At 43.8% G+C, this 57,671-nt stretch carries 50 protein-coding genes and 4 tRNA genes (2 of these 54 only partly in view); 26 read left to right on the top strand and 28 right to left on the bottom strand.

Going from position 1 to position 57,671, the window contains the following annotated elements:
* Positions 1-661: the 5' portion of a serine hydroxymethyltransferase gene (gene glyA, locus QF117_RS09825; protein ID WP_282388745.1), read on the bottom strand. 590 nt of this gene lie to the left of the window's left edge; only the first 661 of its 1,251 coding nucleotides appear in the window; its start codon is at positions 659-661; the stop codon falls past the left edge of the window.
* Positions 662-1,008: 347 nt separating this feature from the next.
* Here glyA and QF117_RS09820 point away from each other — a divergent pair, with 347 nt between their 5' ends.
* Complete coding sequence (locus tag QF117_RS09820) at positions 1,009-1,608, top strand: YitT family protein (RefSeq protein ID WP_282388744.1); 600 nt, start codon at positions 1,009-1,011, stop codon at positions 1,606-1,608.
* A gap of 72 nt (positions 1,609-1,680) precedes the next feature.
* On the opposite strand, the gene vexH is transcribed toward QF117_RS09820, so the two are convergent.
* Entirely contained in the window at positions 1,681-4,791 is a 3,111-nt protein-coding gene (gene vexH, locus QF117_RS09815; RefSeq protein WP_282388743.1) for a vibriobactin export RND transporter permease subunit VexH, read from the bottom strand.
* The gene (locus tag QF117_RS09810) at positions 4,791-5,846 is read right to left on the bottom strand and encodes an efflux RND transporter periplasmic adaptor subunit (RefSeq protein WP_282388742.1); all 1,056 of its coding nucleotides are present in this window, start codon (positions 5,844-5,846) and stop codon (positions 4,791-4,793) included. The genes vexH and QF117_RS09810 overlap by 1 nt, the downstream gene beginning before the upstream one ends.
* A 306-nt stretch (positions 5,847-6,152) precedes the next feature.
* On the opposite strand from QF117_RS09810, the gene QF117_RS09805 reads away from it, so the two are divergent.
* The 4 genes from QF117_RS09805 to QF117_RS09790 all read left to right on the top strand — a co-directional run bounded on the left by QF117_RS09805 (position 6,153) and on the right by QF117_RS09790 (position 6,810).
* Positions 6,153-6,237, top strand: a tRNA-Tyr gene (locus QF117_RS09805).
* 106 nt (positions 6,238-6,343) lie between these two features.
* Positions 6,344-6,428, top strand: a tRNA-Tyr gene (locus tag QF117_RS09800).
* A gap of 106 nt (positions 6,429-6,534) precedes the next feature.
* Positions 6,535-6,619, top strand: a tRNA-Tyr gene (locus QF117_RS09795).
* A 106-nt stretch (positions 6,620-6,725) separates the two neighbouring features.
* Positions 6,726-6,810, top strand: a tRNA-Tyr gene (locus QF117_RS09790).
* A gap of 192 nt (positions 6,811-7,002) precedes the next feature.
* On the opposite strand, the gene treC is transcribed toward QF117_RS09790, so the two are convergent.
* The 5 genes from treC to gmhB all read right to left on the bottom strand — a co-directional run bounded on the left by treC (position 7,003) and on the right by gmhB (position 12,721).
* On the bottom strand, positions 7,003-8,688 hold the full coding sequence (gene treC, locus QF117_RS09785) for an alpha,alpha-phosphotrehalase (protein ID WP_282388741.1): 1,686 nt from the start codon (positions 8,686-8,688) through the stop codon (positions 7,003-7,005).
* A gap of 234 nt (positions 8,689-8,922) precedes the next feature.
* Positions 8,923-10,347 carry a PTS trehalose transporter subunit IIBC gene (treB, locus tag QF117_RS09780; RefSeq protein WP_282388739.1) on the bottom strand — a complete coding sequence of 475 codons (1,425 nt, stop codon included), beginning with the start codon at positions 10,345-10,347 and terminating at the stop codon, positions 8,923-8,925.
* Positions 10,348-10,528: 181 nt separating this feature from the next.
* Positions 10,529-11,476 carry a trehalose operon repressor TreR gene (gene treR / locus QF117_RS09775; protein ID WP_282388738.1) on the bottom strand — a complete coding sequence of 316 codons (948 nt, stop codon included), beginning with the start codon at positions 11,474-11,476 and terminating at the stop codon, positions 10,529-10,531.
* Between the two features lie 181 nt (positions 11,477-11,657).
* Complete coding sequence (locus tag QF117_RS09770) at positions 11,658-12,002, bottom strand: MliC family protein (protein WP_282388737.1); 345 nt, start codon at positions 12,000-12,002, stop codon at positions 11,658-11,660.
* Between the two features lie 167 nt (positions 12,003-12,169).
* A complete protein-coding gene (gene gmhB, locus QF117_RS09765) occupies positions 12,170-12,721 on the bottom strand; it encodes a D-glycero-beta-D-manno-heptose 1,7-bisphosphate 7-phosphatase (protein WP_282388736.1) in 552 nt (183 codons plus the stop codon).
* Positions 12,722-12,935: 214 nt separating this feature from the next.
* On the opposite strand from gmhB, the gene metN reads away from it, so the two are divergent.
* The 3 genes from metN (at position 12,936) to QF117_RS09750 (ending at position 15,597) form a co-directional block, all read left to right on the top strand.
* The gene (gene metN / locus QF117_RS09760; RefSeq protein ID WP_282388734.1) at positions 12,936-13,970 is read left to right on the top strand and encodes a methionine ABC transporter ATP-binding protein MetN; all 1,035 of its coding nucleotides are present in this window, start codon (positions 12,936-12,938) and stop codon (positions 13,968-13,970) included.
* Complete coding sequence (locus tag QF117_RS09755; protein ID WP_282388732.1) at positions 13,960-14,652, top strand: methionine ABC transporter permease; 693 nt, start codon at positions 13,960-13,962, stop codon at positions 14,650-14,652. Before metN ends, QF117_RS09755 begins: the two co-directional genes overlap by 11 nt.
* Before the next feature lie 135 nt (positions 14,653-14,787).
* Positions 14,788-15,597 (top strand): MetQ/NlpA family lipoprotein, encoded by an 810-nt coding sequence (locus QF117_RS09750; RefSeq protein ID WP_282388731.1) that lies wholly within the window; start codon positions 14,788-14,790, stop codon positions 15,595-15,597.
* A gap of 272 nt (positions 15,598-15,869) precedes the next feature.
* On the opposite strand, the gene QF117_RS09745 is transcribed toward QF117_RS09750, so the two are convergent.
* Positions 15,870-16,649 carry a Zn-ribbon-containing protein gene (locus QF117_RS09745; protein ID WP_282388730.1) on the bottom strand — a complete coding sequence of 260 codons (780 nt, stop codon included), beginning with the start codon at positions 16,647-16,649 and terminating at the stop codon, positions 15,870-15,872.
* A 19-nt stretch (positions 16,650-16,668) separates the two neighbouring features.
* Positions 16,669-17,214, bottom strand: a complete 546-nt coding sequence (gene syd / locus QF117_RS09740; protein WP_282388729.1) for a SecY-interacting protein — start codon at positions 17,212-17,214, stop codon at positions 16,669-16,671.
* A 111-nt stretch (positions 17,215-17,325) separates the two neighbouring features.
* Here syd and queF point away from each other — a divergent pair, with 111 nt between their 5' ends.
* From queF to xni, 5 genes are all read left to right on the top strand, one after another.
* Complete coding sequence (gene queF, locus QF117_RS09735; protein ID WP_282388728.1) at positions 17,326-18,171, top strand: NADPH-dependent 7-cyano-7-deazaguanine reductase QueF; 846 nt, start codon at positions 17,326-17,328, stop codon at positions 18,169-18,171.
* Between the two features lie 12 nt (positions 18,172-18,183).
* Complete coding sequence (locus QF117_RS09730; RefSeq protein WP_282388727.1) at positions 18,184-20,448, top strand: tetratricopeptide repeat protein; 2,265 nt, start codon at positions 18,184-18,186, stop codon at positions 20,446-20,448.
* 116 nt (positions 20,449-20,564) lie between these two features.
* Entirely contained in the window at positions 20,565-22,130 is a 1,566-nt protein-coding gene (locus QF117_RS09725; RefSeq protein ID WP_282388726.1) for a GGDEF domain-containing protein, read from the top strand.
* A gap of 232 nt (positions 22,131-22,362) precedes the next feature.
* Positions 22,363-23,733 (top strand): nucleotide 5'-monophosphate nucleosidase PpnN, encoded by a 1,371-nt coding sequence (ppnN, locus tag QF117_RS09720; protein ID WP_282388725.1) that lies wholly within the window; start codon positions 22,363-22,365, stop codon positions 23,731-23,733.
* Positions 23,734-23,872: 139 nt separating this feature from the next.
* Entirely contained in the window at positions 23,873-24,640 is a 768-nt protein-coding gene (xni, locus tag QF117_RS09715) for a flap endonuclease Xni (protein WP_282388724.1), read from the top strand.
* 313 nt (positions 24,641-24,953) lie between these two features.
* On the opposite strand, the gene rlmM is transcribed toward xni, so the two are convergent.
* The 7 genes from rlmM to pomA all read right to left on the bottom strand — a co-directional run bounded on the left by rlmM (position 24,954) and on the right by pomA (position 31,777).
* Positions 24,954-26,045, bottom strand: a complete 1,092-nt coding sequence (gene rlmM / locus QF117_RS09710) for a 23S rRNA (cytidine(2498)-2'-O)-methyltransferase RlmM (RefSeq protein ID WP_282388723.1) — start codon at positions 26,043-26,045, stop codon at positions 24,954-24,956.
* The gene (locus tag QF117_RS09705) at positions 26,042-26,440 is read right to left on the bottom strand and encodes a DUF423 domain-containing protein (protein WP_282388722.1); all 399 of its coding nucleotides are present in this window, start codon (positions 26,438-26,440) and stop codon (positions 26,042-26,044) included. Before QF117_RS09705 ends, rlmM begins: the two co-directional genes overlap by 4 nt.
* Complete coding sequence (locus QF117_RS09700) at positions 26,430-27,053, bottom strand: alpha/beta fold hydrolase (RefSeq protein WP_282388720.1); 624 nt, start codon at positions 27,051-27,053, stop codon at positions 26,430-26,432. The genes QF117_RS09705 and QF117_RS09700 overlap by 11 nt, the downstream gene beginning before the upstream one ends.
* Positions 27,046-27,954: a transcriptional regulator GcvA gene (locus QF117_RS09695; RefSeq protein WP_282388718.1), complete on the bottom strand. Its 909-nt coding sequence runs from the start codon at positions 27,952-27,954 to the stop codon at positions 27,046-27,048. Before QF117_RS09695 ends, QF117_RS09700 begins: the two co-directional genes overlap by 8 nt.
* A 399-nt stretch (positions 27,955-28,353) precedes the next feature.
* Positions 28,354-29,802, bottom strand: coding sequence for a tRNA uracil 4-sulfurtransferase ThiI (gene thiI, locus QF117_RS09690; RefSeq protein ID WP_282388717.1), 1,449 nt, complete (start codon positions 29,800-29,802; stop codon positions 28,354-28,356).
* A 231-nt stretch (positions 29,803-30,033) separates the two neighbouring features.
* Positions 30,034-31,002: a flagellar motor protein MotB gene (locus QF117_RS09685; RefSeq protein WP_282388715.1), complete on the bottom strand. Its 969-nt coding sequence runs from the start codon at positions 31,000-31,002 to the stop codon at positions 30,034-30,036.
* Positions 31,003-31,012: 10 nt separating this feature from the next.
* Positions 31,013-31,777 (bottom strand): flagellar motor protein PomA, encoded by a 765-nt coding sequence (pomA, locus tag QF117_RS09680; protein WP_017035673.1) that lies wholly within the window; start codon positions 31,775-31,777, stop codon positions 31,013-31,015.
* A gap of 429 nt (positions 31,778-32,206) precedes the next feature.
* Here pomA and xseB point away from each other — a divergent pair, with 429 nt between their 5' ends.
* From xseB to dxs, 3 genes are read left to right on the top strand one after another with little or no spacing between them, the layout of a single operon-like run.
* A complete protein-coding gene (gene xseB / locus QF117_RS09675) occupies positions 32,207-32,449 on the top strand; it encodes an exodeoxyribonuclease VII small subunit (protein ID WP_017035674.1) in 243 nt (80 codons plus the stop codon).
* A 15-nt stretch (positions 32,450-32,464) separates the two neighbouring features.
* Entirely contained in the window at positions 32,465-33,349 is an 885-nt protein-coding gene (gene ispA, locus QF117_RS09670; protein ID WP_282388712.1) for a (2E,6E)-farnesyl diphosphate synthase, read from the top strand.
* Between the two features lie 20 nt (positions 33,350-33,369).
* Positions 33,370-35,265 carry a 1-deoxy-D-xylulose-5-phosphate synthase gene (gene dxs / locus QF117_RS09665; protein ID WP_282388711.1) on the top strand — a complete coding sequence of 632 codons (1,896 nt, stop codon included), beginning with the start codon at positions 33,370-33,372 and terminating at the stop codon, positions 35,263-35,265.
* A gap of 89 nt (positions 35,266-35,354) precedes the next feature.
* Here dxs and truC read toward each other — a convergent pair whose 3' ends face one another.
* Together truC and QF117_RS09655 are read right to left on the bottom strand one after the other, a co-directional pair.
* Positions 35,355-36,071 (bottom strand): tRNA pseudouridine(65) synthase TruC, encoded by a 717-nt coding sequence (gene truC / locus QF117_RS09660; RefSeq protein WP_282388710.1) that lies wholly within the window; start codon positions 36,069-36,071, stop codon positions 35,355-35,357.
* Positions 36,065-36,385 carry a YqcC family protein gene (locus QF117_RS09655; protein WP_282388709.1) on the bottom strand — a complete coding sequence of 107 codons (321 nt, stop codon included), beginning with the start codon at positions 36,383-36,385 and terminating at the stop codon, positions 36,065-36,067. The genes truC and QF117_RS09655 overlap by 7 nt, the downstream gene beginning before the upstream one ends.
* Before the next feature lie 87 nt (positions 36,386-36,472).
* On the opposite strand from QF117_RS09655, the gene QF117_RS09650 reads away from it, so the two are divergent.
* Positions 36,473-37,513, top strand: a complete 1,041-nt coding sequence (locus QF117_RS09650; RefSeq protein WP_282388708.1) for a DUF3549 family protein — start codon at positions 36,473-36,475, stop codon at positions 37,511-37,513.
* Between the two features lie 23 nt (positions 37,514-37,536).
* A complete protein-coding gene (locus QF117_RS09645; RefSeq protein ID WP_282388706.1) occupies positions 37,537-37,836 on the top strand; it encodes a DUF3301 domain-containing protein in 300 nt (99 codons plus the stop codon).
* On the opposite strand, the gene QF117_RS09640 is transcribed toward QF117_RS09645, so the two are convergent.
* Positions 37,796-38,302, bottom strand: a complete 507-nt coding sequence (locus tag QF117_RS09640) for a GNAT family N-acetyltransferase (RefSeq protein WP_282388705.1) — start codon at positions 38,300-38,302, stop codon at positions 37,796-37,798. The two genes, QF117_RS09645 and QF117_RS09640, sit on opposite strands and share 41 nt — an antisense overlap.
* A gap of 803 nt (positions 38,303-39,105) precedes the next feature.
* Here QF117_RS09640 and QF117_RS09635 point away from each other — a divergent pair.
* Together QF117_RS09635 and QF117_RS09630 are read left to right on the top strand one after the other, a co-directional pair.
* Positions 39,106-39,399 carry a hypothetical protein gene (locus QF117_RS09635; protein WP_282389453.1) on the top strand — a complete coding sequence of 98 codons (294 nt, stop codon included), beginning with the start codon at positions 39,106-39,108 and terminating at the stop codon, positions 39,397-39,399.
* Entirely contained in the window at positions 39,399-39,845 is a 447-nt protein-coding gene (locus QF117_RS09630) for a YaiI/YqxD family protein (protein ID WP_026026760.1), read from the top strand. The genes QF117_RS09635 and QF117_RS09630 overlap by 1 nt, the downstream gene beginning before the upstream one ends.
* Positions 39,846-39,931: 86 nt before the next feature.
* Here the strand turns inward: QF117_RS09630 and QF117_RS09625 are convergent, their stop codons facing one another.
* Positions 39,932-41,518 carry an AbgT family transporter gene (locus tag QF117_RS09625; protein ID WP_282388703.1) on the bottom strand — a complete coding sequence of 529 codons (1,587 nt, stop codon included), beginning with the start codon at positions 41,516-41,518 and terminating at the stop codon, positions 39,932-39,934.
* A 364-nt stretch (positions 41,519-41,882) separates the two neighbouring features.
* On the opposite strand from QF117_RS09625, the gene tsaA reads away from it, so the two are divergent.
* The 4 genes from tsaA to QF117_RS09605 all read left to right on the top strand — a co-directional run bounded on the left by tsaA (position 41,883) and on the right by QF117_RS09605 (position 45,037).
* Entirely contained in the window at positions 41,883-42,578 is a 696-nt protein-coding gene (gene tsaA / locus QF117_RS09620; RefSeq protein ID WP_282389452.1) for a tRNA (N6-threonylcarbamoyladenosine(37)-N6)-methyltransferase TrmO, read from the top strand.
* Positions 42,579-42,679: 101 nt separating this feature from the next.
* A complete protein-coding gene (locus tag QF117_RS09615; protein ID WP_282388701.1) occupies positions 42,680-44,395 on the top strand; it encodes a proline--tRNA ligase in 1,716 nt (571 codons plus the stop codon).
* Between the two features lie 244 nt (positions 44,396-44,639).
* Positions 44,640-44,843 (top strand): YaeP family protein, encoded by a 204-nt coding sequence (locus QF117_RS09610; RefSeq protein ID WP_282388700.1) that lies wholly within the window; start codon positions 44,640-44,642, stop codon positions 44,841-44,843.
* Positions 44,844-44,845: 2 nt separating this feature from the next.
* Complete coding sequence (locus QF117_RS09605) at positions 44,846-45,037, top strand: DUF4250 domain-containing protein (RefSeq protein ID WP_282388699.1); 192 nt, start codon at positions 44,846-44,848, stop codon at positions 45,035-45,037.
* Positions 45,038-45,113: 76 nt separating this feature from the next.
* Here QF117_RS09605 and QF117_RS09600 read toward each other — a convergent pair whose 3' ends face one another.
* The 3 genes from QF117_RS09600 to purL form a co-directional block, all read right to left on the bottom strand.
* Positions 45,114-45,419: a DUF3622 domain-containing protein gene (locus QF117_RS09600; RefSeq protein WP_282388698.1), complete on the bottom strand. Its 306-nt coding sequence runs from the start codon at positions 45,417-45,419 to the stop codon at positions 45,114-45,116.
* 202 nt (positions 45,420-45,621) lie between these two features.
* On the bottom strand, positions 45,622-47,148 hold the full coding sequence (locus QF117_RS09595) for a diguanylate cyclase (protein ID WP_282388697.1): 1,527 nt from the start codon (positions 47,146-47,148) through the stop codon (positions 45,622-45,624).
* Positions 47,149-47,353: 205 nt separating this feature from the next.
* The gene (gene purL / locus QF117_RS09590) at positions 47,354-51,280 is read right to left on the bottom strand and encodes a phosphoribosylformylglycinamidine synthase (RefSeq protein ID WP_282388696.1); all 3,927 of its coding nucleotides are present in this window, start codon (positions 51,278-51,280) and stop codon (positions 47,354-47,356) included.
* A gap of 305 nt (positions 51,281-51,585) precedes the next feature.
* On the opposite strand from purL, the gene mltF reads away from it, so the two are divergent.
* Both mltF and QF117_RS09580 read left to right on the top strand, forming a co-directional pair.
* Complete coding sequence (gene mltF, locus QF117_RS09585) at positions 51,586-53,181, top strand: membrane-bound lytic murein transglycosylase MltF (protein WP_282388695.1); 1,596 nt, start codon at positions 51,586-51,588, stop codon at positions 53,179-53,181.
* A gap of 321 nt (positions 53,182-53,502) precedes the next feature.
* Positions 53,503-53,637 carry a hypothetical protein gene (locus tag QF117_RS09580; protein WP_017034198.1) on the top strand — a complete coding sequence of 45 codons (135 nt, stop codon included), beginning with the start codon at positions 53,503-53,505 and terminating at the stop codon, positions 53,635-53,637.
* Between the two features lie 82 nt (positions 53,638-53,719).
* On the opposite strand, the gene tadA is transcribed toward QF117_RS09580, so the two are convergent.
* From tadA to QF117_RS09560, 4 genes are all read right to left on the bottom strand, one after another.
* A complete protein-coding gene (gene tadA, locus QF117_RS09575; protein ID WP_282388694.1) occupies positions 53,720-54,247 on the bottom strand; it encodes a tRNA adenosine(34) deaminase TadA in 528 nt (175 codons plus the stop codon).
* A gap of 162 nt (positions 54,248-54,409) precedes the next feature.
* Positions 54,410-55,969 (bottom strand): AbgT family transporter, encoded by a 1,560-nt coding sequence (locus QF117_RS09570; protein ID WP_282388693.1) that lies wholly within the window; start codon positions 55,967-55,969, stop codon positions 54,410-54,412.
* 296 nt (positions 55,970-56,265) lie between these two features.
* The gene (locus tag QF117_RS09565; RefSeq protein WP_282388692.1) at positions 56,266-56,679 is read right to left on the bottom strand and encodes a prepilin-type N-terminal cleavage/methylation domain-containing protein; all 414 of its coding nucleotides are present in this window, start codon (positions 56,677-56,679) and stop codon (positions 56,266-56,268) included.
* Positions 56,669-57,671, bottom strand: the 3' portion of a protein-coding gene (locus QF117_RS09560; RefSeq protein WP_282388691.1) for a hypothetical protein. The gene runs 296 nt beyond the window's last position; 1,003 of the gene's 1,299 nt are visible here — the last part of the coding sequence; its start codon lies off the right edge, out of view — the gene reads right to left on this strand; it ends in the stop codon at positions 56,669-56,671. The genes QF117_RS09565 and QF117_RS09560 overlap by 11 nt, the downstream gene beginning before the upstream one ends.

Below are 57,671 nucleotides of genomic sequence, written 5' to 3'. Positions count from 1 at the left end.
GTGCGTGTGGAACTGGGTTCGGGTAAACACCTGCTGCGATGAGGCCAGCAACGTGCGCCATATCTACGAAGAAGTAAGCACCTACTTTGTCAGCGATTTCACGCATGCGCTTCCAATCACAAACTTGAGAGTAAGCTGAAAAACCACCGATGATCATCTTAGGCTTGTGCTCGATAGCTAGCGCTTCCATCTCTTCGTAATCGATTTGACCGGCTTCATCGATACCGTAAGGAATGATGTTGTAAAGCTTACCAGAGAAGTTTACTGGAGAACCGTGAGTTAGGTGACCACCGTGTGCGAGACTCATACCTAGAACAGTATCGCCAGCATTCAGTAGTGCCATGTAAACAGCGTTGTTTGCTTGAGAACCAGAGTGTGGCTGTACGTTTGCGTATTGTGCGCCAAACAGTTCACATGCACGCTCAATTGCCAATGTTTCAACCTTATCAACGAACTCACAACCACCGTAGTAACGTTTACCAGGGTAACCTTCTGCATATTTGTTCGTTAACTGAGAGCCTTGAGCTTCCATTACACGTGGGCTGGTGTAGTTTTCAGAAGCGATAAGCTCAATATGTTCTTCTTGGCGAACCGTTTCTTCCTGGATCGCTTCAAATAGGTCTGCATCATAATCTGCAATGTTCATGTCACGTGTTAGCATCTGTATCTCCTGACTCAGATTGTACTGAAAGTTTCAAAAAAACCACACAACGACCATGCGCAAACGTTTACGTAGGTCGAATTTATGAAAAGCATTCTACATAATTTGATCTATATCATAAAGAGCAAAATCACTTTTTATCATGCAGTTTATTCATAATGACTGATAAGCTTTATAATGCTTGTCGTACCTTGATCACCCACAAGCAGCTTACTGTCAAGTTTTCGCTTTACACCCTGTAAAACGATAATTACATAGGTTTACCCTAATTTTATCTCTCTAGCTACCGAAAAGATCATCTTTTCTCTACTATTCGCCCCAATATTCCCTAGAAGAAAATCAAGTTGATGGAAAAACACTCAAGTAAAGAAGATTGGATTGCAATTTTAACCGGGACTTTTTTAGTCGCTCAGGGCGTATTCTTTCTCCAGTCGGCACACTTACTGACGGGCGGGACAACAGGGCTTGCTTTATTATTAAGCCAAATCGTTTCCGTCTCTTTTGGTACCTTATACTTTCTCATTAACTGCCCTTTCTATTTATTGGCATGGCAGCGCTTTGGAAAACGGTTTGCGATCAACAGTGCAATATCAGGCGCATTAGTCTCCGTATTTGCTGATCACCTTTATTTGGTCATTACATTAGATATGATCAATGAAATCTACTGCGCAATCGCTGGCGGACTATTAATGGGCTTGGGGATGTTGATCTTATTTCGACATCGTTCAAGCCTCGGAGGCTTTAACGTTCTATGTTTAGTGATCCAAGATCGATTTGGCATTTCGGTGGGAAAAACTCAAATGCTGATTGATGTGGCTATTTTGTTCGCTTCCTTCTTTTTTGTTTCTCCTATGGTTATTGGTTTGTCTTTACTTGGAACCGTAGCGCTCAATGTGGTTCTTGCCATGAATCACAAGCCGACTCGTTATACCGTCACTTACGGCTAGTTATTCCAAACATAAAAAGGGCCCGCACATTGGCGAGCCCTTTCTGTTTGTGACTGTCAATTCAATGTGTCATTAATGCACGCTTCTTGATTTGACATCATGCTGCAGTTCTTTATTTAATTCCGCTTCCACATGGCCTGGAGAGTGCGTTGTTATAGAAATCAAACGATACATCGCAGGAATAACAAACAGGGTCACTAGGGTCGCAAACCCCATACCAAAGAAGATAACCGTACCGACCGCTACTCGGCTTTCATAGCCTGCACCTGTTGACGTTATCAATGGAATGGCTCCCGCCAATGTGGTAAATGCCGTCATCATGATGGGTCTTAGCCGTCTTGCGGATGCATCGATGATGGCCTGCTGGAACTCAATACCTCGGTCACGCAACTGGTTGGTAAACTCAACGATCAAAATACCATTTTTCGTTACCATACCAATCAACATGATCATACCGATCTGGCTATATATATTCAGACCCTGCCCCATAAAATACATCCCTAGGAACCCACCGAATACCCCCATTGGCACCGTGAACATCACCACCAATGGGTTAATAAAGCTTTCAAATTGAGCAGCTAACACTAAATAGGCCACCAGCAAAGCCAATGCAAAGACAATCAAAATACTCGATTGGTTTTCTTTGTAGTCTTTCGATTCACCAGAATAGCTCACCGATATTTCGTTCGGCAGTAGTTCAATCGCTTTGGAATCTAAGAAGTCGAGCGCATCGCCCAACGTCGAATCGCCAGCTAGGTTTGCTGTCACGGTAATCGATTTCTGTTTATTGTAGTGAGCAAGACGAATCGATGACGCAACTTCTTCAATGGTTGTCACCGCATCGAGCGTCACTAATTCACCCGACACGGTTCGCATGTAGATTTGACTCAAGTCGGAAGCATTGTTGAAGCTATTTTCATCACCACGAAGGTAAACGTCATACTCTTCGCCTCGTTCAACAAACGTGGTTTCCGTTTTACCGCCCAGCATCACCTCAAGCGTATCCGAAATATCCGACACACTGATCCCTAATTCAGCCGCTCGTTGACGATCAATCGTGACGACAAGCTCTGGCGTTTTCTCTGAATAGTTAATCTCTGCCCCTTCCATTAACGGGGAGTTTTCTGCCTCGACTTTTAATCGTTCGGCCCATTCCATCAATTCTGGGTAATCGGTGCCGCCTAAGACAAATTGCACAGGCTCACTGGAGCCCCCTCTAAAACCGGGCATAAATGGGAAGACACGTACGTCAGGAATACCTGCCAGCGCTTTCCTCACTTCACCCAGGGCATTTTGAGCGGTAATATCACGCTCGTTCCAGTCATCCAAAATCATGATAACAAAGCCCGTTTGGTCACCGGCATTACCACCAAACGCCGGTGATTGGATGCTGAACGATTTAAGAAAGCCTTGCCCTAAAAGTGGCAATAATCGTGCTTCCACAATATCCATGTTGGCTGACATTCGGTTATAACTGGTTGCATCTGCACCGCGCACAAAGGCAAAGATAACACCACGGTCTTCTGATGGGGTGAGCTGTGCTGGAACTTGTTGCATTAAACCGTAGCTGCCACCAATACAGGCCATAATGACCAGAGGCGCGGCAAACTTCCACTTAAGCGCCAGCGTTAATGCTCGGCGATAACCGTTCTCTAACTGGGTAAACAATCTATCGATAAAGCGGTTGAATCGATTCGGTTTAACATTAGCTTTAAGAATTTTACTGCCAAGAACAGGGGTTAAGGTCAGCGCGACTAATGATGAGAAAATGACAGACATGGCCAATAACACCGAGAACTCGGTAAACAAAAGCCCTACCATTCCATCCATAAATGAAATGGGTAAGAAGACCATAACAAGCACTAACGTTGTCGCCACAACGGCAAAACCAACCTCTCTGGTTCCTTTGTAAGCCGCTAATAACGGCTTTTCACCTTTCTCGATATGGTGAAAGATGTTTTCCACCACCACGATCGCATCATCGACCACTAGGCCTATCGATAAAATCAACGCCATCAACGTAATCAGGTTAATTGAAAAACCAAAATAATGAGCGGCAATAAATGATGAGATCAACGAAACCGGTACCGTCACTGCGGGAATCAGCGTGGCTCTGGCTTGGCCTATAAATATGTACAGCACCAGGATAACCAACCCACCTGTAATAAATAGCGTACTGTAAACTTCAGAAATGGAACGCTCAATAAATACGGTCGAGTCATAGTCAATGGCAAGACGCGTACCTTCTGGCAAAAACTGCTGTATATCATCCACTTGCTTATGAACACGTTCAGCGACATCGAGCGGGTTTGCATCCGATTGCGGAACAATGCCCATACTCACGTTGACCACCCCATCACTTTTAAACGTGGAGCTTTCATTCTGAGCGCCAACATAAACATCGGCGACGTCTTTCAAGTAAATAGGTGTGTTGTCACTGGCACGTTTTACGACGAGATAATCAAAATCTTCAGCGGAGTTGTAGCTTCGAGCTGTCCGCACGGACATAACAATCGAATCGTTACGCACTTCTCCACCCGGGCTTTCTAAGTTTTCTTGTTTTAATGCTTGGGTAATATCTGACGTCGTCACGCCACGCCCAGCCATGAGTTCAGGCTTAAGCTTCACATACATGACTTTGTAGAGGCCACCCGACACATCAACTGAACTGACGCCACTGATCAAACTGAAACGGTCTAACAGCACACGTTCGATGTAGTCAGTGAGCTGTGTTCTGTCCATTTCTGAAGAACTAAGGTTGATGTATAAAGAGGCTTCTCCCGAACCATTGTTCTTGAAGACGATAGGATCATCCGCCTCATCCGGCAAAGAACGCTGTGCACGAGCAACCGCATCACGAACATCACTCACCCCAGTGTTTAAGTCATAACCTAAATCAAAAGTAATCGTGATCCGAGAACTGCCGTTTCGTGTCGTAGATTCAATCTCATCAATCCCACTGATACCAGAGAGCTGATCTTCAAGAGCGGACGTAATCTGACTTTCGATAATGGTCGCAGACGCCCCTTCATATCGAGTCGATATGGATACCACAGGGCTTTCAATATCAGGCATCTCACGAACAGCAAGCTTACTAAACGAAACAATACCAAAGACACACAATAATAAGCTAAGTACAATGGCAGAAACCGGTCGTTTCACCGATACATCGGATAACCACATTAGTTCGTTTCCTTCTGCTTCGCTTTTCCATCAGCGCCCAATTCGGATACCGATACGCCATCTCTCATATTAACGATGCCCTGAACAACGATTTTCTGGCCTATCTCTAACCCTTTCTCAATCACCACCAAGTTCTCAATACGAGCACCTAAAATGACTTCTGTTTTTTTAGCGATGTTGTCATCGCTCACAACATAAACAAACCGTTTGGTTCCTGAGTATTGCAGTGCTTGAACCGGAATAATCGGCGCTTCAATCTCTGGAAATGCCATATCTGCCGATACGAGCATGCCCGGTTTCAATTTCATGTCAGTATTATCAAAGTGGATACGCACCCTTAGGTTTAAGGTTTCTTGGTTAATACGGGAGTCGATGCCAACTACCTCGCCCTTAAATTGACGATCATTGCCCCATGCACTGGTTGTTGCAACCACGCCCATCCCAATCGATAATCGCGATAAGTAATGCTCTGGCACTTGCAAATCCAATCTCATTAAAGACAAATCATCGAGAGTCAGCAACTCACTCCCTGCGCTCACCAATTCGCCGCGACTGAAGTCAATAAAGCCTACCGTACCTTCAAATGGCGCAGAGATGTGTAAATCGCGTAAATTGGCATTGGCGGCATCTAAACGAGCTTGGGCAATATCAACGCTGGTTTTCTGTGCGTCAATTTCCGTTTGCGTGATGGCATTGCGTTTCGCCAAGCGCTCATATTCTGTTAGTTTACGTTTTTCATCACGTAAATAAGCTTTGGCCTCTGCAACAGATGCAATCGCTTTATCGTCATCGAGTTTGACCAGTATTTGATTTTTGGTCACCTTTTGGTTCGCTTTCACTGCGATCGTATCGACCTTTCCCGCGACTTCCGAAGAAATGACCACCGACTGATCCGATTCAATTTTACCAACAAGAGACAAAGATTGAGACACATGGTGAATTTGAACTGACTCAGTGATGACAGATACCGCTGGAGCCTTGCGAGGACCGTTAGCATAGGTAGTTGCAGAAACGAAAATAGACATTATGACGCTGAATATTATTGTATTTTTCATAGTACTTCGCTGAATATTGTTGACTGGCTGTAGTATATCTATTGATACGCACAGTAACGTCAATGAGTGTAAATTATTTCAATAATATTCGAACTTTCTTTTGTTTATGCTGGCATAGCGGTTCCGGTATTTAACCCTTTTGTATAAAAACCAACGCCTTTGCCCAAAAAGTCAGCATTTGATTCAAAATCATAAGAAAAATCTTTACAGCATGAGCGAGTTTGCTATTATGCGCTCCGCACTTGAGCGATGTGTTGGGAATACATTGTTTAAGCTTACTTTCTAAACAAGTAAGAAAATACCCCTGGAGGGGTTCCCGAGTGGCCAAAGGGAGCAGACTGTAAATCTGCCGGCACTGCCTTCGATGGTTCGAATCCGTCCCCCTCCACCATATTTCTTCTAACGTTAATTCCTTTTTAACGATAGAAAATACTTGCTTGATGCGTTGGGAAATCATCATTTAAGCTTGCTTTGTAAAGAAGTAAGAAAACACCCCTGGAGGGGTTCCCGAGTGGCCAAAGGGAGCAGACTGTAAATCTGCCGGCACTGCCTTCGATGGTTCGAATCCGTCCCCCTCCACCATATTTCTTCTAACGTTAATTCCTTTTTAACGATAGAAAATACTTGCTTGATGCGTTGGGAAATCATCATTTAAGCTTGCTTTGTAAAGAAGTAAGAAAACACCCCTGGAGGGGTTCCCGAGTGGCCAAAGGGAGCAGACTGTAAATCTGCCGGCACTGCCTTCGATGGTTCGAATCCGTCCCCCTCCACCATATTTCTTCTAACGTTAATTCCTTTTTAACGATAGAAAATACTTGCTTGATGCGTTGGGAAATCATCATTTAAGCTTGCTTTGTAAAGAAGTAAGAAAACACCCCTGGAGGGGTTCCCGAGTGGCCAAAGGGAGCAGACTGTAAATCTGCCGGCACTGCCTTCGATGGTTCGAATCCGTCCCCCTCCACCATATTCTGTAATAAGAATCGAAAGCCAGCTCATTGAGCTGGCTTTTTTTGTCCCTGAATTTATACCCGTCGTCGTCAATAATGGGCATTCGCCCCAATGCACTCTATAAAAAGTCCGACAAAAAAGGCCTCACCATTGGAGAGACCTGAGACCGACAATATTAACTCAAATCAATGAGCAGAACGTTAGGGGGTTAGTGGTCGATCAAAAGAATCCGTGTTTCATAAGGTTTTAATGCCTGATGGCGACTTAAGTTCTCACCTTTCGTTTGGGGGTAGTTACTAAGTAATACTCGAGCGTTGCTTAATTCTAACTCATTCGGCAACACACACTCTTCTTCATTCGCATAGAAATTATTTAAGCAGAGTAAAGTCTGAGTCTCTGATTGACGTTGAAACACGAACAGCGTCTTGTGATCAGGAAGTAAATCGACATAATTGCCATCGGTAATAACATCCACGTCTTTACGTAACTGAATCAGCCGTTGGTAGAAATAAAATACCGAGTCAGGATCATCAACTGCGGCCTTTGCATTGATATCGACATAGTTATTCGCAACGCTCAGCCAAGGCGCTACTTTGGAGAAACCAGCGTACTTAGAATCATTCCATTGCATCGGTGTTCTAGAATTATCTCGAGATTTTTGTGCCAGAATAGCCATCATAGCCTCATGGCTGACCTTCTCTTGGTTGACCATGATGTCATACATATTGATACTTTCTACATCCTTATACTGCTCAATATTGCAATAATGTGGATTCGTCATACCAATCTCTTCGCCTTGATAGACATAAGGAGTTCCTTGCATCATATGAATGGAAGCCGCCAGCATTTTGGCCGATTCTACTCGGTACTCTTTGTCGTTTCCTAATCGGCTAACCACACGGGGTTGATCGTGGTTACACCAGAATAACGCCCCCCAACCTTTGCCATTTAAACCAACCTGCCAATGATTGAAAATGCGCTTTAATTGTAGGAAATCAAATGGCGCGTTTGTCCATTTCTCGCCATTCAAGTAATCCGCCTTCAAATGATGAAAGTTGAATACCATTGAGAGCTCATTTCCATCTTTTGACGAGTACTTCAAACAGTGCTCTAAGGTCGTGGAAGACATTTCTCCCACTGTCACACTGCCATATTTTTGAAATACTGATTGACTGATTTCTTGCAGATATTCGTGTACACGCGGGCCATCGGTATAAAAACACCGACCGTCACCAGCATCATCGTTTGGAAAGCTTTGCCGCTTCGAGATTAAATTAATCACATCGAGTCGGAAACCATCAACGCCCTTCTCTGCCCAAAAGCCGATCACTTGTTTGACTTCCTCACGAACCTTAGGGTTTTCCCAATTCAGATCCGCCTGCTCCTTTGCAAACAAATGCAAATAGTACTGACCGGTCTTATCGTCTAGAGCCCATGCATTGCCGCCAAATTTTGACTGCCAATTATTGGGCTCTTTACCCTCAATGGGATCTTTCCAAATGTAGTAATCTCGGTATGGGCTTTGTTTATCACCTAGCGCCGATTGAAACCAATGATGAGCCGTTGAAGTATGATTCACGACGATATCCATAATCACTCGAATGCCACGCTGATGCGCTTGTTTAAGCAATTCATCGACATCGGCCATAGAGCCAAAGTCGGGATTTATTTTATAGTAATCCGCGATGTCATAGCCGTTATCGACCATGGGTGATTCATAAATAGGGGTTAGCCAAATGGCATCGACACCAAGCAGATGAAGGTAATCTAACTTATTGATAATACCTTGAATATCACCAGTCCCTTTATGACCACTATCACAAAAGCTCTTTGGGTAAATTTGATAAATGGTGGCTGTTTTCCACCAGTTTTTATCTGCGTTATTCATCGCCATTTAAGACACTCACTTACCAACGAAAAAGATTAAAAAAGGAGTGATAAACATCACTCCAAATTGACTTGCTATGAATGACTCCGCACTTTTCACCGGTACAAAGCCAAATCGTATTTCCAAGTACGAATGCTAGGTACTCTTTCTACTTATGTACTCTTTCTGCTTATGTACTCTTTCTGCTTATGTACTCTTTCTATCTATGTACTATGTCCAACTAAGGACTGGTAACAAGAACTAAGCACTCGCTAACTCCAACTCCCCTTTTTGTTGTGCGCGTTTATAGAAGAACAAAGTCAATACCGCAGGAACAAAGATCGCCACCAGCATAGCCACAAAATAAATACCCCAGAACTGCGGCTGAATAGATAAGATGCCAGGTAAACCGCCAACACCGATACCATTGGCCATCACGCCTGCGCCGCCACAAATAGCCGCAGCAATCGCACTGCCCACCATGGCACTCAGCATTGGGAATTTGTATTTTAGGTTAACGCCATACATCGCTGGCTCTGTGACACCAAGGTAAGCAGAGATAGCCGCAGGGACAGAAATATCCCTCTCACCATGCTTTTTGCTAATAATAATGATACCAACCACTGCCGAAGCTTGAGCAATATTAGACAGTGCAATCAATGGCCAAATTGGCGTTCCACCAAGCTCTTGCATCAGCTGCAGATCAACCGCATTCGTGGTGTGGTGGATACCCGTGATAACCAATGGCGCATAAAGAAAACCAAACACGACTGAACCGATCACAGCAAAATCGCCTGTCATTGCAAATTTGGCCGCCGCCGCAACGCCATCGCCAATCACGCGTCCGAAAGGACCAATCAGTGCATGGGCTAGAACGACAGAAACGATAATAGAAACAAACGGCACGACCACTAAATATAAATAGGCGGGGACGATACGCTTCAAATTAGTCTCAATAAACGCTAAGACAACCCCAGCGAGAATGGCTGGAATAACCTGTGCTTGATAGCCCACTTTTTCGATGACAAACAAACCGAAGTCCCAAACCTGTGGTACTTCCTTACCGATCAAATACGCATTCATTAACTGTGGTGAAACTAGGGTGACACCAAGGGTTATACCAAGAATGGGGGTGCCACCGAGTTTTTTCACTGTTGCCCAGCACACGCCAACTGGTAAGAAGAAGAAAATAGCCTCTCCAATCAACCAAAGAAATGAATGCACCGTGGCCCAGAACTGACTGATTTCAGTTAACGACTGGCCATCAAACATCTTGATGTCGCCAATGACATTACGGAAACCCAGAATCAAACCACCGGTAATGATCGCAGGAAGCAATGGAACAAATATTTCCGCGAGATGAGATATGCCACGCTCTAGCGCATTCATATTCTGTCTCGCAGCCAGCTTAGATTCATCTTTTGATGCTTCAGATTGCCCAGACAGTTCAATAAGGATGGCATACACCTCATCAACTTCAGTCCCAATAACCACTTGAAATTGACCCGCGTTGGTGAAGCAACCTTTCACTAGGCTCAACGCCTCTAACGCTTTTTCATCAGCCTTATTGGTATCCTTTAGCACAAAACGAAGTCGAGTTAAGCAATGACTCACACTCGCAATGTTGTCACTACCACCGACCCGTTCAATCAGACGTTCTACGTCTTGTTTTGCTATCTTACTCATATCCTTATCCACCCTGTTGGAGTCTCATTCTGAGTCTATTTTGTTTTCCCACGCAAAAATGGGAACAGTCCCAAACGCGTTTGATAGGATAGTGACAGGCATCCCTTGAAAATAAAATGGGAACAGTCCCATAAATTGAATGAGATCACAGTATAATTTTAATTCAATGGGACATTAATAGTTAAGAAATGATCGGTTCCTGAGTGACATGGCACTTCTCAGCATTGCCATTTATATGGGATATCAAAAGCTTAGCTGCTTGGTAGCCCGCTAATGTGTAACCAGGATCAATACTATGAATTTTAGGGAAAAGGAAAGAAAGCAGTTCATTACCACCAACACCTGTCACCATAACGTCATCACGACTTAATTCTTGCAGCCTCTTTATCACACCGAGAGCAAGGGTATCACTAGCACAAACTATCGCTTCGGTTTGATTTGTCAGCACTTTATCAACCAGCTGATAGGCGCTTTCATGATGCAGTTGCCCAGTTTGATACGATGGGACAATGTCGTGGATTTGGCACCATTCAATGTAGGATTCTAAACGTAACTTTCCTGTGGTTTTATCACTAGGATCGACGCCAATAAACGCAATATTACGGATTTTACGCTCTGACAAGTATCGTAACGCGCAAGTAATCACGCCTTTATTGTCATAATTAATCGATGAAGTCACCGTAGTATCCATGGCAATAACAACGGATTTCCCTTGCCATGCCTCTAGATTTCCAAGATCTAAATCGCTAAACCCAAACACAATCACACCATCGACATTCCGTTTTTGTAGTACCTCGAGATGTTCATTGGTTTTCTGCCGATCGAACTGACTTTCCATGATCACCACATCATATCCTTCGTCATACAAGCTCTTGAGCATGCTCCCAACGGCTTTATTTTCTGATGGGGAGTCCAGACGGGAAATAATAACCCCCACCACTTTTTGACTGCCTCCACGCATTGATTGCGCGGACTTTGACGGCACATAACCCGACTCTTGGATCACTTGCTCAACTTTGGCCCGAGTGGCAGGTTTCACTTTAGGATCATTGGTCAATACACGTGAAACCGTAGACTTACCAACCCCGGATAGTTTAGCGATATCGTGAATTGTGAGTTTTTTTCTCATAGTTATTGGAAAGCATTATTGGAAGGAAAAAAGTCGACATGGCTATCGGATCTGGCATGTCACTGGGTAAACGGCCTGTTCAAAAAGCGGGACTCGGTGACGCTTGTTTAAACAGACGGTTCTGGATTAACTTGTACTGTACTCATTGGTTTTATACTAACCTATTATGTTTTACACTAACCTATTGTGTTTTACAGTTTTTGTAAACATGGTGGTCAAGCTCTAAAAGCGCTTCTTTACCTTTTGTGCGAAGTGTAATGGGATTTTCAGCCTCAGCCATCACCTCTTTGAGGATATACATAACCCCCGAGCCAGAGCGAGATCTCACCAAATCGTATTGAACATCGTCCTCTCGCAGTACTGCGAAATCACTGTCTGGTATATAGGCAACTTCAAAGCTATCACCTGATTCACAACGATATTGAACGTAAGGATGCCCATCGATTTGACTGTCATTTAGCTGCGTTTGAGTGCAGCCAATTAAGCCCAATCCAATAAAAAATACCGAAATACACTGTTTGTACATGGTCCCCCCTAAATTCAATAATAATACTCATCAGGTAATCAGCAAAGTATGGCACAGCTAATACGACATAACTAAATGGCCCAATGCCTAAATAGCCAAATTCCTAATATAGATAAACAGCTAAATAGATAAATAGATAAATAGATAAATAGCTATTTAAGTAAGTACTAACTAGCTAAGTAAGCCGGTACATCTTTAATGCTGTTAAGTACGGTCGTGGCTAACGTTTCGCCTTGTTCGGTGACGGGTTTACCCGTACGCACCAGAATCTTCGTTTCTATGCCCGCCGCCTCAGCAGCCATCATGTCTTCGGCTTTATCGCCAACCATGATTGAGTTTGCCATATCAATATCCAGATCGTTACGTGCAGAAATAAACATACCGGGTTTAGGCTTGCGACACTCACAATCTTGTTTGTATTCAGCAATGCCATGCTCAGCATGATGGGGGCAGTAATAGAAACCATCAAATTCGACGCCATGATCGACAAAGTTCCAATCCATCCACTGAGTTAGGGAAAGAAAACGCTCCTCATCAAACATGCCACGCGCAATACCGGATTGATTCGTTACGAGTACAAGCATATACCCCATTTTCTGAAGCTGCTTCGTCGCGTCAAAAACACCGTCAATAAACTCAAAATCGTGCTCGTCATTTACGTAACCATGATCCACGTTGATCACGCCATCTCGATCCAAAAACACTGCGGGTTTAGCCAAAACTCATACTCAATTTAGTCAATATATTGTGGAATTATCGCACGCTTTATTTCTTTCATCACTATCTAATTACTTTTGGTACTAGTGCAAACGAACGTTTAGACGTCTAGACGTAAAAATATCTATTGACTTGATTCAGGGAAAACCATAGCATCCTCTACTAAATGAGATACAGTTCAAAATATTATTCTGTTATCCCTGCACAGGAAAGAAAATGATTGAGATAAATCAAGTAAATAAGGTTTTTTATCAAGGCACCAAAGAGATCGTTGCCCTGAAAAATATCGACCTTCATATTGAGCAAGGCACCATCTTTGGTGTTATTGGTTCTTCAGGTGCGGGGAAAAGTACCCTAATCCGCTGCGTCAATATGCTGGAAGCACCCACTACCGGCTCAATCATTGTTGATGGTGTTGACCTTACTTTATTAAGCAAATCACAACTGTGTGAAGCTCGCCGTAACATCGGCATGATTTTCCAACACTTCAACTTACTGTCATCACGTACGGTATTTGACAACATCGCTTTACCGCTCGAACTTGCAGGGCAAAGCAAACAGCATATTGAGAGTAAGATTTCAGAATTGCTGAAACTGGTTGGCTTGGCAGACAAGCGAGACACCTACCCGGCTAACTTAAGTGGCGGACAAAAGCAGCGTGTTGCTATCGCTAGAGCACTGGCGTCTGACCCGAAAGTACTTCTCTGCGATGAAGCAACAAGTGCACTAGACCCTGCGACAACACAATCGATTTTAGAGCTACTGCGTGAAATCAACCGCAAGCTGAATATCACGATCTTACTCATCACCCATGAAATGGACGTGGTGAAAAGCATCTGTCACCAAGTTGCGATTATTGGCGACGGTGAATTGGTTGAAAAAGGGACGGTTGGCGAAATTTTTGCTCACCCTAAAACAGAGTTGGCGCACGAGTTTATTCGTTCAACACTCGACCTGAGCATCCCTGAAGATTATCAAGTTCGCCTACAAAAAACGCGCGTAGAAGGAAGCTATCCACTGGTCCGTTTAGAGTTCACCGGCGAGACCGTTGATGCCCCGCTGATGTCGCAGATAACGAGACAATTCAATATTGATGTGAGCATTTTAAGTTCCGATCTCGATTACGCAGGCGGTGTTAAGTTCGGCATGATGGTCGCAGAACTGTTTGGAAGCGAAGAAGATGATAATGCGGCTATTGCGTTTTTAAGTGAGAACAAAGTAAAAGTAGAGGTACTTGGTTATGTCCTTTAATACCCTTTCTTTAAGTACCGTCGGTGACTGGCTAAGCCTAAACGGAAACCTGTTGCTGGGTGCGACATGGGAAACTCTTTACATGGTCGGTGTGGCTGGGATTGTCGGTTTTGCTATCGGTATTCCGCTTGGCGTTATTTTACATACCACCAAAAAAGGCGGCTTATTAGAAAACACCCAATTTAATGCCGTACTCGGTGCCATCGTTAATATGGGGCGTTCTGTGCCATTTTTGGTTCTTATGGTTGCCATCATCCCGGTGACAAAGCTGCTAGTTGGCACCTTTATTGGTACTACGGCTGCGATTGTGCCACTGACGATTGGTGCGATTCCTTTTGTTGCTCGTCTTATTGAAGGTGCACTTCTAGAAGTACCAACGGGGCTTGTCGAAGCAGCTCAATCAATGGGCGCGACACCGACTCAAATTATTACCAAAGTGTTATTACCAGAAGCATTACCGACCATCATTAACTCTGTCACGATTACGCTCGTCACACTCGTGAGCTACTCCGCTATGGCAGGGACGGTAGGTGGCGGTGGCTTGGGTGATGTTGCTATTCGATATGGTTTCCACCGCTACGATGTGGTGATTATGGCGGTGACCGTCGTGATGCTCATCGTGCTAGTACAAATCATTCAATCTATTGGCGACACCATTGTTCGCCGAGTCGATCACAGATAAAAACTCAACACGCTTTTTGTTTTGAGAAGCGGATTACACAATTAGTTAATTAGAAGCAGTAGTTAATTAGAAACAGTAATTAATTAGAAGCAATAGTTAATTAGAAGCTATTCATTTTTTGATAAGGAAATAATCATGAAATTTAACGTTAAAGGTCTACTTTCCATTGCAGCGATAGCGTCTGCGCTTGTTCTTTCAGGTTGTGGTGATAAAGCAGAAGACAGCAGCAAAATCAAAGTGGGTGTAATGGCTGGTGCAGAAGCTCAAGTAGCAGAAGTAGCGGCAAAAATCGCAAAAGAGCAATACGGCCTTGATGTTGAGCTAGTGACGTTCACCGATTACGTGACACCCAACGCGGCACTTGACGATGGTTCTATCGACGTTAACGCGTTCCAACACAAACCATACCTAGATCAGCAAGTTGCTGACCGCGGCTACAAAATTGTGATTGCTGGTAACACCTTTGTTTACCCAATTGCAGGTTATTCAAAAGAAGTGGACTCTGTTGAACAAATCGAAGATGGTGCGCGTATTGCGGTTCCAAACGATCCAACAAACCTAGGTCGTTCACTGCTTCTTCTTGAACAACAAGGTCTTATTACTTTACGTGAAGGCGCTGGTCTACTGGCTACCGTTCGCGATATCGTAACGAACCCTAAAAACATCACTATTGTTGAACTCGATGCAGCGCAACTTCCTCGTTCACTGGATGATGTAGCGCTTTCTATAATCAACACAACGTACGCGAGCTCTATCAACCTAACACCACAAAAAGACGGTATTTTTGTTGAAGACAAAGAATCTCCATACGTAAACCTTGTTGTTGCTCGCGAAGATAACCTGAATGCCGAAAACGTTCAGAACTTTGTAAAAGCATACCAAACGGAAGAAGTATACAGCGCAGCGTCTGAAATTTTCCAAGGTGGCGTAGTAAAAGGCTGGTAATCAGCCCAAAGCTCACTGTCGCGACGTTATTAAAATAACCGAACGTCAACGCTAAACCATTTAAAATGCCGATATCCTACTCAATGAAATCATGCTCCATGAGCTCGCTTTCAATAAAATAAAGTAGATATCGGCTTTTTTTATTCTTGTCTGAGTATATTGCTTATCTAAACATTGCTTATCTGTAAACATTGCTTACCTATAAACACCTTTATCCCGTGTTCTGCATCAAGTGTTCAGGATTGAATGTCCAGCGGTGAAGTCATTAGCGGCTAGACTTTAATTTGATCCCAGGAAATATTGGACACTATACGGCAGTCATCGCACTTAAAGTGGAAGATATCGTGCAATGCTTCATCCTGTAACCAATCCCCACCACACTTAGGACACTTGCGTTCTTTCTCTTTCGCTAAGCTCTCTCCGCCAACTCGATATTGATAGTAGTAAGTCGGCACTTTAGTTAAAAACTCAATGCGTCCTCTTAAATCCCAACCACGGCGAAACAGCACACTATCAGCACTGCAGATTTCAAACTGCGTCGCGTGCTCGGCTCGGCAAGCTCCTGCCATTTGAATTTCATCACACGCTTGCCATTCTGTTTGCCACTTAATCAAAGCTTTATGATCGCCATTGAACGTCGCAGGATTTCGATACAACGGAATAGGCAACAAGCTTTCACCGCTTCTTAATGGTGAGCAGGTATGAACGAAGGTGGTGTAAAGGATTTGCCAACTCGGCGTCTCTTCTTCAGCGGCTTCTTCCGAGTTAAGATCTCTTCCAAGCAAACGCATTTTGGGCGCTAGTAGGCATGCTTCCGTTAAGCGGTTAAAGCACACTTTAACAAAATCAGAATGATACTTAGGGTGCAAACTGTCTTGTTCAGGACACACAACACGAACCAGAAACTCGCCCTCTCCCATTACGATAGGGAACTCACGACCCAGGACTTGTCCGTTGTATCTCAGCGCATCCATCAGGCCATTGATCGCTTTATCAACGGCGCTCACCGTCGTGTTATCAAAGCACTCAAATTGCAATTCAACTACATACATTATTTATTCCCAAACCCGACTATACCGCTGGCTCTAAGTGAGTAAGAAACTCAACAATACTTTGCGCTAGGACATCGCGCTTATCGGTGCCCAACCTTTCCAAAATAACGTTTCCTGACAAATTGCATATCGAAATCACATCAAGCTCTGCGTCAGTCGCAGCAATAAACACCGTGGGTTTCAGCTTTAAACGCCTTTGCGTGACCAAATGCCCTAGGATATTTTCTTGCAACAGTACAAAGTCTTCATCATTCCAAACCTGCAATAATGCCAGTTCGTTACCTTTCCACTTTGCGTTCATGTCAGCACTGTACTGGCTGCCATAGAAGGCTTTAATATCATCATGAATGGTCAACTCAATGCCATTTTCCACATTGGTAAAGTCAGCGCTCTTCTCACGTGGATGAGCTTTCCATAACACACTGTCTTGCCACTTCTTTTCAACACAAGGAGATACCAGCTGAGCAAGTTCTTCGTTATGAGGAAGTGAGTGATGAGCTAATTGATATGCGTCTAAATACCTTTGGCTAAAAGAAAAAAGAGCCTGAGAAGCATCAGAAGTCATTGAGGTCTCCAAAATATGGGTCGGAAAGCCAGCTTTAGGTCATATGATTAATGACAGTTCACTGGGGATTGCGTAAAATTCTCGCCATTCTAATCTAATTTAAGACAAAGTATGAGCAAATATTCCAATGCAAAAGAGCTCGCGGGTCTTACCCTTGGCCAAAAAACGCAATACACCAATCAATATGATGCCAGCTTGCTGCAGCCCGTACCTCGCAGTTTAAATAGAGATGATTTGCACCTAGGTGATAGCCTTCCGTTCCAAGGCTGCGATATTTGGACCATGTATGAGCTATCTTGGCTAAATGAGAATGGATTGCCCCAAGTGGCTATCGGGGAAGTGGCGATTCCAGCCACCAGCGCAAATCTGATTGAATCCAAGTCCTTTAAGCTCTATCTAAACAGTTACAACCAAACCACTTTTGAAAGTTGGGACCAAGTGTCGAAACAACTTCAAGACGATTTATCTGCTTGTGCTGGGGAAATCGTGGCTTTAAACATCTACCCTGTCACCGATTATACACAGCAACCTATCGTCACTATGTCGGGCGAATGTATTGATGCACAAGATATTAAGATTGAAAGTTACGACTTTGATGCCACGTTACTTGATGGCGCAACCAGTGATGAGATCGTTGAAGAAACACTACACAGCCACTTATTGAAGTCCAATTGCTTGATTACCAACCAACCCGACTGGGGCAGTGTAGAAATTCAATATCAAGGTCAAAAAATTAACCGCGAAGCTCTGTTACGCTATATTGTCTCTTTTCGTGAACATAACGAGTTCCACGAGCAGTGTGTTGAACGTATATTTACTGACATCATGAAATATTGTCAGCCGACGCGTTTAACGGTATACGCTCGATATACTCGTCGTGGTGGCTTAGACATCAACCCGTATCGTTCATCAGAAAACTCGAAGCCCGCTCATAATCAGCGCATGGCTCGCCAATAAGGAATAACCAGAATGCTACCAATGCGCTGGATGCAATTATTTTGTTTCACTCTTTGCTTGTTTTCTACACTTACCCACGCCACGATTTATTCTTCTCCAACACTGAATGAGGCGAACAATTTACTGGGTATTGTACCAGCGCAGTCTAAAGTACTTACTTCCAATTATTTGAATCAACGTAAGCTCATTACGGATCAAAATGACAATCCATCGGCGATGAATCGGGATGAAAGTGACAACACGATCCGTACCCCAATCAGTACGGTTAATGCCCTCACGATTCTCGCTCAAGCGGAATATAACCTGGGCAATACATCGGTTGCGAATAAGCGCTTAGAAGAAGCGGAACAGCTTACCAACCAGCACCGACTTCATTACCAAAACCTGAGCGTTAAAACACTCCACACTCGGTTTCTTTGGCTTCAAACGCGCAACTCTGAACAAGCCATCCAGTCAATTGAAGAGATTCAGCTTAAATACAGCACCATTAAACAAGCGGATCAGTTTGCTCGCGTGATTTATTACCGTATTTTTATGCTCAAAGCTGAAATTGCATCGTACGAAGGTAACGTCGATTTAGCGAACCAGTATTTTAATAAAGTAAAACCGTATGTCGATTCACTTAAATCCAAAGCCACCTATATCGATTACCACATTGCGGTCGGCCATCACTATTTGAATAATAAGCTCTACAATCGTGCCTTATCTCAATTACTTATTAGCTATTGGCAAGCGATTGAAGACAATTCAAGTGGTCAACTTGCAGCGGTCAATCGGTTACTTGCGCAGCTTTTTTATGAACGAAAAGTATTTGATACGGCCTTAAAACACCTATCTCAAGCGGCCGATTTTTATGACAACTACCAAAGCTCTGTTGTACTGGCAGAAGTTTTAAAACAGATGGGCGACATTTACTACCAGCAGTCAAAATACAATTTGGCTTTAGTGCACTACTTCAACGTTATCGATCACGAGAGAAAGATAAATAACATTGAAGATGTCATCGATATACGCTTGTCGTTGGCGGCCACTTACCTCCAGCTTTATAACTTTTCATTAACTGAACAGTATTTGAATCGAGCTGAAAAGTTACTGGAATATGTGCAGTTCCCTCATTTAAAAGCGGAAGCGCTGCTGCTCAATGCAGGGCTTGCTCATCACAAGCAAGAGCCAGATTTAGTTTATGCTTATGCCAATGAAGCCCTTGATCTTGGTATAGCGTTAAAAGACATCACAATTCAAATGCACGCCCATAAGCTTCTTTATCTTGGCTTTGAGAAAAAGGAAAAATTTGAGGAGGCGTTAGAGAATTTAGAAAAGTTTAATGACCTCAGCCTGATTCAACAACAATCTTTAAATCTGATTAATGAAGAAGCCTTTCGTCAGCAGAAGGAATTCGTTGAACAAACCTTACACCTAACAGGCCAAAAAGAAGAACTGCAAGAAACCCACGAGAAATACCTTCAGTTGCGTCGTATTTCATGGGCTCTTTTCACTATTGGTGTTTTGATCTTCATTGTATTACTCCGCAGAGGGTACATAATCCAAAGACTAAATTTAGATAACGCTAATCTCAATGATGCGCTTTGCACACACTCACGCTCCACCTTGCCAAATTTACGCATGTTAAGTGCGAAGTTGCCCACACCAGTAAAAGATCGGCATCAATTTGAGCAATGGCCAGCGGGAGAACTCATCCATGAACCATTGCACGACCGGTTAAAGTTCATATTGATTGATATTCCTTTCTTAAGAAATATGTACTTACAGCACGGTTATGAAGACGGTTTAAAGCTTGAAGAATCATTTGGAGAGTTTCTAAAGAGCAAAATCTCTGAGCCTGCTCGGATTTACCATTTCTCAGACGCCAATCTTTTGTATATCGAACCCCAAGATGACGATAATAGCGATCCCGAACAGCTATTTCATAAGATACAAAGCTGGATTCAAGAATTTAAATCCGATCTTCCGCTGATGAGAGTGGTCAGAATAGGAATTGCTGACTACCCATTTTTACCCCGAGCATACACAGCCATCAGCGACAAAGAACTGATTGATATTTTATTGATGTCGACCAGTGTTGCTCGAACATTGAGCATGAAAGAACACTCAAGCCAGTGGGTCTATTTGAAAGCCATAGAAAATGCGCCAGCCGCTAGCCTTGCAACTGGAAACATAAGAAAAGCATGCAAGCATTCAATCAACCAAGGGCTAATAAAAGTACATTCTTCTTATAAGAATGAGGACAGCATCAAAAAACTATTAAAAGATGGATAAAACCTGGGCGTTCAAGCATTAGATTCAGTGACGTCCTTATTTATTTTGTTATTATCGATTAATTAGTTAATAAGATCATTTTTGATCTTTTTACATGGACATATAGTTAAGTTTGTATGGGCGTTCTCGAACAAGATTTAGAATTAGAGCTAATCAAGCTAAAAAGCGAACTTGAACAGGTTCGTTTGACACAACGAGATTCTTCGTTCAAATTTAAACGAGAACAAAATGTTCTTAAGCGTATTGTTGCGTCCCTCAGCTTTGCTTGTGGTGAAGAGAATTCAAAACTAAGCACGAGCCTGGGTGAGTTGCGACAGTCTCTTGAGCAGCATAAAGACATCAGCTCGCTAATACCGCGTCTTGCCGTATTAGAAAGAATGCTGAAACAACAGACGTTGGCTATGGAAAAAAAGACGGTTCAGTTAGATTCACAAGTCAAACACAGTGGAGAAACCCTGCTGCGTATTACTGGGCTGCCGCCTAGGATAAAGCGTGATTTAAGAGATCTCCTTAGTTATTCTGGATCCGAAAAAAACAAAGATTCAACCCATGCGCTACAACTGCTTGCGATCTACGAACGCTCGATAAAAATCATCACCTCAAACCCAGACACCGCATTATCTGAAATAAATAATGCCGCAGATAAAGAACTGCTCGCCCGTTTATCAGAAGAATTACAACATTTAATCACTGAATTGGATTTTGAAGGCGAATCTGGTGACATACTCATCGACATCAGAGCGAAACTGCTGCTCGGTGTCTCGACGCAATCCTTACTAGAGATCACACTGCAAGTTCTTAAGCTGGTCGTTGATGGTACAAATTTTGAGCGTAAAACGTCAGAGCAATTCCTTGAGCAAGTCAACTCGTCACTCTCTTCTACTCTAAAAAGTAACGCCCAAAGCGTCGACCAAAGCCAAAGCTACTTTGACCAACGAAAAAATATCAATAAAGAACTCGATGCACTGGTCATAAAGTCAAAATCGGCGGTCAATTCATCCAGTGACCTGGACGCTCTAAAGAAAGAAATGACCCCTTTATTCGCTCAATTGACGTCGTTAACAGAACGGCTTAACCACGCAGAGCAAAGAGAAGAAGCTCTCATTGAACGCATGAGCTATGGAAAGCAGCAATTGGAAGCGGTATTTGATTTAACCCAAGATCACCGTCGCCGACTTGAAGATCAAGCCAAACGAATGCTGCTCGACCCTCTGACCAAAATATATAACCGTACGGCCTTTAATGATCGTATGGAGTTAGAGTACCGCCGTTGGATTAGAACACAGAATAATTTACGCATTGTATTGTTAGACATTGATAACTTTAAAGCCATCAATGATAGCTTTGGCTATGTCGCTGGTGATAAAGCATTGAAGATCATCGCCCGAACTATTTCTAAAGAAGTGTCAGATACCGATACTGTGGCTCGATTTGCAGGTGAGGAGTTTATTCTTTTATTGCCCGAACGAGACGACAACGAGTGCTATAAAGTGATTCAAACCATTCAAAGGCAGATCAGTAAATTACCTTTCAAATTTAAAGATAAAAATATTTCTATCACTCTTACCGCCACCAGCTCTGTATTTAGAGAATCGGATACCCCAGAAGAAGTGCTTGATCGCATCAGTCGCAATCTCAGTGAAGCGAAAAGCTTAGGAACAAATCAACTTATTTGGAAATAATCACGTCACTTATAGTCCGTGATCTCAAACTCAACGTTGCCGTTCATTAACCCTATTTTCACCTCACATTCCCCCCTCATATTTCTTTGTCACCATCCCATAAAATTCAAATTATTAACATTTCTGTATTGATTTAGTCTTTTCAAATAGTTATATACTGAATTTCTTTGCTAAGATGTTAAATACACCAACTTTTTCGGTGTGTTTATTTCTCAGACAATAGGAGGCGACTATGATCACTCATATTAGCCCAGCAGGTAGTATGGATTTGCTTTCTCAACTAGAAGTTGAGCGCCTTAAAAAAACAGCATCAAGTGATATTTATCAACTTTACAGAAACTGCACTCTGGCAGTTCTCAACTCTGGTAGCCACACCGATAACTCAAAGGTGCTATTAGAAAAGTACAAATCCTTTGATGTGAATGTCGTTCGTCGCGAGCGTGGTATCAAGCTCGAATTAAGTAATGCGCCCGAACATGCCTATGTGGATGGGCAAATGATCAAGGGCATTCAAGAACACTTATTCTCAGTGCTGCGTGATATTGTTTACGTCAATATGCACCTAGCCGACAGCCAACGTTTGAATCTCACGAATAGTACTCATATTACCAATTTGGTCTTTGGCATATTACGCAATGCAGACGCATTAACACCTGGCATTGAGCCGAACCTTGTGGTTTGCTGGGGTGGTCATTCGATCAATCCAACTGAGTACCAGTACACAAGAGAAGTGGGCCATGAACTCGGCCTTAGAGAGCTGAACATCTGTACCGGTTGTGGGCCAGGAGCGATGGAAGGGCCAATGAAAGGAGCCGCGATTGGTCACGCTAAGCAGCGTTATGAAAATCGTCGTTACTTAGGGCTAACCGAGCCATCTATTATTGCAGCAGAGCCACCGAATCCGATCGTCAATGAGTTGATCATTATGCCGGATATTGAGAAACGTCTTGAAGCGTTCGTTCGTATGGCCCACGGGATTGTTATCTTCCCGGGTGGACCAGGAACCGCAGAAGAGCTTTTGTATATTCTGGGCATCATGATGCACCCAGATAATGCCGACCAACCGATGCCGATCGTACTGACAGGGTCAAAAGAGAGTGAAAGTTACTTCCGCTCAATCGATAAATTTATTGGTGAGACTCTTGGCAAAGAAGCACAAAAGCATTATCAAATAGTCATCGATGATCCAGAAAAGGCAGCGCAAATTATCAGCCAAGCGATGCCGAGTGTAAGACAGCACAGAAAAGACACCGGTGATGCTTACAGTTTTAACTGGTCACTGAAAATTGCACCGGAATTTCAGCTCCCCTTCGAACCTACCCATGAAAGCATGGCGAGCTTGGATCTTCATCTTGAACAGCCCCCAGAAAACTTAGCGGCCGCACTCAGACAAGCCTTTTCTGGCATTGTTGCTGGCAACGTTAAAGCGGAAGGCATCATCGAAATAGAGAAACATGGGCCGTTCACAATCAACGGCGATTCAATACTTATGGAGAAGATGGACAAGCTGCTCAACGACTTTGTTGAACAACATAGAATGAAGTTACCCGGTGGCACCGATTACGTGCCTTGTTACAAAATAGCCACCACTGACGACCGTTAAACCGATAGAAAGCGATCACGATGCCATTTCAGGGTACAGTCACTCTTCACGGTGAGTCATTCTCTACAGGCAATGGGTAGCAATCTATCATTGATTCATTACAATAAGGGCTGAATAAGCCCTTATTTTTTGGAATGTTATGTCAATACACCTAGTGATCATCGATGCGCTCAACCTCATTCGACGTGTCCACTCAGCTCAGCCCGATCCCGCAGACATAGCAAGAACCATTGAAACGACTAGCCGAACATTAAAGCGCATAATAAATGAAGCCGAACCTACGCATATCATTGCGGTGTTTGATCACCATTTGCAAAATCGAGGTTGGCGAGCAGAAATACTGCCTAAATATAAAGAAAACCGAAAACCCATGCCTGAACCTTTACTGCATGGCTTAGATAAAATTCAGCAAGCCTGGTGGGATCTAGGAATTGATTCTCTGCTTTCCGATGGTGATGAAGCCGATGATTTAGTCGCAACATTAGCGGTAAAAGTGGCTCAACACGGTGAAAAAGTCACCATTATCTCAACCGATAAAGGCTACTGCCAATTACTCTCTCCAACGCTACAAATTCGCGATTATTTTCAACACCGCTGGCTCGATGAACCTTTTATTGAAAAAGAATTTGGTGTTAAACCGAATCAGCTTTCTGACTACTGGGGGCTGACTGGTATTAGCTCAAGCCAAGTCCCAGGGATTCCAGGCATCGGCCCAAAAGCGGCTAAAGAAATACTGAACCAATACACCGATATTGAGACAGCCTACTGCGCGGATGATCTCGTACCCAAATACCGAAAGAAATTTGATGAGCACATAGACTCTGCGCGTACGTGCAAAATCGTCTGTGCGCTTAAAACGGATATCGAACTAGGATTCAATTTACAAGAACTACGTTTTAATGGATAAACAGAGGTGACCTCTAGCAAAGCCGGTTGTTGTTAACGAGTCATTATTAGCTACTGGCATTCAATTCTCAGCGACCTGTTATCACTGCACCATCGACCTTCCTAAGCGTACAAAAAGACCCACTGTCGTTCTCCTTAATCCATCATCCGAACCAGGAGACTAACCGTGGGCCTTCATCAAAGTCGCTAATCTTTTCAGCGTTGTGAAATACTTACTACGTTGAAATACTTACTACGTTGAAATAGTTAGTACGTTGAAATAGTTAGCACGTTGAAATAGTTAGTACGTTGAGATAGTTAGTGCGGTTGAATAGTTAGTGCGGCGAGATATTCGACAAACACTGAAGGTGAACCGTTATCTCTTCACGATCATGATAAAGATGCTTCGCTTGAAGCTTATACTTAACGTCATTTTCAGTTAAGAATTGCTTCAGGTTTTCAATATCTTGAAGCACTTCATCATAACGACCTTTCATCGGCAGTTTCAGGTTGAAAATCGCTTCTTTTGCCCAACCACTAATGATCCACTCGCCCATAAGCTGAGCAACTCGAGACGGTTTTTCAATCATGTCACAAATAAGCCAAGTTACGTTCTTACGATCAGGCTCAAATTTAAACCCATCAACTTGGTGGTGCTTAACTTGGCCCGTTTCCATTAAACTGTCAGCCATCATGCCGTTATCGACCGCATGAACAAACATAGAGCGCTTCACCAATTGATATGTCCAACCACCTGGGCATGCACCCAAATCCACGCCCCACATCCCTGAGGCTAATCGTTCATCCCACTCATCGCGAGGGATAAAAACATGGAATGCTTCTTCAAGTTTCAATGTCGAACGGCTTGGTGCATCGGCAGGGAATTTTAACCGTGGAATCCCCATAAAGAACTTTGAGTTATTGTCGACGTTTGAGTAACCCACGTAACAGTGGCCAGGTGCGACAAAGCAGAGATGCATAACTGGTTTTTTAGGGTTATCTTTATTAAACAATAACCCTTTACCGCGCATGGCTTGACGCATCGGCACGGTAAATTTACGGCAGAATTTCAGCAGCTCTTTTGCTTCATTGGTATCTGGCGTTTCAATACGAATATCACCGCAACGAGGAAAGCCTTCAACCTCACTCAACGCTTGTAAAATAGGAGAGATGCGGTCTTCTGTTGGCAGCTCAGTCAGCTCAGTCGCAACCGCAAACATTTGGCGAGCAAAGATCAACGTTTGAAAATCGATCGATTTGATCAACTTAACCGCATCGCCTTCTTGGTAGCACTCAAACAGCACATAACCAGTATTTTTCTGTACACGAGGAAAACCATACACCTCTAGGTGATTCGCTTTATCTTGAATTTCACCAGCGCACTCTTTTTCAAAGCCAGAACGGCAATAGAGCATTACGTGTTTCACTTGTTAACCTCTTTTAACTGTAGTGCTGCGACAGTAAACAGCCCCCACCCAATAATAAATAGTAGACCACCCAACGGGGTAATCGGTCCAAACCACTTAATTCCGGTAAGCGCTAGTGCATAAAGACTGCCACTAAAACAAAGGATGCCGATAATAAAGCAAATTGCGGCAAGGAAAAAATACTTTTGTGCTTTTTGGCCCATATTTATCTGAATTAAAATCGCACATACCGCAATCGCGATGGAGTGAATAAATTGATATTGCACACCCGTTTCAAACACACCCAGCAGGTACGGCGACAAGATAGACTTTAGGCCGTGTGCGGCAAAAGCCCCTAAAGCGACTGAAACCATGCCAGATAGACCACAAAATGTAAGCAATGACTTACTTCGCATCGTATACCTCAAAAATAAACTGGCTGAGTTTTTCAACGGTTAACGCGATATTTTGTTCTTGCGTAAACCCTGAACGTTGACGAGGCTTGAAGCTATGATCACCATCGGGAATAAATGCAACCTCGATATGGTTTGAAAGTGAAAACTCAGTAAACTCTTCTCTTTTTCCCATCGTATCGCGTTCACCTTGCAAAATAAGGCATGGCTTACTCAGTGTAGCCAAATGGACCCCTTTATACTTTTCGGGTTTTCCCGGTGGGTGAAACGGGTAACCTAAACAAGCCACGCCAGCCACCAATGTTTCATCAGCCAATAGGCTTGCCATTCGCCCTCCCATCGACTTTCCACCAATGACAACAGGTCGAGTTGCAACGTCATCAATCACTTTCTGGTACGCCTCTAAGAGCTTTGGCGCACGATCGGGAGGACGCTTTTTTCCACTTTCAGCCCGTTCGACCATATAGGGAAAATTAAAGCGAATCACCTGAATGCCATTATCAGCCAAACCTTTAGCCACTTGAACCATAAAATCGTGGTCCATTCCCGCCCCCGCACCGTGAGCAAAAATGAATACGGGCTGATCGCTTTGACCATCAATCAGATAATCAGTCATCAAGAAACTCCTCTTGCTCACTTTGAGCCTTGGCTAACATCCAGTCACGGAATGTGGCTATCCGCCCCATATCCGCTTGCTTGTCATGGCACACCACATAAAAAGCATTCTTGGTGACAAATATCTCATCAAATGGAGCAATAAGGCGTCCGGCTTCTAATTCTGGTTGAGCCAATACGTTGTGTCCTAGAGCAATGCCTTGTCCATGAGCCGCAGCTTGAAGCACCATAGTAGAATGGCTGAAGATAGGCCCATGGTTGACGTTCACCCCTTCCAATCCATATTGCTTAGTGAACTGCTTCCAGTCTTTACGAGAAGTATCATGCAGTAACGTATGGGATTTAAGGTCATTCAATGACTCTAGAGGCTTACTCCCCAATAAAAGAGCAGGAGAGCACAAGGGAACCAAATATTCCTGATACAGTTTATCGGCTCGTAAACCTGGCCAATTGCCTCGACCATAGTAAATCGCCACATCGACATCATCAGTCAAAGAGCCATCATCCATATCAACGGCTTTTATTCGAACATCGATGTCAGGTTGTTGCTGATTAAAATCGGCTAAACGCGGTACTAACCATTGAATAGCAAAACTGGGGGGCAGACTAATGGTGAGCGCACCTTTTTCACTGCGCTCAAGCACTTTATCGGTCGCTTCAGCAAGAGATGAAAAGATGTCTTTAATATCGAGGAAGTAACTTTGGCCCTCTTCTGTCAACAGCAGAGAACGATTTCGTCGACGAAACAGCTTCAGACTTAAGAACTCTTCCAGAGCTTTAATTTGATGACTAACTGCAGCTTGAGTGACAAATAACTCTTCAGCAGCACGAGTGAAACTTAAGTGCCGAGCGGCAGCTTCGAACACTTTTAACGAATTAAGAGGAGGCAATCTTCTAGACATAGGAGCACTCAAAAAATGGATTAGTTTTTTTAATCTGAAACATTATAAATTGTCGATTGCTTAGCGGCCAGAGAAATTCTATATTTCATCCCGCAGCGCAAGCCTGAACGGCTTAATTCTCTCCAGAATTAATTGGCTTGCTGCTTGCTATGTTGTGTTTGCATACTCGATTTTCGAGTTAGGTAGATTTCTACCAAATATTTTGTCGCTGTTATCTCAACGACAAGATCAACTTCCTGTATTTTTGACCTGTCTGTCAAATTCTTTTACACCGCCTTTTTGGCGGTGTTTTTTTATCTATCGACAATAGCCCCAGGCTGAACAGCAATAAAAAACGCGAACCGTCATACGATTCGCGTCATCATTCTATTACCTTGGGCTGTCTTTATTAACCGTAACCTAAGGTCGGTACACTTTTACGTTGTGGTAACCCTGCTCTTGCAAGTACAACGCTTGCAAGCGACTCATAACGCCGCGATCGCAATAAAGAAGGTACTCTTTACCTTGATCCAAATCGCCAAATTGTGTGCCGAGTTTGAAGAAAGGAATATGTTTTACTTCAACGCCATCAATCACTAATGGGTTGCCATCTTCTTCTTCCGGGCTACGAATATCCAGTACGATAGCACTGCCATCTGCTTTTTGTACGTGTTCGACTTCCGGCGCTGCTTGCACACTCTCTTTTGCAATGTCACGAATATCCATGACTCGAGCGTTCTCGACAACACCATCTAAAATAGCGAAATCAAAGTTTTCTTCTTCTCTTTCCAGTTTGGCTTTGACTGCTTTAACCGTTGGATTTTTAGAAATAACACCACAATATTCCGGCATTGTTTTTGCGAAGTCTTCTGTGCCGATTTCACGAGCAAGAGAAATGATGTCTTCTTTATCCCAGTTGATCAGCGGTCGAAGAATCAATGAATCGGTCACGTTATCAATATGACGAAGATTCGTCAGCGTCTGGCTCGAAACCTGCCCAAGCGCTTCGCCTGTGATTAATGCCTGAATACCAAATTTTTCAGCAACTTGCCCTGCCGCACGCATAAACATACGTTTTAGTACGACGCCCATTTGACCATCGTCGACTTTCTCTAAAATCTCTGCCACAACCGGTTCAAAATCCACAGAGATGAATTTTACTTTTGCCGATGAACCGTATTTATTCCAAAGGAAGTGAGCAACTTGCTTAACACCAATTTCGTGTGCAGGGCCACCTAAATTGAAGAAACAGTAGTGTACTTTTGAACCACGTTTAATATGTAAGTAACTTGAAACACCAGAATCAAAGCCACCAGAAATTAAGCTAAGAAGGTCTTCCTGTGTTCCTAGAGGGAACCCACCCAAGCCTTTATGACGAGCAATCACTTGGTTAAGTTTATCTTTTTCAATCTCAACTTTGACCGTTACATCGGGGTTCTTCAGCTGTACTTTGGCACTTTCAACCGCTTGATTAAGACCGCCACCAACATAACGTTCAAGCTCAATCGAAGAAAAGTCATGCTTGCCACGACGCTTAGCACGTACTGAAAAAGTCTTATCGACAATAAGAGAACCGCTTAACTCCAAGACCTGCTCGTAGATATCATGCAAATCTTTAAAATCAGACTGCTGAACTTCAAGAGAGTGGTGAATACCCGGAGTCTGCGTTAAAACGTCTAACGTTTCATTGTAGAACTTGTCACTTTGTGAAGTCACTTCGATGTAATCACGACGGTTGAATACGGCAACCGACTCGGTTCGGTTTTGTAGTATGTTGCGAATGTTACACTCTAGAATCCTTGTGAAGCGCTTGCGCACAGAATCACTTTTGACAAAAATTTCTGGATGGGGCTTAACGATAAATTTCATACATCACTTCACAGGTTAAAAGCTGGCGCAACGCGACTATTCTACTTCTCATTACGGTAAGTAACCCAAAGGCCAATCACCATAATAATAAGCGTGTTTTAATAACCGCTCTATAAGGGCGCAAGATTATACACGAGGTTGCAAACATAAAAAAGGTGAGCGTTACACTCACCTTTCTAATGACCAAGAGAGTTGACGAACTCCACCGACAACGCTTTTTTAATCAATACATTACTGTTCAAGCGGTATTGATGGTACTTCATCACTGTACAGTGGCTCACCTTGCATAATGCTGATCTCAACTCGACGGTTTCGAGAGCGTTGAGCCGCCGTATCATTTTCCCCTAGCGGTTCAGTGTCGGCCATCCCTCTGACTCTCAAACGCTGATGAGAGAAGCCGCGGACTTTTTCCATCTCTTGAGCAACAGAAACCGCCCGCTGAGAAGAGAGATCCCAATTAGAACGATACAGTTCAGAGTCTAATCGTTGGTCATCGGTATGACCCGAAATACGAACAATGCCAGGGACATCTTTAACCAACTCTGCGATTTGACGAACCAAGGGTCTAAACTTCGGTTGTAAAAACGCCGATCCTTCAGGGAATGCCCCTTTCTCTCGAATACGGATGACGATTTGCTGACCCAGATTTTCAACTTCAATCGCCCCTTCTGCTATTTCTCGCTCTAGGGCTTTTTTGATCGCTTCTTCTAAGATTTCAAGCTCTTCAGATTGCGCTTCTGATTGTGAATCCGATTCCTGCTGCTGTTGTTGATCGGCTTCGTTGTTTTGGTTGTCTTGCGTTGAGGTATCGGGTGATTTTCCGCCCGTCTGTTTACCCTTGTCTCGCTGAGTCCCCCCCGCTCGATCAGATTCCCCTTCGTGAAAATCAAGGGTTTGCTGCGTGATATCAATGGTTTGCTGCATGATCACGTCAATCGGGGTAGGTTCTGGTCGCCCAGGTCGAAACTCTTGGGCAATAATACTGGTCCCTTTAGGGATGTCTTTCACTTCAAGACGGTTTTGAACCCCAAAGGCAAACTTCATCGAACCCGCTATCTGTTTAAATTTCAGAACATCCATTTCTGAAAACGAAAGCAGTAATACGAAAAAGCACATCAACAGTGACATCAAATCGGCAAATGTTCCCATCCACAGCGGGAGCCCGGGGGGCGGACATTTGCAATCATCTTCATCATCCATACTGCGTTCCTTACTCGTTATCTACATCAAGAACACGCTTACCTTCATGGAGGTAGTTCTTAAGGTAACTATCGATAACGCGTGGGTTTTGACCATCTTGGATAGCCAGCACACCATCCATAATCAAACGACGGTTCAGTTTTTCTTGTTCACGTCTGAGGGACAATTTATCGGCAATAGGGAAAAACACCATGTTTGATAAAATCGCGCCGTAGAGTGTGGTTAACAATGCAACCGCCATCGCAGGGCCAATGGATTTTGGATCATCCATGTTAGACAGCATCGCAACCAAACCAACAAGAGTACCAATCATTCCCATCGCAGGAGCAACATCACCAAAGGCTCTAAAAACACTGGCACCAAAGTCGTGCCTCTCATCGGTTAATGCGATGTCTTTTTGCAGTGCCGCTCTCACCACGTCGGCGTCATGGCCATCCACCAACAGATCGATGCCTTTTTGCATGAAACCATTGGTTATCTCCATCTCTTCCAGTGCTAGAAAGCCACCTTTACGTGCTGCGTCTGCCATTTCAACCACTTTCGCAATCAAATCTTCAGGCTCATCCACTTTAAACATGAATGCTTTGCCGGCAATTTTTGCTGCCCCAAAAAACTGGCCCATTGTAAACTTCATCAGTACAACGAAGGTTGAGCCACCGACCACGATCAAGATAGAAGTGACATCGATGAACATCATGATGCTGCCACCAAGGATCATCGCCATGATGACAAAGGCAAAACCTCCAATGAGTCCTAACAGCGTTGCTAAATCCACAAAGCACTCCTCATGCTATTTATCAGCGAATATGAGATTGATACCAATTCAAAAAAACACAATGCGAGTGCTCAATTAACGTTATTTAAGGATAAGATAAATTGGTATTCTTTCGTCAGTTAAATTAGTTATCGGCCTGATCATAAGATCTTTAACTAAATTATTGGAATTCCTTTCAAAGTTTTTCGCCACACAGATCAACCTATGATGACATTTACAGTGTGTTTTTATCACAACGGCGGCTAAAATTATTCATATTGAGTCACAACATTCTATTCATACGAGTAACACACTGTCACTTAGGTATAGAAAATAGACCGTTTAAGCTCCACTTTTCTAACAATTTTTTTTGGTTAAATTTGACCATCACCACGCCCTAAGGTAACTTTCGTCCATCTTTCTCAACTAGACAGCTAAACGAGACATATTATGGCGAGTAAAAAACCTGAGAACATGTCGTTTGAAGCGACCATTGAAGAACTCGACACTTTAGTTGAACAGTTGGAAAATGGCGAGTTAGCACTTGATGACGCTCTAAAAAAATTCGAACGTGGTATTGCTTTAGCTCGCGTCGGTCAAACAAAACTAAGCGATGCTGAACAACGTGTGAGCATTTTGCTGCAAAATGATGACGAAGCGCCTCTGAGCCCTTTTGAATCTCCGACGGAATAATATAGAAGACCCATTATGATTGAGGCGTTAACCGCTTATCAACAACAAAACAATCACACGCTCAACGCATGGTTGGATCGTCTGCCACACCAAGACAGTACGCTCATTAATGCCATGCGTTACGGTTTGCTACTTGGTGGAAAGCGCGCTCGTCCTTTCTTAGTCTATGCCACTGGCCAAATGCTCAACTGTGGACAAGCGGAGTTAGACACACCCGCTGCTGCTATTGAATGTATTCATGCTTACTCACTAATTCATGACGATCTGCCCGCAATGGACGACGATGAACTGCGTCGCGGTCAGCTGACTTGTCATATTAAGTTTGATGAAGCAACAGCCATACTAACGGGTGATGCTCTGCAAACCCTCGCTTTTACGGTGTTGGCAGAAGGTGAACTCTCCTCCGTCGCTGAAGCGCAACGCATTAAGATGATTCAAGTACTGGCACAAGCGTCAGGGGCTCATGGCATGTGTATCGGCCAATCTCTCGATCTTGAAGCCGAAAGCTGCCAAGTGACTCTTGAAGAACTCGAAGAAATTCATCGTAACAAGACAGGCGCACTGATCAAATGCGCCGTTCGACTCGGTGCTCTATCTGCAGGGGAGAAAGGCATTGCCATACTCCCTCAGCTTGATAAATTTGCGGATGCCATCGGTCTTGCCTTCCAAGTCCAAGATGACATTTTAGATGTTATTGGCGATACTGAAACCCTTGGCAAGCCTCAAGGCTCTGATCAAGAATTGAATAAAAGTACCTACCCATCCCTACTCGGTTTGGACGGTGCGATAGATAAAGCTCATACTCTATTGAATGAAGCCCTTCAGGCACTCGAAGAGATTCCTTACAATACAGAATTACTTGAAGAGTTCGCCCGATACGTCATCGAACGCAAGAACTAAACACTAATAAGCGCATTACTATGACTCTTGATATTTCAAAATATCCAACGTTATCACTGGCCAATACACCGGATGAACTTCGAAGTCTTCCTAAAGAGACGCTCCCTAAGCTGTGTGATGAACTTCGAACTTATTTACTGAACTCTGTGAGCCAATCCAGTGGTCACTTAGCATCAGGCCTGGGTACTGTCGAGTTAACCGTCGCGTTGCACTACGTCTATAATACTCCTTTTGACAAAGTCATTTGGGATGTTGGACACCAAGCATACCCGCATAAAATTCTCACTGGTCGCCGTGAGCAGATGTCAACGATTCGCCAAAAAGATGGGCTTCACCCGTTCCCTTGGCGCGAAGAAAGCGAATTTGACACGTTATCGGTGGGTCACTCTTCAACTTCTATCAGTGCTGCGCTTGGTATCGCTATCTGTGCCGAAAAAGAGCAAAAGAATCGTAAAGTTGTCAGTGTCATTGGCGATGGTGCCATCACTGCGGGCATGGCCTTTGAGGCGATGAATCACGCTGGCGATGTTCATTCCGATATGTTGGTTATCCTCAACGATAACGAAATGTCTATCTCTGAAAATGTTGGTGCTCTGAATAACCACCTCGCTCAAGTGCTTTCGGGTACCCTGTATACCTCTATCAGAGAAGGGGGCAAAAAAGTCCTTTCTGGCGTTCCGCCAATCAAAGAACTGGTTCGCAGAACGGAAGAGCATCTCAAAGGAATGGTGGTTCCCGGCACATTATTCGAAGAGCTTGGGTTCAACTATATTGGCCCTATTGATGGCCATGACGTCAATGAGCTGATCAAGACCTTAAAAAATATGCGTGGACTAAAAGGGCCACAGTTCTTGCATATTATGACCAAGAAAGGCAAAGGCTATGAGCCAGCAGAGAAAGACCCAATTGGTTACCACGGTGTTCCTAAGTTTGACCCAAGCCAATTAAGCCTACCGAAAAGCAGTAGTACAAAACCGACTTTCTCTAAGATTTTTGGCGACTTCCTGTGTGACCTTGCGGCGCAAGATCCTAAATTAATGGCCATTACCCCGGCAATGAAAGAAGGTTCGGGTATGGTGCGTTTTGCAAAAGAATACCCTGAACGCTTTTTTGATGTTGCCATTGCTGAACAGCACGCGGTGACATTAGCAGCAGGCATGGCCATTGCAGGTGATAAGCCTATTGTGGCCATCTACTCTACATTTTTACAACGTGGATACGATCAGTTGATTCATGATGTTGCGATTATGGATCTACCTGTTATGTTTGCTATCGATCGCGCTGGGCTTGTTGGCGCGGACGGTCAAACCCACCAAGGTGCGTTTGATTTAAGCTTTATGCGCTGCATCCCGAACCTAACGATCATGACACCAAGTGATGAAAATGAATGTCGTCAGATGCTGTACACTGGACATCAACATAATGGGCCAAGCGCAGTACGTTACCCTCGTGGTAATGGCATGGGGAGCGAAATTCAATCGGAGTTTACTGAACTAGAAATCGGTAAAGGTCGCCTAATACGTCAAGGTGGAAAGTCTCAAGGTGAAAAGTGTCAAGGTGAAAAAGTCGCGATTTTGAACTTTGGTACCTTCCTACCCGACGCTCTACAAGCGGCAGAAGAGCTGAATGCGACGGTTGCCGACATGCGATTTGTGAAACCTCTAGACCAAGAGCTGATCAAAGAACTGGCCGACAAGCACGATGTTATCGTCACCTTAGAGGAAAATGCTATTGCCGGTGGCGCTGGTGCAGGTGTCATCGAGTATATGATGAGCGAAAAAATCATCAAACCCGTGTTAAACCTAGGCATCCCAGACAAGTTTATCGCCCAGGGAACGCAGCAAGAACTGTATGCTGAGCTCGGTTTAGATGCACAAGGTATTGTAGGTTCAATCAGCCAGTACCTTGCTAAATAACACCACGGAATCAAGAGCTTGCATAGCAAGCATTGCTAGATAGTAATAAAATAAAAAAACGGAGCTTCTCGCTCCGTTTTTTATTCCTTCTATTTATGCCAACCAAACTCCGTCATTAGCCTTTGCCAAGTTTCATCAAATCCAGCTTTAAGTACTAACTCCTCATTGGTGAGGGGGTGAGTAAACTTGAGTTCAGACGCATGCAGCATCAATTGGTAAGCATCGTAGTTTTCGCGAAACAGTCGGTTGTGCTTTCCATCACCATGAGTCGTATCTCCGACAATCGGATGCCTCAAGTGCGCCATATGACGACGTAACTGGTGTTTCCGTCCAGTTTGAGGTTTCATTTCCATTAAGCAATACCGACTGGTTGGAAAACGTCCAGTTGAGAATGGCACTTCAACCTGTGCTAACGGCTGATAAGCAGTCACTGCTTCTTGAGGTTCTTTCTCTTGGTTAGCAAATTTGTCTGCTATCTTGTCTAGCTCAACCTTTAGTGGGTAATCGAGTACACCGCCCTCTTCTATCCAACCGCGAACAATAGCGTGATAGGTTTTTTCCATTTCATGATTGGCGAACATCGGCATGACTTGAGAGGCGACGTCACTAGACAATGCAAAGACCAACACACCCGATGTGGGCCTATCTAATCGATGTAATGGAAACACATGCTGGCCAATTTGATCGCGTAACGTTTGCATGACAAATTGTGTTTCGTGTTTGTCTAACCAACTTCGGTGCACCAACATACCCGCTGGTTTATTCACAGCGACCAAATATTCATCTTGGTAAATAATCTCTAGCATGGCTGACACACCTCATCGATTTTCTTGGTGATTGATACAATGGACTGATAATCCGGTTTCTCTTTCCATACTTGCTCAAAATAAGGGGAAATAGAAAAACCGCTGGGCAGAGTTAGTTTCTCGGCCAGCAAAGTTTGTATTTTAGGAATAAAAATCCATTGCAGCCATTGCTCGGGCTCTAGTGTATCTAGAGAAAATGGTTCTTGGCTTTGCAGTGCTTGTTGAGTCGGCTTATTCGATTGCCATAGCTGTTTTCTCTTTAACTCCAGCTGTAACTCATCAAGCAAAGTAAGAAGTTGTGCAGATTGCGTCATTAATCACTCTGAAAATTGGGCTTAGACCTTGAAATTACGCGCTAGGATACCATGTAATAAACAAAGAAACTCAAGGTCATTATCCTCATGGAAGTTATGCATACCCTTACTGAGCTACTCACAAACAGTGGCTGCCAATATAAGATTTTTGACCTCGGTCGTCGAATTACCACCATCGAAAATGCCGCTTTCGCTCGTGTCGAAAAAGGGCAGCAGCCTTATCCATTTCCACTACAACGTAAGGCGCATTTAGCGATTGCCTACTGGAATGAAAAACAGCAACCGTGGATTTGGTTTCTAAAATTTGAATTGGATGAACGTGGATTATTAAAGCAGGCCGACGTAGGTAACTTTTTGAAATTCGTTCTCGAAGCGATGGGATCTCGAATCAGCCAAGATATGAGTGAAGAACAACAAGAAAAGCTCTCAAACAACCCTTACACATTCAAGCCAAGCGATGACAAAATGGCGGTATTCCATAGCCAAGTCCGCTCTGATTTGGCCTTACCAAGCAGCCAATACTACGAACATGCGCAGCACTACTTTACCGGTCATTTAGGATGGGAAAACTGGCAAACAGTTGGGCTACAAGGAATCACGGATCTTTGTGCTCGTTTAGGCCAATCTCAAAATTCCGTAATGGTACGTAAAGCGTTGCGCCATTTACCTAGCGAGCCTTTATACGCATTACTTGGCGCACTAGAACATACCCAATTACCCGAAAAGCTTGCACAAAACATTGCCGAAATGACCGTCACTCAAATCGACGCGCCAGAACCCGATCTGTTCTTAATATCGGCCTTGTGCCGTGCGCTTTCTGGGGCTGACAGTACGATTTCTCTTCCCGTTATTCATCAAATATTAGCAAGCCCGCGTTTAAGCCATCAAGAGGTTCTGATCGGTATTGCGGGGCGTACATGGCATCTATTAGCTGAGCCTGGTATCGCTGAACAGTTCTTACTTCGATTAGCACAGACAGGAAACCAAGCACTGTTCAATCAACTGTTTTCAGACTTAGTGATGCTACCAGAGCTGCGTATGGTGATCTTGCCCCTTCTTCATTCCAATCCATCGGATGAGTTGGCCAATGCGTTATTAACGCTACAGCAATCAACGCTTTCGTCTTAACACTTTAACGATAAAGAGACTGCATGATTAATAATTTACTGGCCATTATCGCTTTGTTTCTCGTTTGCTTTATATTTTGGCAACAAAGAAAACAAGGGGAATTAGCAAAATCAGCGATAGAGCGAAAATGTAAACAGCTCGATTTACAATTGGTGTCTGTTTCACTCGGACAACATAAGTTGCGAACACCTCAAGGTAAATGGCAATGGCACACGGTGTATCATTTTGAATTTTCATCGTTGGGCGATGATTGTTACCAAGGGGAGTTAATGATGAGTGGATTTAGGCCATTGAATTTTCATTTGCCACCACATCGGCTGTAAGCTCATATTCGTAGTAAGGCCCATGAAAATCTTGGTTTTCACCTACTTTTTGAAAGCCAAGTTTTTCCAATAATTTAATTGAAGCTATATGATGGGTATTGGCAGTCGCCACTACTTTTTGTAAAGACAGTTCTCTGTAGGCTTTTGGAATAAACGCCTTTAATGCTTCGCTTGCAAGCCCTTTCCCCCAATACGCTTTATCAATGATAAAACCAAGTTCAGGTTCAGATTCCAATTGAGAAATAAAGATGTGGCCAATGTATTCGCGGTTGTAGTTATCTAAAACAGCCATGCAATACATTGAGCTATCGTTCAGTACCCGATCGAACAACGCTCTTGCTGATGCGACCGTGTGAGGGCCATTCATTTCAGCCCGATTCTTCACACAGCAATTCAACATCAGAAATTCTGATTGCAGAGATTCGCTATAGGGAAGTAGCATCAATCGTCGAGTTACTATAGTCATATCTAATCCTTGATGGGACTATCTAATAGATAATTACAAAGCCTTTATTACAGAGGCGAAAGTTAAACTAAGCATCCTAGCAAAGTATTGATCTAGGTTACTTTTGAGGTGCTTATTATGTTTTCTATCAAAACAAGAAGCAGAGTACAAAAGAAAAACCCCGACACTTGCGTATCGGGGTTATAGTCTTACTCGCAGCAGTCCGGCTACTTGTTGTGCTCCATGCATCATCCATAATAGTGGCTGAATCCATCAGCATTTCCGTACTTCGCCGTCCTAGCGGTGTCCTAGTCGTCCTGATAGCCAACAATCCTCGTTAGCACTCATCACTTGTTCCTTGAGCGGTGTCCATGACATCATCCTGATGCTGTCCTACCTCTTCCTAGAGGTGTCCATTGTCGTTCCCTTGCAGTAACCATCCTAGCCACTGTTGTATCCGTACAATGTCCTTCGCTTCCTGCTGACGGCTATCCTAGCTGCCAACTCTTCATCCTGAAGACCACCGATTCCTTGGTGTTTTCCTGTTCCATATCGAACTCCTTTCGACCCGTTCTAATCTACGCTCATTTCATATATAGACAAGACACTGCAATGTTAAAATTATTGACACTCAAACATGAACAAAACAAAAAACCATTAAAATCAATATATTAATAAAATCAATTTCTATTTATCTCTCCATAAAATGCACTTCTCTCACATCACTTGTAAGAGATCTCTCACACAGAGAGGACGATTTTGAGATTCGCCAAAAATGACAATTAACAGTATGATGTGGCAAAGAAAATAATTAGGAGCCAATGATGTTAACTCAAAATGTCACTGACGAACTCACGAGCATATTATCCAGTCTTGCGAAAGAAGGAAAAGAACCGACCGTTGCACTCGTTAAAGCACGTTTAAGCAGCTCCGTTCCTATTCCTGCCTTGATTACCGCGATTAAAAGTTGGAAAAACTCGAATCGAGTCCCTAAAGTTGAAGTCGCCGTGGCCAACACCCTTGAGCAAGATAAAATCGCCCACCTAGAACAACAAATTAACCAACTGATTCAGCGAGTCACTGTATTAGAAGAAAAATTAAACGAGAAGTCAGAATGATGAAAATTTGGGTCGATGCCGACGCCTGTCCGAAAGTGATCAGAGAAACGATTGTGCGCGCTGCCGAGCGAACGGGGGTGGAGTGCACTTTTGTTGCCAACCACGTAGTGCCGGTGCCAAAACGGGCTAATATTCATTCGCTTCAAGTGCCAGCTGGCTTTGATATCGCAGACAATGAAATCGTGCGCCGAACCAACGCTGGCGACTTAGTCATCACCTCAGATATTCCCTTAGCGGATGAAGTGATTACTAAAGGCGCATTAGCCCTAAATACTCGGGGGGAGCTATACACAACAGAGACCATTAAAGCTCGGCTAAATATGCGAGACTTTATGGACACTATGCGCTCAAGCGGTATTCAAACCGGTGGGCCGGCGACACTGTCTCAAACCGATAGACGTGAATTTGCTAACCACCTCGACCGCATTCTAGCAAAACGTCGATAAAGCACACCGTTAGTGAGAATTTCGACATAAAAAAACCTGCGACATCGTCACAGGTTTTTATTCACAATACTTTTTTATTTACACGACTACGGCGTGTAGAAGGTAGCAGCACCTGGGCCTACAGGTAGACCAAATACGAATACCCACAGATAGAACAAGACGCTCCAACCGAACATAAAGCAGATTGAATAAGGCAACATGGTCGCAATCAGCGTACCAATACCTAGATTCTTCATGTAACGCGTGGCTACTGCAAGGATAAGACCGAAGTAGCTCATCATTGGTGTAATAATGTTCGTTGTTGAATCACCGATACGGTAAGCCGCTTGAATTGTTTCTGGTGCGTAGCCTACTAGCATTAGCATTGGAACGAAGATTGGTGCTGTGACTGCCCACTGTGCAGAAGCTGAACCGATCATCAGGTTGATGAAGCCACACATTAAGATGAATGCGAAGAACAACATTGGCCCTGTCAAACCAATTTCTTGCAAGAAGCTCGCGCCACCCACAGCAATCACTTGGCCAAAGTTAGTCCACTTAAAGAAAGCAACAAACTGCGCGGCAAAAAAGACAAGAACAATGTACATGCCCATTGAAGACATCGACGTTGCCATCGCATTGATGACATCGCGGTCGTTCTTCATAGAGCCGGTTACTTTACCGTACACAAAGCCTGGAATAGCAAAGAATACGAAGATGAACGCAACGATACTCTTTAGGAAAGGAGAACCAGAAACCGTACCTGATGCTGAACGAAGAACGCCATCAGCAGGAACAATCGTCCAAGCAAGAAGCGCACTCACGGCCAGAACAGCAATACCAGCAAATTTAAGGCCTTTCTTCTCGATATCCGTTAACTTACCCATTGAGTCGTTTGATAAATCTTCAGACGCTTCCTCGTCATTGTATTTACCCAGTTTAGGCTCAACAATCTTCTCGGTAACAAATGCACCAGTAATCGCAATAAAGAAAGTAGAAACAAACATGAAGTACCAGTTTGCTTCAGGACCAACGGTATACGATGGATCAATCATCTGTGCTGCGGTTTCTGTAATACCAGAAAGCAGTGGATCAACCGTACCGATTAGAAGGTTTGCAGAATAACCACCGGATACACCGGCGAACGCCGCCGCCAAACCAGCAAGCGGGTGACGCCCTAAAGAATGGAAAAGCATCGCAGCAAGTGGAATAAGGACCACATAGCCAAGCTCAGATGCTGTATTTGAAATAATACCAGCAAACACGACCGTCACGGTTACCATACGCTGAGAAGCGCCCATAACCATGCCACGCATTGCCGCAGAAAGTAACCCTGAGTGCTCAGCAATAGCAACACCAAGCATGGCAACCAGTACCGTTCCTAATGGTGCAAAACCGACAAAGTTTTTAACCAGATTGGTCACAATCAGTTGCAGACCTTCGGCATTAAATAGACTGACTACATGAATCATGCCGTCAGCAGCACGACCTTTAGCCCCTTCTGGGCGAGGGTCCATAACAGACACTTCAAAGTATCCAGCAATGCCTGAAGTAATTAGAATTGCGACACAGAAGATTGCAAAAAGGGTGATTGGGTGGGGTAATAAGTTCCCCAAATATTCAACGCCGTCTAAAAAGCGGGTAAAAATAGGTTTTTTCGGCGAATTGTTTTTTATCGAAGCAGATGAACTCATCTGTTCCCTCCATTGAGTTTACTTTTAATCTTAGTGATTTGTTTTTCCCTGTTCTTGCGCTGCCAGCACGCAAGAGGCGGAAGATTACTTCACATTTTGAAATAAATGAAGCCAAATATGTAACAAAAAATATTAAATGGCAGCTTAAGAAACCAATTACGCACAAAAACAAAGACCATTTAACTGAAAATTAACAACCAGACAATATAGATAGCTAGGTCGAGCAGTCAACCCAAACAGCGATAAGCACTTGTTCATAGGAATATTTTGCTAATATGTGGCGATAGTAAGATTGATTAGCATGTCAGTGCTCTGGTTCAATTCTCAACAATTGCTTAATAATTACGACAGTGTGAGGCCAAACGTGTACTCCGTAAAACCGATAGGTGTTATTCAAACGCCATATAAAGAAAAGTTTGCTGTCCCACGGCAGCCTCGGCTGGCCCCTAGTGCTACAGCCCGGATTAAACTTATTGATGAGGCTAACTGCATGGAATCGGTAAGAGGGATAAACGAATTCAGCCATTTGTGGCTGCTTTTTCTGTTCGACAAGAATCTCGCGGCTGGTTGGAAGCCCACGGTTCGTCCACCAAGATTAGGGGGGAATGAGCGCATTGGTGTGTTTGCATCACGAGCAACATTTAGGCCAAATGGGATTGGTATGTCAGCCGTGGAGTTAAAAGGCGTCTCTCAAGAAAAGGGGCAAACTTGGTTAGATCTAGGCAGTGTTGATCTCGTCGACGGAACCCCCATTCTCGACATAAAACCTTATATTCCCTACTCCGATTCGATTCCAGACGCATTAGGGGGGTTTGCCACTGAAGAACCTGAAGTTCGAGATGTCAACTTCTCAGAACGCGCACAACGTCAACTGGCTGAGCACCCACAAGCTCGCCATATCATTCAGGTAATCAAAGAAGTTCTTGGGCAAGATCCCCGCCCAGCGTACAAAAAAGGACAACCAGACAGCAAAGAATATGCGGTAAATTTGTTCGATCTCAACGTGAAATTTGTCATAGAAGCGCTTTTCATTACGGTTACTGACATTGAGCGCTTTTGAGATCACAAATAGGCTGATATTATATACGGCTATATCAGATTTGCTGTCGTCATTGACCACCGCAAATTTTCTTTTATCAATGATCAAACGGATACCATAGAATGCGTACCAGTAACTATCTTCTTTCTACTTTGAAAGAGACTCCAAACGACGCAGAAGTTATCAGCCACCAGCTGATGCTACGTGCAGGTATGATCCGTAAGTTAGCTTCAGGTTTATACACTTGGCTACCTACCGGTCTACGTGTACTGCGTAAAGTCGAAAACATCGTTCGTCAAGAGATCGACAATGCAGGTGCTGTTGAAACCTTGATGCCCGTTGTTCAGCCGTTTGAGCTTTGGGAAGAGACAGGCCGTTCAGAGAAAATGGGCCCTGAGCTACTTCGTTTTACTGACCGTCATTCTCGTCCGTTTGTTCTTAGCCCAACAGCTGAAGAAGTCATTACTAGCCTAGTACGCAATGAAGTGAACTCTTATAAGCAGCTTCCGCTAAACCTGTATCAAATCCAGACTAAATTCCGTGATGAGCGTCGCCCTCGTTTTGGCGTCATGCGTGCACGTGAATTCTCAATGATGGATGCGTACAGCTTCGACATCGACAAAGAAGGCCTAGAGAAATCTTACCAAGCGATGCACGATGCTTACTGCAAAGCCTTTGATCGCATGGGCCTTGAATACCGTCCAGTATTGGCTGACTCTGGCGCTATCGGCGGTAGTGGCTCACAAGAATTCCACGTGCTTGCAGAGAGTGGCGAAGACCTAATCGCATTCTCTACAGAATCAGATTACGCAGCAAACCTCGAGAAAGCAGAAGCTTTGGCTCCGACAGAAGAAGCTGCAGCGCCAACTCAAGAGATGGAACTGGTTGATACGCCAAACGCGAAAACTATCGCGGAATTGGTTGAGCAACACGGTTTAGCCATTGAGAAAACAGTTAAGACTCTATTCGTTAAAGCTTCTGATGAAGTAGACGCTGATATTATCGCTCTCATCATCCGTGGTGATCACGAGCTTAACGAAGTGAAAGCTGAAAATCTTCCACAGGTTGCTTCTCCACTGCAAATGGCTGATGAAGCAGAGATTCGTGCACTTATCGGTGCTGGTCCTGGTTCACTGGGCCCTGTTGGCCTAGAGTTACCATTCATCGTTGATCGCACAGTTGCAGTAATGAATGACTTCGGCGCAGGCGCAAACGTAGACGGTAAGCACTATTTCGGTATCAACTGGGGTCGTGATGTTGAGCTTGCTCAGGTTGAAGATTTACGTAACGTGGTAGAAGGTGATGCCAGCCCATGTGGTCAAGGTACACTGATGCTAAAACGTGGTATCGAAGTCGGACACATTTTCCAACTGGGTAAAGCATACTCAGAAGCGATGAATTGTGGCGTGCTTGGGCCTGATGGTAAAAATACCATTTTAGAGATGGGCTGTTACGGTATCGGTGTTTCTCGTGTGGTTGCTTCTGCAATCGAGCAAAACCACGATAAATACGGCATTATTTGGCCTGACGCACTTGCACCATTCCAAGTGGCTATCGTTCCAATGAACATGCACAAGTCTGAAGAAGTAAGAGATGCGGCTGAAAAACTCTACACTGAACTGACTGCGATGGGCATTGAAGTACTATTCGATGACCGTAAAGAGCGCCCAGGCGTCATGTTCTCAGATATCGAATTAATTGGTATTCCACACACTATCGTTATCGGCGATCGCTCAATGAAAGAAGGCAATTTTGAGTACAAGAACCGTCGTGCTGGTGAAAAGTCGGCTATTCCGATGACTGACATTATTGAGCATGTAAAAGCTCAGCTTAAATAACAATCCGTTAAGTAAATAAAAAAGGGTTAACGATGATCGTTAGCCCTTTTTTTTGACCATTCTAGCTTCTGACCATTGCACTCTCTCATCTTAAATCCCGCCATTTTTCATCAATCTGATCGTATTGATCGTTTACTTCTCAACCATACAAAGCCATACCTTGAGCTATAACAAATTCTCGTTTTGAGTTTCCCAATGGCTATGTGTATATTGAGAGCAGTTATCATTTAGTTAGGGTTAAACCATGAAAGTATACGACTGTTGTGATCTGGTACGTGAACTGTACTCACAAATTGGCAGTGGCGATCAAAGCTACATTCCTAAAGCCATTACTTGCGCTGTGAAATCATTTAATGACATTGCGGCTGATGAATCTCTTCCTAAAGAGACCCGTGAACGAGCGGCATTTGCAGCGGCAAATTTATTGATTTCTGATTTTGAGGATTAATCATGAATCTATCGAATTTTGAAGCGATGGATCCAATCATGCTCATGAGTATCATCAATATGAAGCTTCGCGATGATTTTGGCGGTGACCTCGATAAGCTCGCCGTCTACTTTGAGATTGATAGAACAGCATTAGAAGCAAAATTAGCAACAGCAGGTTTTGACTTCCTATCAGATGCTGGTCAATTTCGTTAAGCCAGAAGCTTCGATATTATAAATAAGAATATAAAAAAACCGCCCATTGGCGGTTTTTTTATATTGAATTCAGAGATTACTCTGCATCATCTTCAGCAGCAAGACGAGCTTCTCTTCTTTGTTCTGCTTCACGAGCCGCAGCTGCTTCGCGTTCTTCACGCTCTTGGCGTTGTTGGCCCTTACGCTCATTGCGCTCTGCTTGGTTTTTAACAAAACCTGCTAGCTCTTTCTCAGCCCAAGCTTGTGCTTGCTCTTCGGTTTCAAAACCCATTTCACGTTTTGAAACAACCACTTTACGAGAGGTGACTTGACGTGTGATTTCCGCAGACCAGCCTGTGCGCTTTTCAGTTAAGCGGATAGCAAATTTTTTATTTGTAGCCATTTTTTGTATTCCTAAGGGATTAAATCAGGGATTGCCCAACGCTAAGAATTCTATCTATATTGAGCGCGTTTAAAACCATCCCTTGGTAAGCGCGGTATTAGAGCACAAATACAAAAGATTTGCTGCTGTTTTATTCAGTCTTAAGAGCAAAAATATCGTTCAATAAAACCACCATCAATTGGTTTTCTAATATCGCGATAATTCAGTTGCCATCAATAATGCTAGTGCTGTTGCGACCATTATTCTTCACTTTGTAAAGTTCGATATCCGCCTTATGGATCAAGCTTTGGTAGCTCTCATTCGAACTATTTATACACTGAACCCCTCCTATGCTGATGGTCAACAACTCAGATACTGTAGAGTGTTCGTGTAAAATACCTAGTCTGCTAATGTTTTTATGCAGCTGTTTAGCTATTGCAAGGCTATCGAAATAAGTCGCTGACGCAATAACTAGACAAAACTCCTCTCCGCCAAATCGAGCAGCGACTTGATTTTCACTGAATATAGATTGGGACAACTGCTTAGCTACCCGTTCAAGTGCTTGATCCCCCGCCAAGTGACCATAGTGATCGTTGTAAGATTTAAAAAAATCAATATCAATCATGAAAAAAGTCAAATGAGAAATCTTAGGATCGTTTATCCACTCTGATGTTAACTTATCGAGTAACCTTTTATTCGCAAGACCAGTCAGATAATCATGCTCAGATTGCCACCTTAGCTCTTTACGGTTCTCATTGATCTCATTTATCAAACTATTGATTGTACTGGAGAATTGCTTCATCTCTTTGGAAACAAACTGTTGCTCTTCGGGTAGCGCTTTTCCGTGTTGAGAAAACTCAATAAATGCATTTCTCGCGTTCACAATTGGCGCGGTTAACTTACTCACTAAAAGCAGGTTCATGAGAAAAAGAGTGACGGAAAAACCAATAACCACTGTCAGTTCGTTCTCATCAAAAAATTCAGGTCGGACAATACTGTGTGTTACTTTGATATTAATATTAAGGTTAGATATTGGATCTAAATAATTTAAATAGCTTTCTGCCACATCACGGTCTTGTCCATACATTGTAGGGAGAATTTTTAACGTTCGAATTGACACTTTAAGCCCGGTTGTTTTTTCAATCAATTCAAGATAATCAGGCTCTAGTGGGCTGATAAATATGACAAAACCCTTATCACATTCATAAGCATCACTATTGCATATTCTGGAAAGAGAAAATATATATGCCTGATCTTCAAACGCTAACAGCCGTGTAACTGAACTAATTTCCTCAGTCGGCATGGATTCACCTAAGTCAAGCAGTAAATCTAGGTGGTTTTCAAGCTCACTGCCAACTTCAATTTCCTTGCTTTTTCTATGATCATAACGTTTAGAATAAACAAGATCTCTTCCCTGACTAAAAACAAACACAGCTTCTAAACTCATTGAAACCAAGGTGTGTATATTAAGATCATCTTTTGTAAATTCTACATTACCATCATCGGCAAACTCTGCCATTGAATCCCATGCGGCATAATCTTCAAGCTTTCCCTGTAAGTCACTTTTGGCCAAGTCCAACATCGTGTAAACCTGTTGCAACTCTCTTTTTTGAATACTTTCAACTTGTGCCAATGCCGCGTCGTGCGACCACAGATACTTAAATGCAAAATAAGCCGAAAGAAACATCACAACGATTAAAAACGACATCAACCCAGAAAGAGCTCTCATGCTCCAATTTGAAAAAGACATTAAATCTAGACACCTATATTAGATATTACTATTACATTAGTTAAGATAGGTGATATTAGCCAACCTCAATAAGCATTATTCCCTTTCAAATAGTATGGTTTCATGAGGCCACATTGTTGTACAAAATTTTCTGGTGAAGAATAAAAAATCGCCACTGAATGAGTGGCGATTTCTAATTTTAAGCTAAATCAATTTACCCTAATCGTTAGCCTACATTCTTACGTGCATTTTGGAACATACGCATCCAAGCGCCATTCTCACCCCAGCCTTCTGGAGACCAAGAGTTAGCAACTGTGCGGAATACACGCTCTGGGTGAGGCATCATGATAGTCACGCGGCCGTCAGTCGTTGTTAAACCTGTGATAGCGTTTGGCGAACCGTTCGGGTTGTTCGGGTATTGCTGCGTTTGGTTACCGTTGTTATCAACGTAACGTAGAGCAACCGTACCTGAGTTTTCAATCGCGTTTAGGTGGTCGTTATCACGTACTTCTACGCGGCCTTCACCGTGAGAAACAGCGATTGGCATACGAGAACCTTCCATGCCGTTGAAGAAGACAGAATCTGACTTCTGAACTTCTACTAGGCTGAAACGTGCTTCAAAACGCTCTGATTCGTTACGAACGAAACGTGGCCAGTATTCCGCACCTGGGATTAGGTCACGCAGGTTAGACAGCATCTGACAACCGTTACACACACCTAGAGAGAAAGTATCTTCACGCTTGAAGAAGTTTTCAAACTGGTCACGAGTAGAGTCGTTAAACAGAACTGACTTAGCCCAACCTTCACCAGCGCCTAATACGTCACCGTAAGAGAAGCCACCACACGCCACAAGGCCGTTGTACTCTTCTAGTACCGCTTGACCCGTTAGGATGTCGCTCATGTGAATATCAGTTGCTTCGAAGCCTGCACGGTCGAATGCTGCTGCCATTTCAACGTGAGAGTTAACACCCTGCTCACGTAGAATTGCCATCTTAGGTTTAGCACCTGTGTTGATGAACGGTGCAGCGATATCTTCGTTTACGTCAAAGCTTAGGCTAACATTCAGACCTGGATCTGAGTTGTCTTTCTTCGCTTCGTGCTCTTGGTCAGCACATGCTGGGTTATCACGTAGACCTTGCATCTTATGCGTCGTCTCAGCCCAGATAGTACGTAGTTCAGTACGGTTACGTTGGATTACAACGTCTGCGCCTGACTTAATCACTACTTCGTCTGATGCTTCCCCTTCACCAACAACGCTGCCAATCACATGTGAACATGCTTCTAGGCCATTTGCTGCAAGTGTTGCAAGAACTGCGTCTAAATCATCATTGCGAACTTGAATTACCGCACCTAGCTCTTCGTTGAATAATGCAGCTAGTGTATCTTCGCTATTCTCTGATGCAGATAAAAGCGCTGCAATATCAGCGTTAACACCACAGTGACCTGCGAACGCCATTTCTGCTAGCGTTACGAATAGACCACCATCGCCTTTATCGTGGTAAGCAACAACTTGGTCGTTCGCTACAAGCGCTTGAACGCCTTCGTAAAAACCTTTTAGTTGCGCTGCGTTGTCTACGTCTGCTGGCTTGTCACCAAGCTGCTTGTATACCTGTGCAAGTGCTGTCGCACCCATACGGTTTTTGCCGTTACCTAGGTCGATAAGAACTAGGCTTGTATTGCCTTTGTCAGTGCGAAGCTGAGGAGTGATTGTCTTACGAACGTCTTCAACACGTGCGAACGCAGTGATAACAAGAGATAGCGGAGACGTTACTTCTTTCTGCTCGCCATTCTCTTCCCACTTAGTCTTCATCGACATTGAGTCTTTACCCACTGGGATAGTTAGACCCAGTGCAGGACATAGTTCTTCACCAACCGCTTTAACCGCTTCGTAAAGACCTGCATCTTCACCAGGGTGACCTGCTGGAGACATCCAGTTAGCTGACAATTTAATGTGTTTGATATCACCGATGTTCGTCGCTGCGATGTTAGTGATTGCTTCACCAACCGCTAGACGAGCCGATGCGCCAAAGTCTAGTAGTGCCACTGGCGTGCGCTCACCAAGAGACATCGCCTCACCGTGGTAAGAGTCGTAGCTTGCTGCCGTTACCGCACAGTTAGCAACAGGAACCTGCCAAGGGCCAACCATTTGGTCACGAGCGACAAGGCCTGTTACCGAGCGGTCACCGATGGTGATAAGGAATGTTTTCTCAGCGACTGTTGGTAGACGAAGAACACGGTCGACCGCTTCGTTCATTTCAATACCAAAACGGTCAATCGCTGGGTTGTTTACTTTTAGCGTTTTCGCATCACGGTGCATCTTAGGCGTTTTACCTAATAGGATGTCCATTGGCATGTCGATTGGCGTATTGTCGAAGTGAGAATCTTCTAATTTAAGATCACGTTCTTCTGTTGCTTTACCAACCACTGCGTATGGTGCGCGTTCACGCTTACAAATTGCGTCGAACGTTGCCATGTCTTTGTCAGCAACCGCCATTACGTAACGCTCTTGAGATTCATTACACCAGATTTCAAGTGGGCTCATGCCAGGCTCATCGTTTGGTACGTCACGTAGGTTAAAGATACCGCCACGCTCACCATCGTCTACTAACTCAGGAAGTGCATTTGAGATACCGCCCGCGCCCACATCGTGGATGAATGCGATTGGGTTCGCATCACCAAGCTGCCAACAACGGTCGATTACTTCCTGACAACGACGTTCCATCTCTGGGTTTTCACGTTGTACAGAAGCAAAATCTAAATCTTCAGAAGAAGAACCCGAGTCCATTGAAGATGCCGCACCGCCACCAAGGCCGATGTTCATCGCAGGACCACCAAGAACGATTAGGCTTGCACCAACTGGGATCTCTTTCTTCTGAACGTGCTCATCACGGATGTTACCCAGACCACCAGCTAGCATGATTGGCTTGTGGTAACCACGTACTTCTTCACCTGCGTGAGAGTTTACTTTCTCTTCGTAAGTACGGAAGTAACCTAGTAGGTTTGGACGACCAAATTCGTTGTTGAATGCCGCGCCGCCAAGAGGACCTTCAAGCATGATATCCAGAGCAGTAACGATACGGCTTGGCTTACCAAAGTCTGTTTCCCAAGGTTGAACAAAGTTCGGGATCTTAAGGTTAGATACAGAAAACGCAACCAGACCAGCTTTCGGCTTACCACCAATACCCGTTGCGCCTTCATCACGGATTTCACCGCCTGAACCTGTTGATGCGCCCGGCCATGGAGAGATAGCCGTTGGGTGGTTATGCGTTTCAACTTTCATCAAGATGTGTGTTTTCTCTTGGTGGTAGTTGTACTGGCGAGTTTCTGGATCTGGGAAGAAACGACCGACTTCAGAACCGGTCATTACCGCTGCGTTATCTTTATAAGCAGACAGAACGTGTTCTGGTGTCGTTTCAAAGGTGTTCTTAATCATCTTGAACAATGATTTTTCTTGCTTAACGCCATCGATAGTCCAATCAGCGTTAAAGATCTTGTGACGACAGTGCTCTGAGTTCGCTTGTGCAAACATCATTAGCTCGATGTCAGTCGGGTTACGACCAAGCTTTTCAGTGAAGCTTTCAAGAAGGTAATCAATTTCATCTTCTGCAAGGGCAAGACCTAGGGTAACGTTTGCTTCTTCAAGCGCTTTACGTCCGCCAGTTAATAGGTCAACTTCCGCATAAGGAGCAGGCTCAGCAACCGTGAATAGTGCCGCTGCTGATTCGAAGTCAGTGAATACCACTTCCATCATACGATCGTGCAGAATGGCTTTCAGCTCAACAAGTTGAAGCTCAGAAAGTTCAGAAGAAGTTTCAATGTAGAAAGCCGTACCGCGCTCTAGACGAGACACTTTATCCAGTCCACAGTTGTGAGCGATGTCAGTAGATTTTGAAGACCAAGGCGAAATAGTGCCTGGGCGTGGCGTTGCAAGCAGCAATAAACCTTCAGGTTCATGCTCTTCAATCGTAGGACCATAAGTCAGCAGCTTTTCTAGTTTCTCGACTTCAGACGAGTCAAGATCTGCCTTTAGATCAGCAAAGTGGGTAAACTCAGCATAAATACCAGTTACTGGTAAGCTTAATTCACGACAAAGCTCTAAAAGCTTGTTTACACGAAACTCAGAAAAGGCTGGGGAGCCACGCAAAATTCTCATGTGCTTAGGTCTCTTATGCAGTTGATTAAGGTAGTATTGGAATAAATTCAGTGGGTTATCGTCATCCCATAAAGAAAGACTTTGAACTTATGCCGATTTCACCTCTCTGTTGCGAGCGCATTATAAAGCAATTACTTTTGTGATGTAACACCAAAAGCAACCGTTTGCGTCATTTTTTTCGTCAATGTCAGGTTACACCTCAATGAGCGAATTAAACCTCAGTTCGCTCATTCTTTTGTAACTCTGCTTTTCCATACCGTTAGGCTTTGATATAAAAGCCATACTGGATGTATGAGAATTTAAAAATGTTAAATAATACTCTCTCAAAATTAAAACTGACTGCGATGTATATTTTTGCTTCGTTGATTCTCGCAGGCTGCCAAATTGAATCTGAGCCCAAAAGTGAATTGGAACAAATTCTCGACCGAGGCGTGTTGCGTGTTGGAACACTGAACAATCAACTTTCTTACTATATTGGCCCGGATGGCCCTGCGGGGCTTGATTACGAGCTGGTCAGAGAATTTGCGAATGAGCTTGGTGTTAATCTAGAGATGAAACCTGCTTATCGAATGTCTAGCCTCTACCCTGCGCTAAGAAATGGTGAGATCGATATTATTGCGGCGGGATTAAGTCAGTCGGAAAGACGCCTCGAAGAGTTTAGAGCCGGGCCTGCTTATTACTATGTCAGCCAACAGTTAGTGTATAAAAAAGGACAGTGGAGACCTAGAAACTTAGAACAGCTCCTTGACCGCCAGGCATCACTCATTGAAAAAAATGACGGTAAATCCATCATCAGCGTTGTCGATGATTCACACTTCATTAATACACTAGAGACGTTGAAAGCGCAGCACGAGGGCTTAGATTACTCCGTTAATATTAACGCAGATATTAATGAAGTACTGAAACAGGTATCTAAAGGTGACCTGCCCTTTACTGTTGCTGACTCCATTGAAATTTCCCTTTCCCAGCGAATCTACCCAGATGTCGCCATTGCCTTTGAACTGACGGAAGACCAGCCTATTTCTTGGTTTCTTAACCGCTCTCAAGATGAAAGCTTATACGCGCTGCTGATCGAGTTCTTTGGCTCGATAAAACAGTCGGGGCGATTGGATGAACTGGAAGAAAAATACATCGGGCATATCGGCAGCTTTGATTATGTTGATACACGGGCTTTCATTCGCGCTTTGGACAGTAAACTTCCCGAATGGTCACCTCTTTTTCAAAAATACTCTGAAGAGTTTGACTGGCGCCTCATTGCAGCGTTAGCTTATCAAGAATCCCATTGGAACCCGACAGCTCGATCCCCAACAGGGGTGCGAGGCATGATGATGCTTACGCTACCAACAGCGAAAAGTGTAGGTGTCACCAATCGGCTAGATCCTGAGCAATCCATCCATGGCGGCGTAAAATACCTAAGAAAAATGGTGGGTCGGATTCCTGACAGTATTCCTCAACATGAAAAAATCTGGTTTGCACTAGCTTCATACAACGTTGGCTTTGGTCATGTGATGGACGCAAGACGCTTAACAAAAAGCCAAGGGGCAAACCCAGATTCGTGGGCGGATGTAAAAGATCGTTTACCGCTGCTTAGGAAACAGAAATACTACAGCCAAACTTACTATGGGTTTGCTCGAGGTGATGAGGCGAGAAACTACGTAGAGAATATACGACGGTATTATCAGAGTATTATTGGCCATATCAACCAAGTGAATACCTCAAACATAGGGGCCAACATGGATGATTTAACTGTTATCCAACCGTTACCTCCTGAGGTTTCTGAAGATAAGGTTTCTGAAGATAAGGTTGCTGAGGATAAGGTTTCTGAAGCTGAAGTTTCGGCAGGGGTAGCGGTGTCTGGTGAGAGTCTCTCTTCAATAAGTGAAGCATCACCCACTAATTAGTCGACGGGTTGATCTTAAAGGCACTATCTTTAGTCCATAACCACGAGCAGTGTGCAAGAGTAGTCGAGCTGTTGCACACTTTACGCTCACTTTGATCCGAGAGCCCTAGTGCACAGCAAACGGATACACTCGTTAATTTCTAGGTACTTTAATTTCTAGGTACTTGAATTTTGTTTAGATGAGCCGCATGTCTTACTTTGTTCAAGCACGTTCATATTGCCGTAACAATTCACTCTTATAACGGGTGAGTAATTAGAATGGAACGGTTCAAACCGACGTGTTTGAAAAACGAAAATAAGAACCTTTAGAAAGGAGTATTTTATGATGAAGCGTAAAATGCAATCCAAACGTTTGAATAAAACAGTGTCAGCAAATCGCAGAAAACGCATGCTCGCCAATAACAAAAAGAAAATCATTTGGCGCAACCGCACGTACACCCAGCTACTTTTGGATTAAACAGTCAGCAAACATCTATCATTAGCAATATAATACACCACGGTGAATGTATTCAGATGTGGGTGTTTGCTAAATCCCATTTCTACTTATCTGGCTTGCCTTCTAACTCCTGTTTCATCTGCTGTTTCTTTGCTTTTATTTCCTTACGTCGACGTTTAAAAAATGCTTGCAGCACCGCTTTGCATTCTGCTTCAAGAAGCCCATGCTCCACTTCTGCATAATGATACGCTGCCTGGCTTTGAAAAAGATCCAATACAGTACCCGCAGCCCCTGCTTTGAGATCCGATGCACCATACACGACTCGTTTGACCCTGCTATGTAAAAGCGCACCCGCACACATTGGACATGGCTCCAACGTGACATACAAGGTTGTATCCAGCAGACGATAATTCTCTAATACTTTGCCCGCTTTTCGCAAGACTTCAACCTCTGCATGGGCGGTAGCATCGTGCTGACCAATCGAGCGGTTCCAGCCTTCTGAGATGATTTCCCCGTCCCTTACAAGAACGGCGCCAATCGGTACCTCTCCTTCACTTTCTGCCACCGCTGCTAGCTCTAGAGCTCGACGCATAAAATATTCATCTTGAGAAGAAAATAGAGAAACAGACACAAAACACTCCGAAGTAAAAATCGTCAATTGGGTGTAAATATACAATCAGATCGGAAGTGTACCTTGATTTCACAGATAAGAAAAAGCCCGCAACAATTATCGCGGGCTTCAGATAAAGGTTTTATTGAAGACCCATATCTAAGTTAGGTCTTCTAGCACCACTTACATTGCGTAAGTGTAAGGTGCATTGATACCTAGAGGGATGCCTAGAGCCCAGTAACCTAGTAGGAAGAGAGTCCAACCGATCAGCATAGCAATAGAGAACGGCATCATCAGAGCCGCTAACGTACCAATGCCTGTCGACTTAACATAGCGTTGGCAGTAAACAACCACAAGTGGGAAGAACACCATCAGTGGAGAAATGATATTAGAGACAGAATCCCCCACACGGTAAGCCGCTTGAGATAGCTCAGGTGAAATCCCGACAACCATCAACATTGGAACCAGAATTGGACCAATTAGCGCCCACTTAGCCGATGCAGAGCCCACGAGCAGGTTAACAAACGCAGTAAGCAGAATCATACCAACGATTGTCGCCTCACCAGCAAGATCCATCGCTTTTAGGCCTTCAGCGCCGTAAAGCGCAAGCATTGTACCGATGTTGGATTGACCAAATGCAGAAAGAAACTGTGCACAGAAGAACGACATCACAATGTAAGCGCCCATTGTAGACATAGTCTCTGACATTGACTTAATCACATCGTTATTGCTGTTGAACTTACCCGACACTCGGCCATAGACGATACCTGGGATAACAAACAGAACAAAGATCAGCGGCACGATAGACTGCATAAGAGGTGCAGAGAATGCCGTTAGCTCGCCTTCAGGAGAACGTAGTGCAGAATCTTCAGGCATAAGTGCGAAAACGAGCGCTGCAATACCCGCAACCATTGCCCAGCCAGCCCAACGGAATGCTTTAGATTCAATCTCAGTGAACGTGCCCAGATCAGGGGCTTCTTCTGCATCTTCATCAACAGGCGTATTTGCAAGACGTGGTTCAATGATTTTCTCTGTTACCCACCAACCGATACCAACGATTAGGAATGAAGATAATCCTGTAAAGAAAATGTTAGCTAATGGATTGATAATGTATTCAGGATCAAGAACTTGAGCTGCAGTTTGTGTAAAACCTGCTAATAGAGGGTCGATACCTGAAGGAATAAAGTTTGCAGAAAAACCACCTGACACACCAGCAAATGCTGCTGCAATACCCGCTAGAGGGTGACGACCCGCTGCATGGAAGATGATACCGCCTAGTGGGATAACCAGTACATAACCGGCATCAGCTGCTGTATGAGATACGATAGCAACCAAAATTAGCATCGGTGTTAGAAGCTTAGCTGGCGTAAAGTTAAGCATTTTCTTAAGACCGGTTTGAATAAAGCCTGAAGAATCTGCCACACCCACACCCAGCATCGCAACCAATACGATACCTAGAGGAGCAAAGCCAGTAAACGTCGTAACCATGTTCGCTAGAAAGCTAGCAAGAGCCTCACCCGTCAATAAGTTATTAACTTCGAGTGCATCGCCGGTACGTGGGTTAATAAGATCGAAAGATACGTTAGACAATAATGCCGATGATACCCAGACAATAACCAATGCCCAGAAAAACAAAATAGCAGGATCAGGTATTTTATTACCCGCGGTTTCGATAGCGTTTAAAAAGCGATCCATAGCTTTCGGCTTCGGCAATGGTGCTTGTTGTGTTGCTTGGTTACTCATGGTAACTCCGTCTGTTTGATGTGGTTGCTTTTAGACCTTTGTAGATAATATTGTTGGTCTATATATCACCACATATTCTATAAAATCCGCACCACAAAAGCACAAGATTCCATAATGTTTTTATTAAACAGAGGCATGTTTTGCAAAAACACCATTAACGTGCAACATAATAAACACAAACTCACATACCAAAAAAAACAAAATTGATACCCTTATGACATACATTGAACGAATCATTACCACCGCAACCCACTATTTGTTTTGCCTATAGGTGGGATTGTTGGGGTTTAGATGAATCAGTCAAATTCACTGTATTTAGAAATCATGGTTATTAGCTCAAGCTGTTTTTTTTGATTAAATCTATCGAGCCAATACGCTTTTAAGATGATTGAACTCACGGTGTCCGTAAGCAGTAATTCTGATTCACAGGTCAGCTGAATCTCTGAGGTGGCACTCTTTTCAACCATCGCATTGCACTCATTATGCACATCGTGAAAAGAATAAGAGTGACTCGCAGAAGAGACGCCTCGCTGACGAAAGCCCTCAAATTTTGTTTCCATTAAGTACAAAGCACCAAGGCGATTTTTTGCTTCTTCAGCCTGGCTCTCTACCATCGTTTGTAACTTCACTAAACCTAGTGACGAAATACCAATGAGGACAAAAGCAATCATGACCTCTATCAAGCTAAAACCTTGGTGTTTAGTGATCATTCCAGGATCCTTTTTTCCATTTCGGTTTGGTAGAGAAAACAAAGCTCGATGTAATATCACTGTTGTATTGGAGCCTCATTGAGTCGTAAAACAGAGCCATCTGCCCTTGGGTATCAAACATCATCCCCCCAGTGAACTTGAATGAGCCAGACTGTAAGAAAGTGGCATGCTTGGGGGTTAATAGTGTCGACTCGCCATAGACCGTTTGAATCGGAACGGTAAAATTTGCATTAAGATCAGCAACAGTTTCCGTTGAAAATCGCTCCCAATACGTCGGTTCGGGTTGAAAGTTCTCGTTAAAGTGGAAAATCACACCTTTTATTGAGCCAGATCCCCGAATCGCAAACACACCATTGTGGACAAGTAAGAATAAATACGTTCCCGAATGAGCACTTTGAATGTCCGTGATCTCATTAATTGCAGCTTGATTGAGTTCACAGCTTCCGTCTATCCATACTTTATTTGCCTGCCCTCGAACCAAATCGTCTTTAAACTGTTGAACGCAATCTACGTCAGACCCAAGCATTGTGTAAGACATAAAACCATAGTCAGAATGGTCCCTTACCTTTTCCCAATCTCCACGTTCAAAATCAAACTCAGCCTTAAATGGATTGAGTGTTTCATCACGCTGAAGATCATTGCCTGCGTTGAACGAGACATAATTGCTTGAAGCATCGCGCCATATTCCAGCCTTTAAAGAAGTACTTGTTTTATGATTTCCTACACAATCAGAACTGTTATCAAATCCAACGCTTGATTTGGGAATGGCCGAGCCCACACCATGGTTCAATATACCTGCACTTGCCAATAAGCTATGACTCACGACTACCGCTATACATTCATATTCGTTATCACTATTCCTGACACCAGGATCAGGAGGCGAGACCAATGTGGAGCCATAGATGATGAGATCCGATGTCGACTTAATCGCCCCAGAGCCTGAATCACCAGAGAACGTGATACTCTTATTCACTTCTCGATGACCAAATTTC

It is taken from the genome of Vibrio sp. YMD68, from assembly GCF_029958905.1.
GTDB lineage: Bacteria > Pseudomonadota > Gammaproteobacteria > Enterobacterales > Vibrionaceae > Vibrio.
This window is presented reverse-complemented; position numbering and strand designations above follow the sequence as displayed.

What these genes read in the sequence shown, in the direction of transcription:
- QF117_RS09820 (WP_282388744.1), top strand. Translation starts at nt 1,009, where the DNA reads ATGGAAAAACACTCAAGTAAAGAAGATTGGATTGCAATTTTAACCGGG.
- vexH (WP_282388743.1), bottom strand. Translation starts at nt 4,791, where the DNA reads ATGTGGTTATCCGATGTATCGGTGAAACGACCGGTTTCTGCCATTGTA.
- QF117_RS09810 (WP_282388742.1), bottom strand. Translation starts at nt 5,846, where the DNA reads ATGAAAAATACAATAATATTCAGCGTCATAATGTCTATTTTCGTTTCT.
- treC (WP_282388741.1), bottom strand. Translation starts at nt 8,688, where the DNA reads ATGGCGATGAATAACGCAGATAAAAACTGGTGGAAAACAGCCACCATT.
- treB (WP_282388739.1), bottom strand. Translation starts at nt 10,347, where the DNA reads ATGAGTAAGATAGCAAAACAAGACGTAGAACGTCTGATTGAACGGGTC.
- treR (WP_282388738.1), bottom strand. Translation starts at nt 11,476, where the DNA reads ATGAGAAAAAAACTCACAATTCACGATATCGCTAAACTATCCGGGGTT.
- QF117_RS09770 (WP_282388737.1), bottom strand. Translation starts at nt 12,002, where the DNA reads ATGTACAAACAGTGTATTTCGGTATTTTTTATTGGATTGGGCTTAATT.
- metN (WP_282388734.1), top strand. Translation starts at nt 12,936, where the DNA reads ATGATTGAGATAAATCAAGTAAATAAGGTTTTTTATCAAGGCACCAAA.
- QF117_RS09755 (WP_282388732.1), top strand. Translation starts at nt 13,960, where the DNA reads ATGTCCTTTAATACCCTTTCTTTAAGTACCGTCGGTGACTGGCTAAGC.
- QF117_RS09750 (WP_282388731.1), top strand. Translation starts at nt 14,788, where the DNA reads ATGAAATTTAACGTTAAAGGTCTACTTTCCATTGCAGCGATAGCGTCT.
- QF117_RS09745 (WP_282388730.1), bottom strand. Translation starts at nt 16,649, where the DNA reads ATGTATGTAGTTGAATTGCAATTTGAGTGCTTTGATAACACGACGGTG.
- syd (WP_282388729.1), bottom strand. Translation starts at nt 17,214, where the DNA reads ATGACTTCTGATGCTTCTCAGGCTCTTTTTTCTTTTAGCCAAAGGTAT.
- queF (WP_282388728.1), top strand. Translation starts at nt 17,326, where the DNA reads ATGAGCAAATATTCCAATGCAAAAGAGCTCGCGGGTCTTACCCTTGGC.
- QF117_RS09730 (WP_282388727.1), top strand. Translation starts at nt 18,184, where the DNA reads ATGCTACCAATGCGCTGGATGCAATTATTTTGTTTCACTCTTTGCTTG.
- QF117_RS09725 (WP_282388726.1), top strand. Translation starts at nt 20,565, where the DNA reads ATGGGCGTTCTCGAACAAGATTTAGAATTAGAGCTAATCAAGCTAAAA.
- ppnN (WP_282388725.1), top strand. Translation starts at nt 22,363, where the DNA reads ATGATCACTCATATTAGCCCAGCAGGTAGTATGGATTTGCTTTCTCAA.
- xni (WP_282388724.1), top strand. Translation starts at nt 23,873, where the DNA reads ATGTCAATACACCTAGTGATCATCGATGCGCTCAACCTCATTCGACGT.
- QF117_RS09705 (WP_282388722.1), bottom strand. Translation starts at nt 26,440, where the DNA reads ATGCGAAGTAAGTCATTGCTTACATTTTGTGGTCTATCTGGCATGGTT.
- QF117_RS09700 (WP_282388720.1), bottom strand. Translation starts at nt 27,053, where the DNA reads ATGACTGATTATCTGATTGATGGTCAAAGCGATCAGCCCGTATTCATT.
- QF117_RS09695 (WP_282388718.1), bottom strand. Translation starts at nt 27,954, where the DNA reads ATGTCTAGAAGATTGCCTCCTCTTAATTCGTTAAAAGTGTTCGAAGCT.
- thiI (WP_282388717.1), bottom strand. Translation starts at nt 29,802, where the DNA reads ATGAAATTTATCGTTAAGCCCCATCCAGAAATTTTTGTCAAAAGTGAT.
- QF117_RS09685 (WP_282388715.1), bottom strand. Translation starts at nt 31,002, where the DNA reads ATGGATGATGAAGATGATTGCAAATGTCCGCCCCCCGGGCTCCCGCTG.
- xseB (WP_017035674.1), top strand. Translation starts at nt 32,207, where the DNA reads ATGGCGAGTAAAAAACCTGAGAACATGTCGTTTGAAGCGACCATTGAA.
- ispA (WP_282388712.1), top strand. Translation starts at nt 32,465, where the DNA reads ATGATTGAGGCGTTAACCGCTTATCAACAACAAAACAATCACACGCTC.
- dxs (WP_282388711.1), top strand. Translation starts at nt 33,370, where the DNA reads ATGACTCTTGATATTTCAAAATATCCAACGTTATCACTGGCCAATACA.
- truC (WP_282388710.1), bottom strand. Translation starts at nt 36,071, where the DNA reads ATGCTAGAGATTATTTACCAAGATGAATATTTGGTCGCTGTGAATAAA.
- QF117_RS09655 (WP_282388709.1), bottom strand. Translation starts at nt 36,385, where the DNA reads ATGACGCAATCTGCACAACTTCTTACTTTGCTTGATGAGTTACAGCTG.
- QF117_RS09650 (WP_282388708.1), top strand. Translation starts at nt 36,473, where the DNA reads ATGGAAGTTATGCATACCCTTACTGAGCTACTCACAAACAGTGGCTGC.
- QF117_RS09645 (WP_282388706.1), top strand. Translation starts at nt 37,537, where the DNA reads ATGATTAATAATTTACTGGCCATTATCGCTTTGTTTCTCGTTTGCTTT.
- QF117_RS09640 (WP_282388705.1), bottom strand. Translation starts at nt 38,302, where the DNA reads ATGACTATAGTAACTCGACGATTGATGCTACTTCCCTATAGCGAATCT.
- QF117_RS09635 (WP_282389453.1), top strand. Translation starts at nt 39,106, where the DNA reads ATGTTAACTCAAAATGTCACTGACGAACTCACGAGCATATTATCCAGT.
- QF117_RS09630 (WP_026026760.1), top strand. Translation starts at nt 39,399, where the DNA reads ATGAAAATTTGGGTCGATGCCGACGCCTGTCCGAAAGTGATCAGAGAA.
- QF117_RS09625 (WP_282388703.1), bottom strand. Translation starts at nt 41,518, where the DNA reads ATGAGTTCATCTGCTTCGATAAAAAACAATTCGCCGAAAAAACCTATT.
- QF117_RS09615 (WP_282388701.1), top strand. Translation starts at nt 42,680, where the DNA reads ATGCGTACCAGTAACTATCTTCTTTCTACTTTGAAAGAGACTCCAAAC.
- QF117_RS09610 (WP_282388700.1), top strand. Translation starts at nt 44,640, where the DNA reads ATGAAAGTATACGACTGTTGTGATCTGGTACGTGAACTGTACTCACAA.
- QF117_RS09605 (WP_282388699.1), top strand. Translation starts at nt 44,846, where the DNA reads ATGAATCTATCGAATTTTGAAGCGATGGATCCAATCATGCTCATGAGT.
- QF117_RS09600 (WP_282388698.1), bottom strand. Translation starts at nt 45,419, where the DNA reads ATGGCTACAAATAAAAAATTTGCTATCCGCTTAACTGAAAAGCGCACA.
- QF117_RS09595 (WP_282388697.1), bottom strand. Translation starts at nt 47,148, where the DNA reads ATGTCTTTTTCAAATTGGAGCATGAGAGCTCTTTCTGGGTTGATGTCG.
- purL (WP_282388696.1), bottom strand. Translation starts at nt 51,280, where the DNA reads ATGAGAATTTTGCGTGGCTCCCCAGCCTTTTCTGAGTTTCGTGTAAAC.
- mltF (WP_282388695.1), top strand. Translation starts at nt 51,586, where the DNA reads ATGTTAAATAATACTCTCTCAAAATTAAAACTGACTGCGATGTATATT.
- QF117_RS09580 (WP_017034198.1), top strand. Translation starts at nt 53,503, where the DNA reads ATGATGAAGCGTAAAATGCAATCCAAACGTTTGAATAAAACAGTGTCA.
- QF117_RS09570 (WP_282388693.1), bottom strand. Translation starts at nt 55,969, where the DNA reads ATGAGTAACCAAGCAACACAACAAGCACCATTGCCGAAGCCGAAAGCT.
- QF117_RS09565 (WP_282388692.1), bottom strand. Translation starts at nt 56,679, where the DNA reads ATGATCACTAAACACCAAGGTTTTAGCTTGATAGAGGTCATGATTGCT.